Genomic DNA, 55759 nt, shown 5'->3' with positions numbered 1-55759 from the left:
CGAAGGTTGAGCGGCTTGAGCCGCCTCGCGAAAGCGGGGTAAGAATTCCAGTCAATAACGAACAATGTTCTGCGTAACAGAACAGAAGCGGCGGCAGGTACGACCATGAGCGAGTATGACGTTGTTGTGGTAGGCGCGGGCAATGCCGCGATGTGCGCGGCGCTGGCGGCCCGCGAGCACGGCGTCAGCGTCGCCGTTCTGGAATGCGCGCCGGAAGGCGAGCATGGCGGTAATTCGAGTTTCACCGCCGGCGCCATGCGCGTCGCCTACAACACGGTGGACGATCTCTATGCACTGATGCCGGATCTCTCCGACAGCGAAAAAGAAAGCACCGACTTCGGCACCTACAGCGAGGATCAGTTCTTCGACGATATGGCGCGCGTGACGCAGAACCGAACCCATCCCGACATGGTCGAACTGCTGGTACGCCGTAGCCACGCCACCATGAACTGGATGCGAACCAAGGGCGTGCGTTTCGTGCCGATCTATGGACGTCAGGCCTTCAAGGTCGACGGCAAGTTCAAGTTCTGGGGCGGGCTGACCGTCGAAGCCTGGGGCGGCGGGCCGGGGCTTGTGGAGGCGTTGCACAAGTCCGCAGCGCGCGAAGGCATTGCGGTGATGTTCGAGACCCGCGCATTGTCACTGATCGCGGATGACAATGGCGTGCAGGGCGTTCGCGTCAGGCAGAACGGCAAGACGCGGGACATCCGCGCCAAGGCCGTGATCCTCGCCAGCGGCGGCTTTCAGGCCAACGCCGAGTGGCGTACGCGTTATCTGGGTCCCTCATGGGATCTCGCCAAGGTGCGCGGCACGCGCTTCAACACCGGCAGCGGAATCCAGATGGCGCTTGATATCGGCGCCCGGCCGACCGGCAACTGGTCCGGCTGTCATGCGGTGGGTTGGGATCGCAATGCGCCCGAGCATGGCGACCTTGCGGTGGGTGATGGCTTCCAGAAGCACTCCTATCCGTTCGGCATCATGGTCAATGCGAAGGGCGAGCGTTTCGTCGACGAGGGCGCGGATTTCCGCAACTACACCTACGCGAAATACGGCCGCGTGATCCTCGATCAGCCGGGTCAGTTCGCCTGGCAGATTTTCGACCAGAAAGTCGCGCATCTGCTGCGCGATGAATACCGGATCCGGCAGGTGACGAAGGTTCAGGCCGATACGCTGGAGGAGTTGTCGACAAAACTCGACGATGTCGATCCGGCAGGCTTCATGCGCACGGTCACCGGCTGGAACAGCGCGGTGAAGACCGATGTGCCGTTCAATCCGAACATCAAGGACGGGCGCGGCACCAAAGGCCTCGCTGTGCCGAAAAGCAACTGGGCCAACACGCTCGACAAGCCGCCTTATCTCGCGTTCGCGGTGACATGCGGCATCACCTTTACTTTCGGCGGCCTGAAGATCACGCAGGCCGGTGAAGTCGTCAGCCTCGATGAGGCGCCGATCCCGAATCTTTATGCTGCCGGTGAACTGGTGGGCGGACTGTTCTATTTCAATTATCCCGGCGGCACCGGACTGATGGCAGGCGCGGTGTTCGGCCGGATCGCAGGCGATTCCGCCGGCAAGCGGGTGAAGGCGTCATGACGTCATCGGCAATGAACGCGATCGGATTCATCGGGCTTGGCGTTATGGGAGAGCCGATCTGCCGCAATCTGTTGAAGAAGAGCGGGAAGCCGCTCGTGGTCTATGATCTCGCGCACGAACCGCTTGCGCGGCTGGGTGCGGACGGCGCACGTGTGGCGGCTTCAGTCGCTGATGTCGTGTCACGAGCTGACGTCGTGTTTCTGTGTCTGCCCAGCGCCAGGCATGTCCGCATTGCCTTCGAGGGCAGCGCAGGGCTGTTGCAGAATGTCAGGCCGAACCAGATCGTCATCGATCTCGGAACGTCATCGGTCGAACTCACCCGCGACTTTGCAAGGCAGTTTGAGAGCAGGGGAGCGTCGTGGATCGATGCGCCGATCGCCCGGACACGTCAGGCCGCACAGGACGGCACATTGAGCGTGATGGTCGGCGCATCGCCGCAGTTGTTCGATACGGTCGAGCCGCTGATCCGGTGTTTCGCGACCGAAGTGACGCTGTGCGGTGGCACCGGTGCGGGGCAGGTCACCAAAATTCTCAACAACATGGTGCTGTTCGAGACCGTCAACGCGCTTGCGGAAGCGGTCGCAATCGCCAAGCGCAGCGGCGTCGAGCCGAAGCTGCTGCTCGATACATTGTCGAAAGGATCGGCAGACAGCTTCGCGCTGCGCACCCACGGGCTGAAGGCCATCGTGCCGGGCGATTTTCCCCTGCGCGCATTTTCGACGGAGTATGCGCTCAAGGACATGTCCTATGCGCTCGAGCTTGCTGCGCAGGGCGGCATCGAGCCGCGCGGCGCTGCGCTGGTCCACGAGATTCTTCAGGAGGCCATCGACGGCGGTTTTGGCGATGCGTACTTTCCCGTCATCGCCAAACTCATTGATCGGGATGGGTCGCTCAGCAAGGAATAAACAAATTGCCTCCTCAATGCGACGCTCGCGGTCCTGACGATCAATGACGCTCGCCGTGAACAAGCGATCTTGATTGCGTGTGCGGCTCACGGATTGGTATAATTCCGGTGATGCACGGCAAAGACGATCACACCGCAACAAAGACTGCTTTCGTTTTCGCGGGCGGCGGAAGCTTTGGCGCGATTCAGGTCGGGATGATGCAGGCGCTGGCAGCGCATGGGGTCACGGCCGATCTCGTGGTCGGGTCAAGCGTGGGCGCGATGAACGGCGCTTACTATGCCGGCGCGCCGACACTGGACGGCGTCAAGAAACTGGCGGAGATCTGGCGGGGGCTGACACGGCAGGATGTGTTTCCGGTCTCGGCGCGTTCGTTCGTCAATTTTCTGTGGCGGCGGGATTTTCTCATCTCCCACGACGGTGTTCGCAAGCTGATCGAGGATCATCTTCCGTACCAGAAACTGGAAGACTCGATCATTCCGGTTCATATCGTCACCACCGACATCGTGACCGGCGAGACAGTGGTGCTGTCGGAGGGCTCCGCCGCCGAGGCGATTGTGGCCAGCACCGCCATTCCGGGTGCATTCGCACCGGTCAAGCACGAGAACCGTTTTCTGGCCGACGGAGCAATATCGAGCAACACGCCGATCCGGGTTGCGATCCAGAAAGGCGCGAAGCGGCTCGTCATCATGCCGACGGGATTTGCCTGCGCGGGACAGCACCCGCCGGTCGGGGCTGTGGCAACCGCACTGCACGCGCTGACTCTGCTGATCGCGCGGCAGATGACCACCGAGCTGGAGTATCTGGAGTCGACCATCGACTATTGCGTCGTGCCGCCGCTCTGCCCGCTGGTCGGCTCGCCCTATGACTTCACCCGCACAGACGATCATATCGCGCGGGCCATAAAGAGCACCGAGATGTGGATCGCCGATGGCGGGCTTGAGAAGGGCGGCATCCCCGGCGAAATGCGTCCGCACCAGCACTGAGCTAGCGCCTGCTATGACGCGGGCCGCGCCATATTGCTTTGCAATATGGCTGCAGGGGCAGAGCCTCCTGCAAACACCAACCCTTACGTGCGCGATATGACAGGGTGACGTCAGACGTCCGCGTGCCCGGCCGGACGGCTGATGTCGAGGTCTCACGCTTTGGTGTATAGTTTCCGTCTGTGGTGGCAGTTTTCGCTGTGCTATCGACCTGCGCAGGGAAACACGCCAACATGCGGGCCGGCGTTGCGCCACACGAATCTGTTGTCGAGGTTTTTATGCAAAATTTCTCGCTGCTGCTCTCGCCTCGCTTTATCATTCTGACGCTGTGTATTTGCATCACCGCGCTCCTGATCGGCTGCGCGATCTACTACGATTTCAAGCATATTTTTCTGTTTGCCATTCCGATCACGATTTTCGGGTCGCTGTCCGTGCTCGGCATTCACGACATGCTTCAGAAAAGTCACGCAGTCCTGCGCAACTATCCGATTTCCGCGCATATCCGCTTTCTGCTCGAAGAAATCCGCCCCGAGATGCGGCAGTATTTCTTCGAGAGCGAAAAGGACGGCAAGCCGTTCAGCCGCGACACGCGCGCGGTGGTTTACCAGCGCGCCAAGATGGTGCTCGACAAGCGTCCGTTCGGCACACAGGAAGATGTCTACGCCGAAGGCTATGAATGGATGAACCATTCGGTAGCGCCGAAGCCGCCGACCGACGAACATTTCCGTATCACCATCGGCGGCCCCGATTGCACCAAGCCGTACTCGGCGTCGGTGTTCAATATTTCAGCGATGAGCTTCGGTGCGCTCAGTCCCAACGCGGTGCGCGCGCTCAACGCGGGCGCCAAGAAGGGCAACTTCGCGCACGACACCGGCGAGGGCGGAGTGAGCCCCTATCATCGCGAAAACGGCGGCGATCTGATCTGGGAAATCGGCTCGGGATATTTCGGCTGCCGCAATCCTGACGGAACGTTCAATCCCGAACTGTTCGCGAAGGTCGCCAGCGACGATCAGATCAAGATGATCGAACTGAAAGTCAGCCAGGGCGCCAAGCCGGGCCATGGCGGCGTGCTGCCGGCTGCGAAGGTGTCCGAGGAAATCTCGCGCATTCGCGGCGTCCCGATGGGGGAGGATTGCATTTCGCCGGCCTATCACCGCGCCTTCTCAACCCCGATCGGGATGATGCAGTTCATCGGCGAGATGCGGCGGCTGTCGGGCGGCAAGCCGGTGGGCTTCAAGCTCTGCATCGGTCATCGCTGGGAATTTCTTGCGATCTGCAAGGCCATGGTGAAAACCGGAATCTATCCAGATTTCATTGTGGTCGATGGCAACGAGGGCGGCACCGGCGCGGCGCCGGCCGAGTTCATGGACCATCTCGGGATGCCGATGCGCGAAGGCGTTAGCTTCGTCCATAACGCCCTGATCGGCATCAATGCGCGCGACCGCGTCCGGATCGGCGCTGCCGGAAAGATCGCGACCGGATTCGATCTCGCCCGCGCCATGGCGCTTGGCGCGGACTGGTGCAACTCAGCGCGCGGTTTCATGTTCGCGCTCGGCTGCATCCAGTCGCTGAGCTGTCACACCGATCGCTGTCCGACCGGCGTGACGACGCAGGATCCGACGCGCAGCCGCGCGCTGGTGGTGCCGGACAAGACGACGCGCGTTTACAACTATCACCGCGCCACATTGCATGCGCTGGCGGAACTGATCGCAGCTTCCGGTCTCAGCCATCCGCAGGAGATTCGTCCGATCCACTTCTCGCATCGGATATCGGGAACGGACGTGCTGTCGTTCGCGCGGCTCTATCCGCAACTCCGTCCTGGCGAATTGCTCGAAGGCAAGGTCGATAATCCGCGCTTCCATGCCTGGGCGTTCGCGCAGGCGGAGTCGTTTGCGCCTCTTCCGGCGCCGCCTGTGTCCGTATCGGCGCCGGTGGCCTTGCGCGGCTGATTTTTAGAACTCGCCGTGCAGGCGTCCTGAGAAGATCGAGACCGGTCCGCGATCCGCGTTGTAGGCGGGGTTCGTGATCAACTGATAGTCGGCGGTGAAGGTGAAGGCCTTGTTGAGCGCCAGCGCGTAGTAGGTCTCCAGAATGCGCTCGTTGCTGTAGTTCAACCGGCCATCGCCGATCAGAAGACCCTTGCCGCCGGCGGCCAGGAAATCGCGGTGTGCGCTCGACAGTCCGTTGATGGCGCCGCCAAGACCGATGGTGTCGGCCGGCCGTCCCCAGTAACTGCCCTTGATCGAAACGCCGCCGGACACGCTCCGGTCGACATCCGTGAACGAGAGAATCTCGTTCTGGCCGTCGTTCCAGCTTGCGCGTGCAAAGATGCCGATGTCGGTTGCGACCTGCTGTTCGGCGTTGACGTAGAAGCCGTACTTCGATCGCTCTTTGCGCTCGCCTGTGACAATATCGTTGATGTCGATGCCGGGATTGGCTGCGCTGATTCCAAGCACGTCGCGATAGCTGGCCGTGTTGCCCTTGTTGGCGAAGACGCCAATGCGCAGTTTGCCGGGCTGGTTGAGGATGGTGTGGCGTTCCTCGAACTCGACGACCGCGCCGCCGGTCTTGAGATTGAGGACGTCGCTGTTGGGCTGCGAGGGCACCTGGAACAGGCCAGCCCTGATCGCCCAGTCCTTGCGGTTGAGTTCAACCACGGCGCCGCGCGTGAAGCCCGGCAGATCGGCCGGAAAGTCATAGGCGGCGGACGCCCACATCGCCCAGTTCAGGAAATCGGCGCGCGGATCCTTTGCATAGGAATTGCCGTCGAAGAAATCGCCGACGGCGAACCGTCCGACCGTGACCGTGACGCGGTCGATATCGCGCTTGCCGGGCAACTGATTGGCGGCGTCGGCCACGTCTTCCTGCTCACCGCCGAGACCGAAGGTCTGACGGAAGAAATAGCGCTGAGCACGGAATTTCGGATACTCCGCGCCGCCCTTCTGCGCTTCGCCATTCGAGAAGCCGGCAAGGCCGAGGGTGCTGCCGATGCCGAAGCCCTGCGCGAGTTCAGGGTTGAAGTAAAATTCTCCGCCCTCCCACAGCCGCCATCCGAGAAACGCGCCGGCGGTCCACGTCTCGCGCGTGCGTCCGGCGCCGGGCAGGCTGTTCGGCCCCTGATAGGGCGCGCGGAAGGACGGATAGCCTTGCGTGATCAGCGTGGTCTGGCCGTGGACATTCCAGTCGGTTGATTCCGGAAGCGAAGGCGGCTTGATCGCCGAGTTGCCCGCGATCCAGGGCGGCGTGTCCCAGAGCCGGTAGTTCAGTCCGAGCTTGACGGTGTGAACCTGCGGATCGACCCGCACATCGGGCAGCGGCACGTCGCCGAGCCCGTAAGTGCGCGCGCCAAGATCGATGTAGTCGTACTCGACCTTGCCGGACCAGTTGCCGCCCAGCGCGAATTCAACGCCGGCACCGGCCACCCAGCCCAAATGCATGCGCGACTTGTTGCCGACGACTTCGCCGTCTGCGTCATTGAGATCGATGCGCGTGCGTCCCCACGCAGCGCCGCCGGTCACATAAGGGAGCCACGTCCCAAAGGCGTAACCGATGCGGCCGCGCGCCGTGCCGAAATAATCGAAGGTTGTGTGGAACGGAGCCGGCACCAGCTTCGGGCGATCCAGCGGGCTTGTGAAAGAGATGTCGGCCTCAAAGCCGAGCACCCACTTGTTTGCAAGCTGGAGATTGTAGCCCGCCTGATAGCCGCCGATCAGACCGGTGATGCTGTGCGGAAAGAAGATGCCCTGCTGCGGCAGTGGATTGGTGCCGGGCCCAAAAGTGCCGCCGCCATAGCCCGCGTGACCACCGACATAAAGCCCGCTCCAGTCAAAAACCGGCGCAGCGCGCGGCGCTTTCAGGGGCAGGGCGGCGTCGGCCGCCCGCGCGACATCAAGCGACGTCGCTCCCAGCGCAAGTCCCGCGACTGCGCCTTTCATCAGGACTATGTGGCGTTTGATGGAGATCATGAAACGGCCAGCGCGCGGGATCGCATCTGCGGGTTGAGGGACCAGAAAGAACCGGGCTTGCTGGCATTTGGCGGTATTTGCGAATTGTTCTCAAGTGATTGTTTTGCTTGTGAGCAGCCGATCTGTGGGCCGGCCGGAATTCGCCCGGGACCCATGGCATTGTTATGTGACAATCAGACGACATGCGGCTGTGGCTTAGAGACGCTCGGCGAATCGCGCAAGCAAAAATGAAATGACCCGCCCGGGGGGACAACCGGGCGGGTCCTTGGGTCGACGCGGCGTGGATGAGGCGTCGCGCCGAACTCAACTTTGAAGCGGATCAGTAGCAGCTACGAACGCGGCCGATGTAATTGCCGTATGCGTCGAACTGGCGAACCCAGCCGCAGCGGCGATAGCCGTAATAGTCGCCCGCGTAAGCATTGCTGGCAGCGGCGGCGAACAGCGCGCCGGCGGCGAGACCGACACCAATGCCGACACCATGGTGATGATGAAACTTGCCGGCGTGCGCTTCCTGGGTGGTGGCGGCGATGCCACCGGTCAGAGCGACAGCAGCAACAGCGAGGGCGGCAATCCTGGTCTTGATCGACATGAAACTCTCCATCCTTGATTTGGGGCGGGCCGTGGGGACCGCATGCCAATTGGTGGCGAGTTCACGAGAATAGGTTCGAAGATTCTTTCCGAGAAATCATCGCGCCGAAAAATCTAGTCATTTCAATATATTATGTGACTACTTCAGAATCTCAGGCCGATTTGCCAGCCGGGCGAGGTCGAACTTTCGGACATCATCGAGCAATTCAACGAATGCGCGCGCGCCGTGATCCAGCACCGCTTTGCCTTTCTGCGCGCTGGCCAATGTTGCATCGCCGACTGCGCCCAGCGGATTGAGATCCTGCATCGCCCACGCGAACGGTGCGGGCCGTCCTGCCGAGAGCCAGCGGAATTCTTTGGTCATCTGTTTTTCAGCAGATTCGAAATTCGCGAGCCGGTCCTCTCGGACCTGATCGGGAAAGGCCGCAAGCATGATCGAGGTTTCAACTGCGCCGCCGTGAATGCCGAAGCGCAATTCATCGGCAGGGAATAATCCATCCGGCGCGCCGAACCGGCTCCAGCTTGTGGTCACCGCCAGCATCCGATGCTTGGCGCGCAAATCCTGCGCGATCAGCGCCATCGCGGCGCTGTTGCCGCCGTGGCTGGTGACGATGACGAGTTTGCGGATGCCTGTCTGCGCGACCGTATCGCAGAGCGCCATCCATTTGCCGAGCGCGACGTCCGTCGCCAGCGTTTGTGTGCCGGGATAGTCGGTATGTTCGGTTGAAATTCCGACCGGTTCGATCGGCAGAAACGTCACCGGCAGATTCTCTGGCAGGATGGCACGGACGCGCGCGAGGTAGGCTTGCGCGATCAGGGTATCGGTCTCGAACGGCAGATGCGGCCCATGCTGCTCGGTTGCCGCGAGCGGCAACACGGCGATCCAGCGAGCGGCATCGGTTTTGTCGATGCCTGACAGGTCAATTCCGGCCCAGTCATGCGGAGGATTTGAAGTCATCGTGCGCGGGTTTCTTCGAACAGGCGTTTCTTTGAATCAATTAGCAGAGTAGCCTTGCGATGCCCATCATGGGCAAAACGCTCAACGGAGTCCAATGATGCCACCCAGCCACTTGCTGCGCGCGTTTCTCGTCGGGATGGCGCTTGCTGCCGGACCCGCACATGCGCAGGCGCCCGGCGGACTGGACAAGGTGTCGTTCGGCACCAACTGGGTCGCCCAGGCCGAACACGGCGGGTTCTATCAGGCCGTGGCGGACGGCACCTACGCGCGTTACGGCCTTGATGTCACGATCGTTCCCGGTGGCCCCAACGTCAACAACCGCATCCAGTTGATCGCCGGCAAGATCGAGTTCTTCATGAGCGCGAACACGCTGCAATCGTTCGACGCCGTCGCGAACAACGTGCCGGTGGTCGCCGTCGCTGCGATTTTCCAGAAGGACCCGCAGGTTTTCCTGGCGCACCCTCAATCAAAGGTCACCAAACTGGAAGACCTCAAGCCGCTGACGCTGTTCGTTTCCAAGGAGGGAATGCCGACCTATTTCCAGTGGCTGAAATCCGAATACGGCTTCAGCGAGGAGAACGTAAAGCCCTACACTTTCAATGCGCAGCCGTTTCTTGCCGACAAGAACAGCGCGATGCAGGGCTACGTGACGTCCGAACCGTTCGCGGTCGAGAAGCAGGCGAAGTTCAAGCCGACGGTGATCCTGCTCGCCGACTATGGCTTCAACGCCTATTCGACGCTGATCGAAACCAGAACCGCCTTAGCGGAGAAGAAGGCCGATCTGGTGCAGCGCTTTGTCGATGCGTCGGTGACCGGCTGGTACACCTATCTCTATGGCGATAACAGCGCCGGCAATGCGCTCATCAAGAAAGCCAATCCCGAGATGACCGACGATCTGCTCGCGTACTCTGTCGAGAAGATGAAGCAGTACGGCATCGTCGATTCTGGCGATACCTTGAAAGACGGCATTGGCGCGATGAGCGATGCACATATGGCGGATTTCTTCGGCAAGATGGTTCGCGCAGGGGTGACGCGGCGCGACATCGATTATCGGAAGGCTTACACCTTGCGCTTCGTCAACAAGGCCGTGGGTCTTAACCTGCGCCCGAAGAACTGATGGAAGCGGATTGCCCGGAATGTCCATCCTCGAGGCTGACGATACGCAGGGCAGGCCGCCGGGGGGCGCGGCGGTGTCGCTGCGTGACGTCACCAAGATCTATGACAACGGCGTTGCCGCGCTGGGCCCGCTCGACCTGACCGTTCGCGCGGGAGAATTCGTGTCATTGCTCGGTCCGTCCGGCTGCGGGAAGTCCACGGCGCTGCGCATCATGGCCGGGCTGAATGAGCCGACATCCGGCACCGTGCAGGTTGCCGGGCGCGGTGCGCGGGATCGTTCGCGTCACACGATCGGCTTCGTGTTTCAGGAGCCGACCCTGATGCCGTGGGCGACGGTGCGAGGCAATGTTCAGCTTCCGCTCGATCTGGCGCATGCGTCCCGCGCCGATGCCGCCGTGCGGGTCAATCAGGCGCTGTCGCAAGTCGGGCTCGCTGAGTTCGCCGAGGTCTATCCGCGCGAACTGTCCGGCGGCATGAAGATGCGGGTCTCGCTGGCGCGGGCGCTGGTGACCGATCCGGAAATTCTCCTGATGGACGAACCTTTCGCGGCGCTCGACGAGATCACGCGCTTCAAGCTGAACAACGACCTGCTCGCGCTCTGGCGCAAGCTGGGCAAGACGGTCGTGTTCGTGACGCATTCGGTATTCGAGTCGGTGTACCTGTCGCAGCGCGTGCTGATTATGACATCCCGGCCCGGACGCATCGCGCGCGAATTTCGCATCGATGCAGCCGAGCCGCGCGGCGAGGCGTTCCGCACATCCGCGGAGTACGCAGCCTGCTGCCGCGATGTGTCAGCGGCGCTGGCCAGGGCAAGTGGCGCAGGAGTTGCTCCATGACGGCGCGTGAGTCATCGCCGGCACGCTTGCTGAAAATCCTTCTGCCGCTAATCGCCCTGGCTGTCGGCGTTGCGGTCTGGGAGGCTATGGTTCGCCTCAATAATCTTCCGGTCTACGTCCTGCCCGCACCGAGCGTCGTCTTCTCGACCCTCGTGCAGGACTGGCCGATCCTGTTCGGATCGTTGCTCACAACACTACTGACCACGGTTCAGGGCTTTGTCGCGGCGGCGGTCGGCGGCATTGCGCTTGCGGTGTTGTTCAGCCGATCGAAATGGCTGGAGTATGCGCTGCTGCCCTATGCGGTGATCCTTCAGGTCACACCGGTCATCGCGATCGCGCCGCTGCTGCTGATCTACCTGCCACAGCATGTGGCGGTCGTGGTCTGCGCCTGGATCGTGGCGTTCTTTCCGGTGCTGTCGAATACCACGCTGGGGCTGAATTCGGTCGATCGCAATCTGCTCGGACTGTTCGAACTGTACGGCGCCTCGCGCGCGCAGACGCTGCGCCACCTGAAACTGCCTTCGGCGCTGCCGCATATCCTCGGCGGTCTGCGGATCGCGGGCGGCCTGTCGCTGATCGGCGCGGTGGTCGCCGAAATCGCGGCGGGTTCGGCCGGGGCAGGTTCCGGACTGGCTTACCGGATCGCAGAGGCCGGCTACCGCCTCAATATCCCGCGGATGTTCGCGGCGCTGTTGCTGCTCTCGATTGCCGGAATTGTCATCTATTTGGGCCTCTCGCTGGCCTCGTATCTTGTGCTACGACGCTGGCACGAAAGTGCGCTTGGAAAGGACAACTAATGGCTGCGAATGGTTCTCAGGAAAAGGTCGATGTGCTGGTTTACGGCCCGTCGAAGCCGGTGATCGATAACGGGTTTCCTGCGAACTTCGTTCTCCACAAATTCGAGAACCATCGCGATCTGAGCCGCCTGGCCCCGGAAATCGCCGGGCGGATTCGCGGCATTGCGGTCACTGGCCTGGTATCGACTGACGCCGCGACGCTGTCGCACTTTCCGAAGGTCGAGATCGTGTCCAGCTTCGGGGTCGGCTACGACCATATCGATGCGAAATACGCCGCCGAGCACGGCATCGTCGTCACCAACACGCCGGACGTGCTGACAGAGGAGGTCGCCGACACCGCGCTGGGTCTTTTGATCGCGACGGTGCGTGAGTTCATCAAGGCGGACCGCTATCTGCGGGCTGGGCACTGGACCACGAAAGCCTTTCCGTTGAGCCCGGGTTCGCTGCGTGACCGCAAGGTCGGCATGGTTGGCATGGGGCGTATCGGCCAGGCCATCGCGCGCCGCCTCGACGCATCGCTGGTGCCGGTGGTTTATCACTCGCGCAACCCGGCGAAGGGCGTGACCTACAAGCACTATCCCAACCTGATCGAGATGGCGAAGGACGTCGATACACTGATCGCCATCACCCCTGGTGGTCCGTCGACCGCCAAAATGATCAATGCCGAGGTGCTCAGGGCGCTCGGGCCGCGTGGCGTGTTCATCAACGTCGCGCGCGGATCGGTGGCTGACGAGGATGCGCTGATTGCCGCGCTCAAGGATGGCACCATCATGGCTGCGGGCCTCGACGTGTTCGCGAACGAACCGGAGGTGCCGGATGCATTGAAGGCGATGCAGAATGTCGTACTGCTGCCGCACATTGCTTCCGCCTCGGTGACCACGCGCAACGCAATGGATCAGCTCGTGGTCGACAATCTCAAGCTGTGGTTCTCCGGCAAGGCGCCATTGACCCCGATTGCCGAGACGCCGGTGAAAGGCCGCTGAACATGTCCCGCGCCGCACTGTCCGATCTCACGAGACATCTGCCGACCGGGCGGGCTTGCCTGCTCGCATTGGCGGCAGTTCTCATGATCGCATCGGACGCCGTGGCGCAGGACGCTCGTTCTCTCACCAAGGAGATGGTCGGAGAGTGGGAGTTATCGACGGCAGGCCGCGACAAGACCTGCATTGTCACGCTGAAGAGCGATTCCACACCGCAAGGCCTGAAGCTGGAGCTCGATAAAGGGTGCGGCAACGCTTTGCCTTTCACCAAGAGCATCGTGGCGTGGAGTGTGAAGGGCCTCGACATCGTGCGGCTGCAGGATGCGGCGGGGCAATCGGTCATCGATGTGACCGAGGTCGAAAGCGGAATCTTCGAAGGCCTGCGGCAAGGCGAGGGCGTGTACCTTTTGCAGAATCTCGCAGCCGCGCGCGCCCTGTCGAAATCAGCCGACCAGCTCATTGGCGACTGGGCGATGGTGCGCGGCAGCGGCAAATCGATCTGCGGATTGACGTTGACCAACACTGAAACGAACACGCCGGAGAATTTCGCGGTGTACCTGAAGCCGCGCTGCGATCCGCTGGTGGCGGCTTTCGCGCCAACCGTATGGCGCATCGAGCGCGGCGAACTGCTGCTGCAGTCGGCAAAGGGCGAGATCTGGCGCTTCGAGGCCGACGACAATGCGCAGTGGCGGCGCATTCCCGACAGCGCCGATCCGTTGCTGCTGACGCGGCAGTAGATTTAGATCAGCCGCATCCCCTTCAGGCTGGCGTGGCCGTTCTTGCCGACGATGATGTGATCGTGCACCGAGATCCCGAGCGGGCTCGAAATCGACATGATCGATTTCGTCATCTGGATGTCGGCGGTCGATGGCGTTGGATCACCGGAGGGATGGTTGTGCACCAGAATGATCGCGGTGGCCGACAGTTCCAGCGCGCGCTTGACCACTTCGCGCGGATAGACCGGCGTGTGATCGACAGTTCCGATCTGTTGCAATTCATCCGCGATCAACTGATTGCGCTTGTCGAGAAACAGGATGCGGAACTGCTCCTTGTCGGCAAAGGCCATGGCAGCGCGGCAGTACTCGATCACGTTCGACCACGACGACAGCACGGTCTTCTCTTTGCTGATCTGGCCCTTGGCGACCCGGCTCGCGGTCGCGGCGATCAGCTTGATCTCCGTGATCGCCGAATCCCCGAGACCGCTGAGTTCCTTCAGGCGTAACTCCGGCGCGTGAACCACCTCGGCGAACGATCCGAATTTCGCGATCAGCGCCTTGGCCAGCGGTTTGACGTCACGCCGCGGCAGCGCACGAAACAGCACCATCTCCAGCAGTTCGTAGTCGCTGAGCGCATCGGCGCCCGCCTCGCGGAATCGGTCGCGCAACCGCTCGCGATGGCCATGATAGTGCGGCGCTTCGGAGAAACCGGATGACGAGGACGGATCGTCGGATTTTGCGGGCATGGCGGAATGCGTGCTCAAGTATGCTGCAAGCATCGCCGCGCCCGGCTGCATTTGCAACCGGGTTTATTCCACAAGAATCTCTGCTGAATGCGGATATGTCCATCCGCGCGAAGCCAGAGCGTCACACCTTGTAAGGCGGCTTGTCCAGCTTGCCGGGGGAGAGAGTGAAGATTTCGACGCCGTCGTGCGTCACGCCGACCGAATGCTCGAACTGCGCCGACAGCGAGCGGTCGCGGGTCACGGCGGTCCACCCGTCAGACAGCACCTTCACATGCGGCTTGCCGAGATTGATCATCGGTTCGATGGTGAAGAACATGCCCGGCTTCAGTTCCACGCCTTCGCCGGGGCGGCCGATGTGAATGATATTCGGCTCGTCGTGAAACATCCGGCCGAGACCATGGCCGCAGAAATCGCGCACCACGCTCATCTGTTGCGGCTCGACGAAACTCTGGATCGCATGGCCGATGTCGCCCGTGGTGGCGCCCGGCTTCACGGCGGCAATGCCGCGCATCATCGCTTCATAGGTGACATCGATCAGCCGCTCCGCGCGGCGTGAAATTTCGCCGACGGCATACATGCGGCTGGAGTCGCCATACCATCCGTCGACGATCATCGTCACGTCCACGTTGACGATATCGCCTTCCTTGAGCGGCCGGTCGCCGGGCATGCCGTGGCACACCACATGATTGATCGACGTGCAGGTCGAATAGCGATAGCCGCGATACATCAGGGTCGCGGGATAGGCCTTATGGTCGAAAGCGAACTTGCGGACGAAATCGTCGATCTGCGAGGTGAAAATACCCGGCCTGACGATGGTGGCCAGTTCGTCGAGACATCGCGCGACCAGCGCTCCCGCCTTGCGCATGCCGGCAAACGCCTGGGGACCGTGCAGCTTGATCTGCCCGGTCTTTCGCAGCGAGGTTTCGGTGGCTTCGACATAGTTCATGGGCGAATCTGGCTTGAAATCGAGGAAAATTGACGGTGCATCAACCCAATTTAATGGATGCTGCCCGCAGTGCAAGCCGCAGCACCAGCCGGGCTGCCCAGCCCTATTTTCAGGGCATTTATGACCGTTTTCAGGTCTCGATGGGAACGGAACGCCCAAGCCTGATGTCGTGGCGTGTGAGATCGCACGTCCATGCCAAAGCCTCGACGCCAGCGGTGCGGGCCCGGTCGAAGGCGCGCGCATAGGCTGGATCGATGTCGCGGGCCAGCGCGAACGAGCGGGCCGAGCCGATCTGGATCACGAACAGCATCACGGCGCGGGCGCCTGAGGTGACCATCTCCGCCAGCTCGTCGAGATGCTTCGCGCCGCGCGCGGTGACAGAATCCGGGAACTCGGCAATACCGGCGCGCCGCATCAGATGCACGTTCTTGACCTCGACATAGCAGGGCGGACGCGAGGGATCCTCCAGCAGGAAGTCGACGCGTGAGCCCTTGCCGTTTATGGTGCGGCCGTACTTCACCTCGCGCCGGATGGTTGCGTAACCCGTCAACTCGGGAATCGCACGGGCCGCGAGTGCTTCGGCCTCGATCGGGTTCGGATGCATGGTGTTGACGCCGGTCAGCTCAAGGCCGCCGCCGAAGTCGGCCTCAACCAGTTCCCAGGAGTAAGGCAGCTTGCGCGCAAGGCTCGGCGATTTCGACAGCCAAACCCGCGCGCCTTCGGCCTGAAGCCCGGTCATGGCGCCGGGATTGGCGACATGCGCGGTAATCATCGTGCCGTCGGCCAGTTCGACGTCGGCGAGGAAACGCTTGTAACGGCGGATCAGGGTCGCCGGCACCAGTTCACTGGCAAAGCGCATGGATGTCAGCTTTGCACGTCGACGACGGTTTCGACCGGCAGCGCGCCGCCGCGGATACGGATTTCCCGCACGGGATACGGCACGCGGATGTTCTCGCTCTTGAAGGCGTTCCACAGCTTCAGCATCACGTCGCTGCGGACATTGTCGGCGCCGACATCGAGATCGGCCACCCAGAATGTCAGCGAGAATTTCATCCCGGTTTCGGCAAATTCCGTCAGCAGGCAATTCGGCGCCTTGAAGGTCGCAACATTCGCTGTCTTGGATGCGATATCGACAGCGAGCTTGCAGACGAGGTTCGGATCGGCGTCGTAATTGGTCGCGAAGTTGACCTTCACCAGCATGTTCTTGTTGGTGTAGGTCCAGTTGACCACCCGCTGGGTCACCAGATCTTCATTCGGGATCAGGATTTCGCGGCCGTCACCCGCCGCGACGGAAATATAGCGCGTATTCATCGCGCTGATCTTTCCCGAACTGTCGCCGATGGTGATGAGGTCGCCGGGCTTCACCGACTTGTCCGCCAGCAGGATCACGCCGCTGATGAAATTGGCGACGATCTTCTGCAAGCCGAAGCCGAGGCCGACGCCGATGGCGCCGGAAAACAGCGCAAAGGCGGACAGGTCGATGCCCGCTGCGCTCATGACAACTGCGAATGCGGCGACCATCAGCAGCAGGCGAACGATCTTGATCAGAAGAACCTGAACCGACGGCGTGAGATCGCGCGAGCGCGAAATGCGGGCTTCGAGGAAGTTGCCGAGGATATTGACCAGCCAGAGCGCGATGCCGAGCGACACCACGACCTTCAGAATCAGCAATGGAGTGACCCGCAGCGCGCCGAGCGGGATGGATACCGAATCCAGCGCGGCCGACACGTCATCCAGCTTCCCGATGATGCTGAGGGCCGCGATAATCCAGGCGGTGACGGACACCGCACGGACCACGAACTCGTTGCGGATCAATCCGGTGGCAAGACGAATGATGACCCATGCTGTCGCGAGGCTGGCCGCAGTGGAGAGCAGGTAGCCGTGTCGGAGAACTTCGGTTTTCACAACGACTGCGCGGGCGATGCTGGTCAGCAGCGCGAAGATGATCGCATCGGCCCGGTTCAGCAGGATGCGGATCAGCGCACGCAGCGGCGCCGGCAGACCCATCGCCAGCGATGTCGGACTGACCCGCGCGCGCAAGAAGCTGGCAAGGGCCAGCGACAGGCCCGCAGCGGCCAGAATGATGCCAGCCTGCATGTAGAACCAGGGCGAGATCAGATAGGCCTCGGCAGATTTGACGCTGGCCTGTAACGCCTGCTGGATATCATCCCATTCCATGGGTAACTCACCTCAAAAGGAGGCAGGCCGGTTCGCCTGCCCCAGCTTCGATCCTGATTCGATCACATCGACAGATTCCCATATTCCGCCGCTACGGGCGTGTGAGAATTCCGCGCAGGGCCGACTTAACACCAGCAAATCCGGCACAATCGTGATGACAGCGACAAATCGGTTGGCGGCGGGCGGCTGCGACTATATTCATGGATTTGCAGACGTTTTAGGAGACATACACAGCTAATGGCATCTCTCGACTCGGTCAGCATTGCCATTCTGCTCGGCTCGGTTCTCGTGATGGCGGGCATCCTCTCGAGCCTGCTCGCGCTGCGCTTCGGCGCTCCGTTGCTGCTGGTCTTCCTTTTTGTCGGTATTCTCGCAGGCGACAGCGGACCCGGCGGCATCCGCTTCGACGACGTGCAGTCGACCTATCTGGTCGGGTCGGTGGCGCTGGCGCTGATCCTGTTCGATGGCGGCCTCAAGACCCGCTTCCAGAGCATCCGCGCGGTGCTGGCGCCGTCGGCCGCTCTGGCGACCTTCGGTGTGCTGGTAACGGCGCTGATCACGGCGCCCGTTGCCAAATATGCACTCGGGATCGGCTGGGCGGAGGCCCTGCTGGTCGGCGCTGTGGTGGGATCCACCGACGCGGCAGCGGTGTTCCTGCTGGTGCACAGCCAGGGTCTTCGTCTGCGCCCGCGCGTCGGCGCGACCCTTGAGGTGGAATCCGGCACCAACGATCCGTTCGCGGTCTTCCTGACGCTGATGCTGGTGGAGTTCCTGTCGATCGGGCAGAGTTCGGCGGCGCACATTGCGCTTCAGTTCGTGCGCGAGAGCGCGCTGGGCATGCTCTTCGGTGCTGTCGGCGGCTGGCTTGTGGTCCTGGCGCTGAATCGCATCTCCCTGCCGCAGGGTTTGCACGCCCCCTTCGTGACGACAGCCGCGCTGGTCATTTTCGGGGTGTCCCAGATCTCGCACGCGTCGGGATTCCTCGCCGTCTATCTCGCCGGCATGATCATCGGAAACCGTCCGACCCGCGCGCACAATTCCGTCGTGGCATTTCTCGACGCCGCGACATGGCTGGCGCAGATCGTGATGTTCGTGCTGCTCGGTCTCCTGGTTTCACCCGAGCGAACCCTGGCGACCGTGCTGCCGGCTGTCGCGGTAGCACTGGTGCTGATGCTGGTGGCGCGGCCGGTCGCGGTGTTTCTTTGCCTCGCGCCGTTCCCGTTCAACTGGCGCGAAAGGACCTTCATCGCTTGGGTCGGCCTGCGCGGCGCGGTCGCGATCTTTCTGGCCTCGATCCCGATGTTGGTCGGGCTGCCGAACGCGCAGGTGTATTTCGACGTCGCCTTCGTGGTTGTCATTATTTCGCTGCTGCTGCAAGGCTGGACCCTCGCTGCGGCGGCGCGTCGCCTGCATGTGGCGTTGCCGCGGGCTGATCGCGGGCCCCGGCGCGTCGAACTCGATCTGCCGGGACAGCTCGAACAGCAGCTTGTGGGTTATCCGGTTCGCGCCAACAGCCTGTTTCTGAAGCGCGGGCTGATCCCGTCATGGTCGAAGCCGACGCTGGTGATCCGCGACGAGAAAATTCTGTCTCCGACCGAGGCCGAACCGGTGGTCAAGGGTGACTATCTCTATCTGCTCGCACCGCCGGAGAAGGCCGAGGCGCTGGATCGCTTCTTTGTCGATATGCCGGTGGTGCCGGCGCCGGACCCGCATCTGCTCGGCGACTTCATGATGCCCGGCGACGTGACCCTCAAGGATGTTGCCGATATTTACGGCGTCACTGTCGCCCCGAGCGACGCGCATCTGACACTGGCGGATTATTTCGACATTCATCTCGATCATGCGCCCCGCGTCGGCGCGACCTTGCCGCTCGATTCCATTGTACTGGTGGCGCGGAGCATCGGCGGCAACCGGGTGAACGTGGTCGGGCTCCGGCTGCCAGAGGACGAGGAGCCGCCGGCCCCCGAACTGAGCCGCACCGCCGCAGCCCGACGCAAGCTGTCGCGGATCGGGACCCGGCTGCTCGGGAGCTGAGCCGGTTTAAAGTGCGCGGGACGGCAACAGCAGCGGTCCGTCCGGGGTCTCGACGCGGTTCACCGAGATGCCGAAGATCTCCGCAATGCGATCGGGCGTCAGTGCAAGCTGCGGGCTGTCGTTGGCGACGATGCGGCCCTCGTTCATGATGACCACGCGATCGGCGAACCGCATTGCCAAAGCGAGATCGTGAATGATCGCAAGCACGGCGGTGCCGCCATGGGCGATCCGCTGAAGCAGATCCATGACGATCAATTGGTGGCGCTCATCCAGCGAGGTCGTCGGCTCATCTGCGATCAAGACCGACGCTTCGGTGGCGAGTGCCCGTGCAATCGCGACGCGCGCCCGTTCCCCGCCTGATAGTGTCGTAATCAGCCGCGAAGAAAACTCGCCGACGGCGGTTGCCTCGATGGCGCGCTCGATGGCGATGCGGTCCTTGATGGAGGTCTGTGAGAACGGATCGGCATGAGGTTCGCGTCCGAGCGCAACGATGCTGTCCACCCGCATCGGCCAATGGAATTCATGTCCCTGCGGCAGATAGGAGATCGCACGCGCGCGGGCGCGGGGCTGCATGTGACGCAGGCTGACGCCATCGAAGGCGGTTGAGCCCTCGGTTCGCATCACGCCGGCCATGGCGCGCGCCAGTGTGGTTTTGCCGGCACCGTTGGGTCCGGCGAGAATTGTGAATTCGCCGGCATTCAAGGTCAGATCGGCATTGTCCACGATCCGGCGCGAACCACGGACAACCGTGATACCGGAGGAGACAAGGCGCGGCGCATTGTTTGGCTTCATTGCGTGCTGTCCTCCAATGCACGGCGCTCATGGAAGATCATCGCCAGGAAGAACGGTACGCCGATCAGTGCCGTCACCACGCCGATCTTGATTTCAATGACGGCGGGGATCAGGCGCACCGCGATATCCGCCGCCATCAGCAGCGCCGCGCCCGCCAGTGACGCCGGCAGCAGCACGCGCGCAGGATCCGATCCATAGAACCGCCGCACCAGATGCGGCGCGACCAGTCCCACGAACGAGATCGCGCCTGCAACGGAAACAGCAGCGCCAACGCCGAGCGCGACCCCGATCACCACCAGCACGCGCGTGCGCTCGACATTGACGCCGAGCGAGGCGGCGGCGTCCTCTCCAAGGGTCAGCGCACGAAAGGCTTTCGCGTTATACGCCAGCACAAACCAGCTCACGATCATGAACGGTGCGGCAAGCCAGACGTGCTCCATGCTGCGATCCCGCAGCGAGCCGAGCAGCCAGAATGCGATCTCCAGTGCGATGTACGGATTGGGCGCGAGATTGAGAATGAGCGCGATGGCCGCGCCCGCGAGACTGGCGAGCGCGAGGCCGGCGAGAAGAGTCACTGTCAGCGAAGCCCGGCGTCCGGCGATGGCGACCAGCGCACCGACCGAAAGAAGTGCGCCGGCGATGCCGGCGAGCGGCACCGCCAGCGACAGCGCGTTGGCCAGACCAAATGCCATGATCGCCGCGGCGGCTGCTGCTGCCGCCTGCGGCGCGCCGAACAGCGACGGTTCGGCGAGCGGATTGCGCAGCAGGCCCTGCAACGACGCGCCGGCCAGTCCGAATGTGGCGCCGATCAGCATCGCCAGCAGTGTTCTGGGCAAACGGATATCGCGGACGATAATCGACGCCACACCCTGATCGGAAAACAATGCTGCAATGACCGTACGCGGCGAAAAGGACGCAGGCCCGGTCATCAGCGACAGCACGAACAGCACCGCCACCAGAATGGCGAGCGTCGCGGTCAGCACGGGTCCCTGAATATCGCCTCGGCTATCGCTCTTCATCGTGTTCCGGCATATCTCCGCAGCAGGAAGGGCCGCTGACGCAATCCGATTGGCGTGGCATAACAGGCTGTCATGATCAAGAAAACCATCTTCGCGGGCATGAGTATTTTGGTCCTGCTCGCGGTGTTTTGCGGCTCCGTGCAGAACACGCGTGCGGACGGGCCGCCGAAGCGCATCGTATCCTTCAATCTCTGTGCCGATCAGTTGCTGCTCGCGCTGGCCGACCCGGCCCAGATTGCCGGATTGTCGCCCTATGCGGTCAATCCGCTTCTGTCGGTGATGACAGACAAGGCCGCGGCGTTTCCCCGGCTGGATTGGGATGCGGAATCGGTCGTGAATCTCGCGCCTGATCTGGTGCTGGGCGGACCCAGCCATCGCCCGATCCATGCCATGCTGAGCGCGATGGGCATTCGCGTCGTGGACGTCGAACTCATCCGCAATCTCGCCGATGCGCGCCGTCAGGCCATCGAGGTGGGAAAGCTTGTCGGCCATCCCGAGCGCGGCGAGGCGCTGGCGCGCCAGATCGAACAGGCCGAGGCGAGATTGTCGGCGGTTGCCCTGAAGCCGCCGCTGACGGCGCTGGTCATTCAGCGCGAAGGCTACCGGGAAGGTCCAGCCAGTCTGGCTTCCGGTATGCTGTCCATCGCGGGATTGCGGCCGCCGCAACGGGCCGCTGGCGGAGCCGGCGGCTTCATGGCTGCGGAGCAGGGCGGATTCGTATCGCTTGAGCACTTGCTCACTGACGGACCGGATGTGCTGGTGTTGCAGGACCCGCCGCGCGAGGCCCAGGATCAGGGTGCGCTGTTCATCACCCATCCGGCGCTGCTGACGCGCTATGGGGCGAACAGGCGCATCGACCTCCCCGAACGCTACACGCTGTGCGGCGGACCGCCGTTGCTCGCAGGACTGGATTATCTCGCAAAGGCGATCACGACGCTGAAGTAGAGACCTCAGGCGGTCGCGGGCAAAACCTCGACGCCGCCACTGGCGACCACCTTGCCGCGCTTGAGCATCACCACATTCGTCGCCAGCCGCCGCATCTCGCCGGCATCGTGGCTGACAAACACCATCGGCACGCTGGCTTCATCGCGCAGCCGGACGAAGTAGGGAAGGATCTCCGCTTTCCGCTCCTCGTCGAGCGAGCCGAGCGGTTCGTCGAGCAGCAGCAGGCGCGGTTTCGCGAGCAGGGCGCGGCCGAGCGCCACACGCTGGCGCTCACCGCCGGAGAGTTGGGCGGGGCGCCGAGTGAGCAGATGTCCGATGTCGAGCAGATCGACGGTGCGTTTCTCAGCGGCCGCGTCGCGGTGGAGGCCATTCATGCGGCGCCCGTAGTCGAGATTCTGCATGACATCGAGATGCGGAAACAGCCGCGCGTCCTGAAACACGTAACCGATCCGCCGTTGATGTGGAGGAATGTGCAGGTGCAAAGCCGTATCGTCGAGCGTTTCTCCGTCGAGCACGATGCGGCCGCGATCGGGCGTCACCAGCCCGGCGATCATGTTGATGATCGAGGTCTTGCCGGCGCCGGAATTGCCGAACAGCCCGGTGACAAGCCCATTGCTTGTGAAGGATGTTTCGAGCCTGAAATCGCCAAGTTGCTTTTCAATATCGACGAGCAGCATATCAATAACCGTGCAGCCGCGCCGTCGCGCGACGCGCAAGAATTTCAGACGCGATCAGTGCGGCCATGGCAATTGCGATCGATACGATCACAAGCCGCAGCGCAGCCGTATCGCCGTCCGGCGTCTGGGTCAGCGAATAGATCGCCGCCGAGATGGTTTGCGTTTCGCCGGGAATGTTGGAGACGAATGTAATCGTCGCGCCGAATTCGCCGATGGCCTTGGCGAAGCCGAGCACCATGCCGGCCAGGATTCCCGGCAACGCAAGCGGCAGTGTGACGGTCAGGAACACGCGCCAGGGCGCGGCGCCGAGCGTGCTGGCCGCCTGTTCGAGCTTGCGGTCCACCGCCTCGATGGACAGCCGGATGGGCCGTACCAGCAGCGGAAACGACATCACGCCGCAGGCAAGCGCCGCGCCGGTCCAGCGGAATGCGAATACGATACCGAGTGTGTCGGCAAGCCACGCGCCGACCAGGCCTTTACGTCCGAAGGTCAGCAGCAGCAGATAGCCGGTGACGACAGGCGGCAGCACCAGCGGCAGATAGATCAGCGCATCCAGCGCCGCCTTGCCCCAGAAGTTCCGCCGCGCCAGAAGCCACGCTACGGCGATGCCGAGTGGCGTGGCGACAAGTGTGGCGACGGCGGCGACCCGCAATGAGAGCAGGATCGCTGTCCATTCTTCGGCGGAGAGCTGGGACACGGCGGGTTGTTACGACGTCGGCTTTATCAGAAAGGTGAAGCCGTACTTTTCGAAGATCGATTTCGCCGCGGCCGAACGAAGGAACGCGAGATAGGGCGTTGCCTCGGGCTTCGCGCTCGCCGTCGCCGCCACCGGATAGATGATCGCCGGATGCGAATCCGCCGGGAAGGCGCCGATGATCTTCACGCCGGGTTCGACCTTGGCGTCGGTCTCATACACGATGCCGAGATTGGCTTCGCCGCGCGCGACCAATGCGAGTGCGGCGCGGACGCTTTCAGCCATGGCGAACTTCGTCTCGGCAGCGTGCCACGCACCGAGCCTTTCCAGCGCTGCCTTGGCATATTTGCCGACCGGAACGGCCTTGACGTCGCCGGTGGCGATCCTGCCGTCACCTGCAAGTTTGGCGAGATCGAAGCCCTGACCGATCGTGACCGTCGTGAGCTTGGAATCTTTCGGAACGATCAGCACGATCTTGTTGCCGAGCAGGTTGATCCGCGACGTGTCGCTGATGGTCTTCTTTCCTGCGGAGTAATCCATCCAGTCAGTGTCGGCGGAGATGAAGATATCCGCCGGCGCGCCCTGCTCGAGCTGCTTGGCGAGCGCGGAGCTTGCAGCATAACTTGAGACCACTTTAACGCCGGTCTTGGCGGTGTAGGCGGCATTGGCTTCATCCAACGCATTCTTCATCGAGGCCGCAGCGAACACGGTGAGGGTCTTGTCCTGCACGGCCGCCGTTGGTGCGCCTGCCGGCTTCGCGTCCTGCGCATAAGCCATCGAGAACAGCGGCGCGCAGACAAGCGCGGTTACAACGAGGAAGCGGGACATAAAGGTCATTTGGGCGCTCCATAGCGGGGCGCGCGCAACAATGCGCGCAAGCCGGCTCTGATCAGATCATCTGACGACAAGCGGAAGCGCCGTTCCGGCAACCCCGGCAGCGCGCAGCATGCCAAGGCATCGTTCGCCGGGACAATATCAGGCGTGGTCGCTGCGTAAAGTCCCGGATCGCTCCCCGGTTACGCGCTCGGGCTATTTTGCGTCCGGAGCCTGAAGAACCTGCCGGCATTCAGACGGCAGGTTTGCGAGCGTGAGCGGCGGCTTCGGTTTGGGCGGCACCGGCGGCGGCTTTGGATGCAGCACCGCGTCGCTGAACCAGTAGGCCAGGTCGCCTGCGCTGCAACCTTCACCGTCGGCGGGCGGCGTCTGCGCTTCACAATTCGTGCTGCCCGCCGGACACTTCATGCGGATGTGGAAATGGTAGTCGTGCCCGTACATCGGGCGCACCTTCGACAGCCAGCTCCGGTCGCCCTTCGCTTCCCGGCACAGCGCCTTCTTGATCGCGGCGTTGACGAAGATGCGCTCCACCTGCGGCTCCTGAGCGGCAGCGCGGATCACGGGAAGATGTGTCGGCGTCCATGTAGCCGGATCGATGTCGAGGCGATCTTTCCGCACCATCATCACGGCGGACGTTTCCTCGCGTTCCTCGCGGGAGAGCTGCCGGTTCGGCATCGGCGTCAGCCAGATGTCGGCATCGAGGCCAATCTGGTGGCTTGCGTGCCCGGTGAACATCGGCCCGCCGCGCGGCTGGGACATATCGCCGACCAGAAGTCCCGGCCAGCCCGCCGTCTTCTGCGCTTTGACGGCTACTCTTTCGAGCAAAGCAATGAGATCAGGGTGTCCCCAGTTGCGGTTGCGCGACAGCCGCATGACTTGCCACGCCGATCCGTTGATCGGCAATGCGACGGCGCCGGCGATACATCCTTTGGCGTAAAACCCGATGGCTTGCGGCGCGAGCGCAGCCGGCTGCAGCTTGCGGCCGAACAGTTCCTTGGCGGCGACTTTGGGATCGTTGGGATTGGCCAGCGGCGGAAGCGGCTTGGGGTTGACGCTGCCCTTGTCCTGCGCCTGTGCCGGGACTGTCACCGCGAGAGCAGCCGACATCAGAGCGAGCGCGGGAATCAGACGGAATCGGATCATAACGCTCTTATAGCGGACAGCGGGCCCGGCGACGAGGCGGCGCGATTCTTAACCGGGCATTAGCCATGCCGGAGACTGACGCAAATTGGAGCGAAATGCCATGCGTGCGAATATTTGTTGTGCAGATGGCGCATCGGAGCCGAAGTAGTGTCATGATCGCGGGGGAGAAACGATCATGCGAGCCTTATCTGGTGTGACCTGCCACGGTTAACGCCTCGCAATTGAGCACTCCAAGGGCCATCGCAGAGGTGGCATCAGCTTCAGGCAGTTCGCTAAAGGATACCAATTTTTCAGACACTTATAGCAAAACTGGCGCCCGCAGAATGCAAGGGATGCGGGGCAGATGCCGATCAATCGGCCAAAACCAAAAAACAGAACCGGTAAGTCAGCACTCACGCGGGGAAGGTTGTCGGTTCGCCGGCCCAAGGCCGTGCCGAAGCTGTTACCCAAGGGCCGCAAGATCTCCGAGATCGGCGAAATCGTGCGCAAGCGCGCGGAAGCCGAGGCGGCGATCGCGGATGCGGCGCGCTCCAACGCGCGTTTGCGCGAGGCGATCGATATTCTTCCGCAAGGTATCGTGTTTCTCGATGCCGAGGGGCGATACATCCTCTGGAACAAGAAGTACGCCGAGATCTACAACAAGAGCGCCGACCTCTTTAAAGAGGGCGCGATGTTGCGTGACACCCTGAAGGAGGGCGTGGCGCGCGGCGACTATCCGGACGCGATCGGGCGCGAGGATGAATGGATCAACGAGCGGCTCGAGAAGCTTTATCATCCCGGTCATCGCCACGAACAAACCCTGTCCGACGGCCGCTGCATCCTGATCGAGGAACGCCTGACCGGCGACGGCGGCGTGATCGGGCTGCGCGTCGATATCACCGAACTGAAACAGCGCGAAGCCTCGTTCCGCCTGCTGTTCGACGGCAATCCCGTGCCGATGATTGTCTGTGCCCAGGACAACGAGCGCATCATCAGCGTCAATGACGCGGCGGTCGCGCATTACGGATACGCGCGCGAGGACTTCGAGAAACTGAAGATATCCGACGTGCAGGCCTTCGATCAGGCCGCGCCCTGGACCGGCGACCAGACCACCGAGGAGCGCGCGGCGCGAACCTGGAAGCACGTCAAGGCCGACGGATCGCTGATCGATGTCGCGATCTATTCGCGCATGCTGACGTTCGAAGGCAAGCCCGCGGTGCTGCTGGCGCTGATGGACATCACCGAGCGTAAACGGGCCGAAGCGCGGCTCGCTTTCATGGCGCAGCATGACGGCCTCACCGGGTTGCCGAACCGCATCCTGCTGCGGCAGCGGCTCGATGAACTGCTGGCGCATACCCGCCGCAGCGGCGACAAGGTCGCGGTGCTGTTTCTCGACCTCGACAACTTCAAGGCCATCAACGACACGCTGGGCCATGCCATCGGCGACAAGCTGCTCAAGGGCGTGACCAAGCGCCTGCGCTCCTCGCTGCGCGAGGAAGACGCGATCGCGCGCCTCGGCTCCGACGAATTCGCCATCGTGCAGGCCGGCGTGTCGCGGCCGGAGGATGTCGCGTTTCTGGCCCGGCGCCTGATCGACGCCATCAGCGAGCCCTATCTGTTCGACGGCCACACCATCGTCAGCGGCGCCAGCATCGGCATTGCGATTGCGCCAGGCGACGGCGACGATGCCGAGAAGCTGCTCAAGAATGCCGACATGGCGCTGTCGCGCGCCAAGAGCGAGGGGCACGGCACGTTCAGTTTCTTCGAATCGGAAATGGACGCCCGCGCCCAGACCCGCCGCCGCATCGAAATCGATCTGCGCGCGGCGATCGAGAGCAACATCCTGCAGCCTCACTACCAGCCGCTGGTCGATCTCAAGACCGGACGGATCACCGGTTTCGAGGCGCTGGTGCGCTGGCCGGACCCGGACCGCGGCATGATTCCGCCGGTGGAATTCATTCCGGTCGCGGAAGAAACCGGCCTGATCAACGCCGTCGGCGGCCTGATGCTGCGGCGCGCCTGCATGGACGCGGCGCAATGGCCGGACGACGTGCGCGTCGCCGTGAACCTGTCGCCGCTGCAATTCCGTGTCGGCAACCTTCTCTCGGTGGTGATGGACGCGCTGAAAACATCAGGCCTGTCGCCGAAGCGGCTTGAACTCGAAATCACCGAAACCCTGCTGCTCGAAAAGAGCGATCAGGTGCTGGCTACGCTGCATGCGCTGCGCGCGCTCGGCGTGCGGATTTCGATGGACGATTTCGGTACCGGATATTCGTCGCTGAGCTATCTGCGCAGCTTCCCGTTCGACAAGATCAAGATCGACCGCTCATTCGTGCGCGATCTCGGCTCCAATCAGGACGCCCAGGCGATCGTCCGCTCGATCATCTCGCTCGGCATGGGCCTTGGCGTGACGATCACCGCGGAAGGCGTCGAGACCGAATGCGAACTCGCCTGCCTGCGTGCGGAAGGCTGTCATGAGGGACAAGGCTTCCTGTTCAGCCGCGCCCGGCCGAACGCCGAGATCACCGCGCTGTTGCAGGCCCAGCGCAACGCGACCAGCGGCGCAAGCGTCCGCGTGGCGTGATCCCGGTTCTCGGCGCGGACCGATGCAAATGAAAAACCCCGGCTTTGAGCCGGGGTTTTCCTTGCGATGATCGCTGAAAATCACTTCTTCCTGGACTTCTTCTTTTTCTTCGCAGGCTTGTCCTTCGCCTTCACAGCCTTCGAGACGTCGTCGATCTCGGCCTTGGCGACATGCTTGACGATCGACTTGATCGTGCTCTTGGCGGACGCCTTGTTGGAATAGCCTTCCGAGGCGAACATCTTCTCGCCGTTCGGGGCGCGGAAGCGAAAGCGGAATTCGCCGGATTTGTCTTTGTAGATTTCAAACTTGTAGGACGCTGCCATCACTGTCTCCGATGGTTGAAAATTCGATCACGCGCACCGTCGATGGACGGGCGCGAAGAGTCAAGCGGCTCGCGCCTTTCTCTCGATCACGCACCCGCCAGATTCGACTTGAACGGGCGATGAACGGCGATGCGCGACCGCGCCAACGGGAGTCATGCGCGGTGTCACAATTCGTCGCTCGCGCGATTATTTTCAGAGATTGCAACGAGCTATCGCGAGGAGAGATCGTGCGCTCTCGTCATTGCGAGGAGCGAAGCGACGAAGCAATCCATGTTTCCTTCAAAAGAGTGGATTGCTTCGCTCCGCTCGCAATGACGACTGAGCGAGAACAGCGCCTGAGACTTTCTGACTTGACGACAGGGTGGTCTACCCGCGAAGGCACGCAGTGACATCCGCTTCACCTGAGGGCGCGGACGACCCGGTCCCGTTTGCATTTCCTCTTCAAGAAGAAATGGAGCGCCGGGAGGCGCCAGGGGTGTGCGAGACCCCTCATGACGAGCCTTTGCGAGAGGCTCGTCCGCGTGCCTGACGAGAACGGATTGCGAGTCCGTCTCGCGAGGCGCGCGCGTTCTGATGCGAGAAGGTTTGCGAGGCCTTCCGCCCGAACGCTGCGCCTCCCGGCGCTCCACCAGCCGCACCCCGACATGATGGGGTGGGGGCTGCCTCATCCCTCCGCGTCATGAGCGCGTAGGGACGAATGAAAATATAGGAATATAATCATAGTAAATCAAAGTCAATACCTGGAGGGGCAGACGCGATGCGGTCGCTGGTGGTTTGCTCCCTCCATTGATACTGATGAATTGCTCTCAGAAACGTCGTGGGTGAGCGATGGGACTACACAAACTGACGTGGATACCTGCGGCCCTTGTGGCGATGATCCTATGTGGCTCAAAGGCCCAGACTTCCGGGCCAGAGCCAAAAAGGCCGGGCGTTTCAGTCGAAACAAGGGGAAGTTTCCAGAATATTCAAACGATCGATCCTGATTTGGCAAAACAGGCGCAAAATTTTGCGACCCTGCGCCAAATTCCAAGCACTCATAATGCCGCTCTTGTCCCTTGGCTGATCGCTAATTCGCTGGGATTGCAGCCGCCATTTCTTCTCGAAACGGCCCGTCGCCTTTGGGAATTGGATCGGCGAAATGAAGCCTTTGAGTGGTATGCATTGGCCCTGCTGCGGACCCGGTACGATGCCGGAAGATGTGTCGATCCCACCGCGCAGCAAATCATGCTGCCGCCGATTGCTGCCAATGTAGCAGGAGGTGTCGATCAATCCCGACCGGCGTTTGGTGAGGCCGGACTTCGCGCTCTTGCACGGAATGACGCCTTTTCAAGCACAGCGTCGCCGTGGTGGGCCTGTTCACAAGGCCTAGTGGCGATCAAGGCGGGGTTGGAAAAGCAGTCGATTGAACAATCCGCGTGGCTCAAGCCGCAAGGCGAGTGGGATACATTGCGTGCGACCATTACGCGCGATTTTACAGCATTCTTTATTGAGCAGGGTAAGCTGCAGGACGATCCGATTCCAAAATCGAAGGCAGCTTATATTGTCACTACGATAGGTACTGGCGAATATTGGGATTTCGGTTGGCTTGATGCGAAGCGCCTCGTCTTCGGTGAAGTGAAACGAGACCTTAAAGCCCAGTCCACCACCACCACGCTTCGTCTATGGAATGATGGTGGTACAGTTGAGGAATTTGCGAACTTTTCCGGCCGCTGGTGTGCCGGTCAAGGCGTCGTTAGCTATGTGGTCAGGTCCGAGAAGTTGGAGGGCAGAGCGAGGCGAATAACCTTGGCCGCGGGCGAGCCGGGTAAAGCAATTGAAACGACAATCGAATTCGATGGCTTTGCGATATTCCCGCAACTCATGCACACCACAACGCGAAGTGGGAGCATGGTCTCGGCGGACCCAAAACGATTAAGTCCGTTCGACTGTCGCTGGGTAAGGAGTGAAGTCCTTTCGGACGCCAAGAAAAATGCGGAATGGATGCCACTGCTGCCCCGAGACGGCTTTGTGTCATTCGTAAAGCAGCCAGGTAGCATTCTTACCGAGAGAATTCTTTACTACTCGGATGAAACGTCGGCCCCGATAGAGTTGCAGGTATCTGCTCGTAATATCGAGCCACACTCCCTGCGTTACTATGATTACAAACGCTCCTATTTCTTGTCCGCGATAGAACCGCCGCAAGCATCGGCAGACAAGAAAACAAACTGTGACGCAGCGTGGTGGTTTTATCCGCAGGAGACCAGGATTGAGAGGGTTTGTGTACCTGTCGATGAGGTCACACAGAACTATCCGACTTATTGGCCGTCGCGCGTGGGAATCTTGCGGGTAATAATCGCGCGACGCACTCCGCACGGAGAAAAACCGGGCGGCATTTATCTGACATCAAAAGGTAAGAGCGAAAAAATATTTGAAGGAAACGTGCGCGCTGTGTCTGTCTCACCAGACGGCTGCAAGGTTGCAATAGCGCTCTACTCCAGAACCCTTGATCCCAAAGCGCCTCTCTCGGTGCTTGAATTGTGTTCGATGGCCAATTCCCCTGGCGCGGTGAAAGAGCAATAAGGCGCGTCGGAACTCAGTGCTCAGCTATCCACCTTCAGCGCGGCAATGAATGCTTCCTGCGGGATGTCGACCTTGCCGAACTGCCGCATCTTCTTCTTGCCTTCCTTCTGCTTCTCCAGAAGCTTGCGCTTGCGCGTGATGTCGCCGCCGTAGCACTTCGCGGTCACATCCTTGCGCAGCGCGCGGACGGTTTCGCGCGCGATCACCTTGCCGCCGATCGCCGCCTGGATCGGAATCTGGAACATGTGCGGCGGGATCAGCTCCTTCATTTTCTCGACCATGGCGCGGCCGCGGCCTTCGGCGCGGGTGCGATGAACCAGCATGGAGAGCGCGTCCACCGGTTCGTTGTTGACGAGAATCTGCATCTTCACGAGATCGGCCGGCTTGTAATCGGTCAGGTGATAGTCGAACGAGGCATAGCCCTTCGAGACGGACTTCAGACGGTCGTAGAAATCGAACACCACTTCATTGAGCGGCAGTTCGTATTTCACCATGGCGCGGGCGCCGACGTAGGTGAGTTCCTTCTGGTTGCCGCGACGCTCCTGACAGAGCTTGAGCACGCTGCCGAGATAGTCGTCCGGTGTGAGGATGGTGGCCTCGATCCACGGCTCCTCGATTTCCTTGATCTGCGTCACGTCCGGCATGTCGATCGGATTGTGAATCTCGATCTCGCTGCCGTTGTTGAGGTGCATCTTGTAGATGACGCTCGGGGCGGTCGCGATCAGGTTGAGATTGAACTCGCGGGAGAGGCGCTCCTGGATGATTTCCAGATGCAGCAGGCCGAGGAAGCCGCAGCGGAAGCCGAAGCCCAGCGCGGCCGAGGTCTCCATCTCGAACGAGAAGCTTGCGTCATTGAGCCGCAGCTTGCCCATCGCCGCGCGCAGCGTCTCGAAGTCGTCGGCATCGACCGGAAACAGGCCGCAGAAAACCACCGGCACGGCGGGCTTGAAGCCCGGCAGCATTTCGGTGATCGGCTTGCGGTCGTCGGTGATGGTGTCGCCGACGCGGGTATCGGCGACTTCTTTGATCGCCGCGGTGATGAAACCGATTTCGCCGGGGCCGAGTTCGTCGACATTGACCATCTTCGGCGTGAAGTAGCCGACACGCTCGACGTCGTAAGCCGCGCCCGTGCCCATCATGCGCACGCGCTGGCCCTTCTTCAGGACGCCATCGACCACGCGCACCAGAACCACTACGCCGAGGTAAACGTCGTACCAGCTGTCGACCAGCAGCGCCTTCAGCGTCGCGTCGCGGTCGCCCTTCGGCGGCGGCAGGCGGGTGACGATGGCTTCCAGCACGTCGGGAATGCCGAGGCCGGTCTTTGCCGAGATCATCACCGCCTCGGAGGCATCGATGCCGATCACGTCCTCGATCTGCTGCTTCACCTGTTCGGGCTCCGCGGCGGGCAGATCGACCTTGTTCAGCACCGGCACGATTTCGAGATTGGCGTCGAGCGCGTGATAGACGTTGGCGAGCGTCTGCGCTTCCACGCCCTGCGAGGCGTCGACCACCAGCAGTGCGCCTTCGCACGCGGCCAGCGAACGCGAAACCTCGTAGGCGAAGTCGACGTGGCCGGGCGTGTCCATCAGGTTGAAGATGTAGGTGTTGCCGTCCTTGGCCTTGTAGTTGAGGCGAACGGTCTGCGCCTTGATGGTGATGCCGCGCTCACGCTCGATGTCCATCGAATCGAGCACCTGTTCCTTCATCTCGCGCGCCTCCAGTCCGCCGGTGGTCTGGATCAGCCGGTCGGCGAGGGTGGACTTGCCATGGTCGATATGGGCGACGATGGAGAAGTTGCGGACGTTGGAAATAGGGGTCGTTGTCATGGGCGCGGGATAGCATTCGCGCCCCTTTGCGGCAACTGAATTGGGCGGCGGAACGCGGACTTCCAGCGGATTGGCGCGGATTTCCTGCTGTTCGCGGCGCTCCGTGCGATCCTTGCCGCAATCTCCCGGCACTGGTAGCAACAAGCCAGCGCAACGAGCCAGTTCCGACACAGGTTGACCGCGATGTCCGATGCTTCCTCGACCGAAACCGGGCGCAGAACCGGGAAAAACCCCGGCCCGCGCACCGGACTGCGATCCCGGCAGAAGGCGCGCCTGCGCCACGTGCCGGTCACGCGCCGCGTGGCGGCGTGGATCGCGGCAGTCGCCCACGATCCGGCGACGTCGCTCAGATTCGTCATCGGCTTTGCGGTGGTGCATGCGCTGCTCTGGACCATCATCCTCACCGCGCTGAAGGCCGCGCAGGATGTCCACATGGATGTCGCGGAGGCTTACGCCTGGGGCCAGAAATTCCTGCTCGGCTACGGCAAGCATCCGCCGCTGGCGGGATGGGTCGCGGGCGTCTGGTTCAGGATTTTTCCCGTCACCGACTGGGCGACCTACGCGCTGGCGATGACAGTCGCCGGCACCGGCCTTGTGATCTGCTGGCTGATCGCGGTGCGCGTGGTCGATCATCGCCGCGCCATGTTCACGGTGGCGATGCTGGCGCTCTATCCGGTCTTCACCTTCAAGGGCTTCAAGTACAATCCCGATCTGCTGCAACTGGTGACGCTGCCGCTGTTCGTGCTGGCCTATCTCGAGGCGTTCCAGAAGCGCACGGTGATGTCGGGCATCTGGCTCGGACTCGCCGCCGCGCTGGCGCTGATGACCAAATACTGGGTGCTGACCATGATCGGCGCTGCGGGGCTCGCATCGCTGCTCCATCCGGACCGGATGCGTTTTTGGCGCTCACCCGCGCCGTGGGTGGCGTTCGCTGCGTGTTTTGCCGGCCTGCTGCCGCATCTGTGGTGGCTGAAGCAGGCGGATTTCCTGCCGCTGATCTATGCCGACGATGTGTACGGCGGGCGGACCTTCGCCACCACGCTGCGGCTGGCGTCGATCTATCTTGCGCACAATCTCGGCCTGCTGCTGCTTCCCGTGAGCTTCGCAGCCATTGCACTGGCGTGGAAGCTGCAATGGTGGAAGTCGCTGCGGCGGAGAGGATTTATCGGCGAGTTCATCGCCTCGGCAAGGCGTCCATGGGTGCGCGGTCCCAACTCCGGCGTGTTCCTCACGCAGGCGCGCAATATCTGGATCATGCAGATCATTGTCGCGCTGGTGCCCCCGATCGCCGCTGTGGCGTTCGGCATCTACATGAAGACCGACTGGGGAATCTCGCTGTTCTTCCTGGTGCCGCTGGCGCTGATTGCGCTGCCGACGCTGCGCGTCACGCAGATGGCGCTGATCCGGCTGATGCTGATGTGGCTGGTGTTCACCCTCGTCATGCTGCTGATCTCGCCGATCATCGCGGCGCAGACCGTGCGGCGCGACGGCGACGCCGGCGTTCCGTTCGCACCCAAGTCTGAATTCGCGATGCAACTCACCGAAGCCTGGCGCGCGCGGTTCAACAGGCGCTGGGCCGTGGTCGCAGGCACCACCGAAATCGGCGAGCCGCTGACCTTCTACAGCCCCGATCATCCGGCGCCGCTGACGCCGCGGGAGGTCTGGGCCTCGGGCCTGACCAGTCTGGAGGAGGCGAAGCAGCGCGGCTTCATCGGCATCTGCGACACCAAGGATCTCGAGCTTAACAAGTGCGAAGCCTGGATGGCGGAGAACGCGCCGAACGCGGAGCGCCTCGATCTCACCTCGCGGCGCTACTTCCACGGCAAGGCGGGCCCGGCGGTGAAGTGGAAGATCTGGATCGTGGGTCCGGAGCGGCCTGACGAAGAGGACGACAAGTAGTAGGCTTCGCACGATCTATTCCACGGGTCGTCCCCGCGAAGGCGGGGACCCAGACTCCCTGCGTCTTCGATCTGAATCAGATGTCAGCTACGTGTTCCGAACCGTGGACTGAGTGGTTATGGGTCCCCGCCTTCGCGGGGACGACATCTGAGATGGTGCAGCTTTGAGTGGAATCAGCCCGCTTCTTCTTCGCCGAACTTGTTGGCGAGCAGTTCGGTGATGGCGTTGATCGCCGCCTCGGCTTCGCGGCCGCTTGCCGCCACCGTAATGGTGGTGCCGATCCCGGCCGAGAGCATCATCAGGCCCATGATCGATGTGCCGCCGACGCTTTCGCCGTTGCGCGTGACGGTGAGTTCGGCGTCGAACTTTTCCGCCGTCTGCACGAATTTCGCGGAGGCGCGGGCATGAAGGCCGCGCTTGTTAATGATGGGAAGTTCTCGGACGATAACGCCGGCTGACGAAGACGTATGCTCCGGCGTGGCGCTCATTTCCCGGCGAGCACACGGCTGGCGATCGTCACGTATTTGCGGCCGGCTTCCTGAGCGGCGGCGATCGCGTCGGGCAGCGGCTTGTCGTCGCGCACCTTCGCGAGCTTGACCAGCATCGGCAGGTTGATGCCGGCCAGCACTTCGACCTTGGGACGGCTCATACAGGAGATCGCGAGGTTCGACGGCGTGCCGCCGAACATGTCGGTGAGAATCGCAACGCCATCGCCGCTGTCCACGCGCTTGACGGCTTCGATAATATCGCTGCGACACAGATCGGCATCGTCTTCGGCGCCAATCGTAATCGACTCGATTTGTTTTTGCGGACCCATCACGTGTTCAAGGGCAGCCTTGAACTCGTCGGCAAGACGCCCGTGGGTCACCAGTACTAGACCAATCATCCAAAACTCCTCGCGGGCGCTTTTTGATGCACCGCACGAAAGGGCCACATGTTGACCATCCAGAGCCCCGGCGCAAGGGGGGATGTTGCCGCGTACCCCCTTAAAAAAGGTGTCCGCGCGGGTCGTCTTCAGTGGCGGGGTCTGGGTTATATGGCGACCAAACCGCCGCCAGCAATCAGCCTAAGGTCGCGAGTTCGCTTTTGAAACCTTAAACTGTCGTAAGGAATGCCAGAACCAGGGGCAGAGCGCCATACCCCCGTGCCACCGGGATTCGCGGGATTTCCAGCCCGGAAACCAGGGTTTTGAGGGCTTCCGGCGGCGGCAGGCGCTCGGCGTCGGCGGCGTCGAGGTCCACCACCAGCCCCACGGGCGCCTCGGCGGCAAAGCCGATGGTCCTGATTCCAAGCCCGCGAATTTCGATCATTCCCGCCAGTTCAGGCACGCCGCGCACAATCAGCCGGCTGCCGTGGTTCGTCAGGCGGACCCGGTCGTCGCCGATCAGGGTGACGGCGGGGAGCTGTCCCGCGCGGCCGGCGAGGATCAGGTCGAACGCCAGCCGGGACTTGCCGGAGCCCGAAGGCCCGCGAATCAGGACCGCGCGGTCGCCGGCCAGGACTGCCGAGGCATGGATGCTTGGGTCGCTGCCAGCGGTCATATGGCGGGCAGCCGGACCGTGAAGCGTGCGCCGACAATCCGGGCATCGCCTTCGGCGTCGAGCGGACCGGCGCGGTTTTCCGCCCAGATGCGCCCGCCGTGGGCTTCCACGATCTGCTTGGAGATCGACAGGCCAAGGCCGGAATTCTGTCCAAAACCCTGATGCGGGCGGTCGGTGTAGAAGCGCTCGAAGATTTTCTCGAGTGCGCCGGGTCGGATGCCGGTGCCGTCGTCGTCGATCACGATCTCGATTTCGGATTTGAGGCGGCGGCAGACGATGCGCACCTTGCTGCCCGGACGCGAGAACGACTGCGCGTTGCTTAAAAGATTCGAAATCACCTGTCCGAGCCGCGAGTCATGTCCCGGCACGGAGAAGCTGTCGTTGGGCTTGCCCTCGAAACGGGCTTCGACCGTGACGTCGGTGCCGTGCTGGGTCTCATTGGCGACCGAGACCAGCGTGTTGAGCAGGCGGCGGATGTCGACCGGCTCCACATCCTGCCGCTGCAACTCGGCGTCGAGCCGGCTGGCGTCGGAAATGTCGGAGATCAGGCGGTCGAGCCTGCGCACGTCGTGCTCGATCACGGCCAGCAGCCGCGAGCGGCTGTCGTCGGAGCGCGCCAGCGGAAGCGTCTCGACCGCCGAGCGCATCGAGGTCAGCGGGTTCTTCAGTTCGTGGGCGACGTCGGCGGCGAAACGCTCGATCCCTTCGATGCGGTTGTAGAGCGCGTCGGTCATGTCGCGCAGCGCGCGCGACAGATGGCCGATCTCGTCGCCGCGCGAGGTGAAGTCCGGAATTTCGACACGGGTCTTGATGCGGCGGCGGACGCGCTCGGCGCTGTCGGCGAGACGGCGCATCGGGCCGGCGATGGTCGAGGCGAGCAGCAGCGACAGCAGGATCATCACGCCCGACGCGATGCCGAACACTTTGAGGATCGCGAGCCGCTCGTTGGTCACCAGCTGGTCGATGTCGTCGCCCTGGGTCGAGAGCATCAGCGCGCCATGCACCGCGCGGAAGCGCTGCACCGGCACCGACACCGAGACGATCACTTCGCCGCGGTCGTTGATGCGCACCATGCTGCCCTTGCGGCCGTCGAGCGCCTGCTGGACTTCCTGATAGCCGTTGCCGTTTTCCGGTCCGAGTTCGCGGTACAGCGGCAGGTCGCCGCGGTTGAGCCAGGTGCGGATCGCGATCATGGTCTTTTCGGCGAAGCCCGGCTTTTCAGCGTTGGGCGGCGCCAGTTCGAAGCGCATCACGTCGCCGCGGCCGTAAAGATTGCGGCTGTCGAGCACCAGCACGCCCTCGCGATCGTAAATCCGCGCGCGGGTCTTGGTCGGCGAAATCAGCCGCCGCAGCACCGGCGCGACGCGTTCGGGATTGATCGGGAAATCGATGTTGCTGAGGGTCTCGTCGGTCGGGCCGTAGGTTTCGCCGGGCTTCAGATCGAGCAGGCGCTCGGGATCGACGGTGATCGCGTTGGTCTCGACCGTGGCCGAGGCCGCGATCGCGCCGGAGATGATTTCGGCCTGCACCAGCAGGCTCTGCGCGCGCGCGTCGATCAGGCCGGCGCGGAATTGCGACAGATAGAGAATGCCGGCCAGCATCGCGAACAGGCCGATCAGGTTGAGGACCACGATGCGGCGTGTGAGGCTCGAGAAGGTCAGCGCGGTGAGATAGCGTCCGGCGCGCTTGATCAGATCAACCGGACTCCAGCGCCGGCGCACGGCTCCGGCTTCCGACGGCGCGTCGGCAATCGGCGCAAGTGGCGGCGCTCCGGCTTCGGCATCGTCGTCGCTGTCATGCTGCGTTCGATCAAGCAATGGCTAGACGCCCGATTGTTCGGTTCGAGATCGGCCGATTATAGCAACCAACCGGCATGCGAGCGACCCGCCATACGGCGCTGTCGCCGGACCAGTTCCCTCCGTGTCGCATGCCGGAACGATCAGGTTTCCTTGAAGCGATAGCCGACGCCGTACAGGGTTTCGATCATCTCGAAGTCATCGTCGGCTGCCTTGAACTTTTTCCGCAGGCGCTTGATATGGCTGTCGATGGTGCGGTCGTCGACATAGACCTGGTCGTCATAGGCCGCATCCATCAGCGCGTTGCGGCTTTTCACCACTCCGGGGCGGGTGGCCAGCGCCTGAAGGATCAGGAATTCGGTCACGGTGAGCGTCACCGGTTCGTTCTTCCAGGTGCAGGTGTGACGTTCCGGGTCCATGCGCAGCAGTCCGCGCTCGAGCGCCTTGGCGTCCATTTCCTTCTGCGTGGCGGCAGGGTCCTTCGGCACCGCGCGGCGGAGCACCGCCTTGACGCGCTCCACCAAGAGGCGCTGGGAGAACGGTTTGCGGATGAAATCGTCGGCGCCCATCTTGAGGCCGAACAACTCGTCGATTTCCTCGTCCTTGGAGGTGAGGAAGATCACGGGCAGATCCGACTTCTGGCGCAGCCGGCGCAGCGTTTCCATGCCGTCCATGCGGGGCATCTTGATGTCGAGGATGGCAAGGTCCGGCGGACTCGTCTTGAAGCCGTCGAGGGCTGACGCGCCATCCGTATAGGTCATGATCCGGTAGCCTTCGGCTTCCAGTGCGATCGAGACCGACGTCAGAATGTTGCGGTCGTCATCGACCAGGGCGATTGTGGGCATGAGCCTGCTTTCCAAATCGATAGTTTCGGGCGGGGCGACTGTTTACTGACCGGACAAACCGGATGCCGTGAAATAAGGCGTTCGCTTATCTTCAACGAGCAATGCAAGCTGGGCTGAAATGTGACCGAGTTCCTGGGCCCTGCGAATATTGGAACCTGACGTTTATATAAGCGGATTGTTCCGGGATATAACCCCTTTTTGCCGCAAAAAAGCCCGTTAACCTTTGAAATCAGGCTCCCGATGGACCCCTCTGCAACCGTCAAACCGGCCCGTCTGACCCGCTCACTGCTGGCCCGCCGCCGTGAGGGCGCACTGGCGACGCTGATGCCCGAGAGCGGCGATCCGTATTGCTCGCTGGTCAATGTCGGCTCCATGCCGGACGGGTCGCCGGTCCTGCTGATCTCGCGGCTTGCGATCCACACCAGGAACATTCTGAACGATCCGCGGGTGTCGCTGATGCTGGACGAACGCGCGCCGGGCGATCCGCTGGAAGGCGCGCGCATCATGCTGGCAGGCACCGCCGAAGAAACGCAGGGCGACGACGCCGGGCTTGCAAGACGGCGCTATCTTGCGGCTCATCCCTCGGCCGAGGATTTTGCCGGCTTCAAGGATTTCTCGTTCTTCAAAATCGTGCCGAAAGGTGTGCATCTGGTTGCGGGGTTCGGCCGTATCGTCGATCTGGAGCCGCGTGATTTTCTCACCGATCTCTCGGGTGCGGAAGCACTGGTGGAGGCCGAGCCGGACATCGTCGCGCATATGAATGCCGATCACACCGACACGATGAATCTGTACGCGGTGAAACTGCTCGGTGCTTCCGAAGGCGCATGGCGATGCACCGGCTGCGATCCCGAGGGCCTCGATCTGCAGGATGACGGGCGCACGCTCCGGCTCGATTTTCCGCAGCGGATCGTCACACCTGCCGCACTGCGGCAAGCCCTGAAGGCGCTTGCCGACCGCGCCAAGGCCCTCCCAAGCCCGTGAAATTCAATCCGTTTTCGCCGGTCCCGGCGATCTTTACCGCATTATGACGGATCGACTTGGCAAGCCGCGCGTTGGCCACTAATAAGTCGCCGGATTGAGGCCCGGGAGCTATGATCCCCGGCATCCGCGACAAGGGCGTTTGGCGAATAGCCGCGCGAAACGATACGCGGTCTTTTTGGGAGATTCTGACAGTGCAAGAGACGGGTGTGCGCAACGGTGCTTTCGGCGCCGATAAATTCGGTTTCAAAAATCTCAAACAGGTAAACTGGAATCTCGGCACCGCGCCGCTCTACGAGCACTCGCTGCGCAACAATGAAGCCGAGCTGTCAGCCGGTGGTGCCCTTGTCGCGGAGACCGGTGTGTTCACCGGCCGCTCGCCGAAAGACAAGTTCACGGTGCGCGACGCGCTCACCGACAAGACCATGTGGTGGGGCGGCAACCAGTCCATCACCTCCGAACAGTTCGAAACGCTGTATCAGGATTTCCTCAAGCACTGCGAAGGCAAGACCCTCTTCGCGCAGGATCTCTACGGCGGCGCCGATCCGAAATTCCGGATCAAAACGCGCGTGTTCACCGAAATGGCGTGGCACTCGCTGTTCATCCGCACGCTGCTGCGCCGTCCCGAAATGGCCGAGCTTGCGAACTTCGCACCCGAACTGACCATCGTCGATCTGCCGAGCTTCCGCGCCGATCCGAAGCGTCACGGCTGCAAGTCCGAGAACGTCGTGGCGATCGACTTCACCCGCAAGATCGTTCTGATCGCAGGCAGCCAGTACGCCGGCGAAATGAAGAAGTCGGTGTTCACCACGTTGAACTACTTCCTGCCGGCGCAGGGCGTGATGCCGATGCACTGCTCGGCCAATGTCGGCCCGAACGGCGACAGCGCGATCTTCTTCGGCCTCTCCGGCACCGGGAAGACCACGCTCTCCGCCGATCCGAACCGTACCCTGATCGGCGACGACGAGACCGGCTGGGGTCCGGACGGCATCTTCAATTTCGAAGGCGGCTGCTACGCCAAGACCATCAAGCTGTCGCGTGAAGCCGAACCTGCGATCTATGACGCCAGCATTTGCTTCGGCGCGGTGCTCGAGAACGTCGTGCTCGATCCGGTCACCCGCGAGCCCGACTTCGACGACGGCTCCAAGACCGAGAACACCCGTTCCGCTTATCCGCTGGAATCGATCCCGAACGCATCGCGCACCGGTCGCGCCGGTCATCCGAAGAATCTGGTGATGCTCGCCGCCGACGCCTTCGGCGTGATGCCGCCGATCGCCAAGCTGACACCGGCGCAGGCGATGTACCACTTCCTCTCCGGCTACACCGCGAAGGTCGCCGGCACCGAGCGTGGTCTCGGCAACGAGCCCGTTCCTGAATTCTCGGCGTGCTTCGGCTCGCCGTTCCTGCCGCGCGATCCGGCCGAATACGGCCAGCTCCTGAAGGAGCTGATCGCCAAGCACAACGTCGATTGCTGGGTGGTCAACACCGGCTGGACCGGCGGCAAGTATGGCACCGGCAGCCGCATGCCGATCAAGGTGACCCGCGCGCTGCTGACCGCCGCGCTGAACGGCTCGCTGCGCAACGCCCAGTTCCGCACCGACAAGTATTTCGGCTTCGCGGTGCCGACGGCTCTCGAAGGCGTGCCGAGCGACATTCTCGATCCGGTCAACACCTGGAAGGACAAGGCCGAGTTCGACAAGACCGCGCGCGCGCTGGTCGGCATGTTCCAGAAGAACTTCGAACAGTTCGAAAAGCATGTCGACGCGGAAGTCCGCGCCGCCGCTCCCGAGGTCAAGCTCGCCGCGGAGTGAGTTCCTTCATACCGGTTTTGAACATATAAAAGGGCGGCTCACGGGCCGCCCTTTTTGTTGCCCCGTCACACGGAGATCTCGGAATGAAGATCAGCGCGCGCAATCAGCTCAAGGGCAAGGTCGTCGCCATCGATCACGGCGTCACCACCAGCCATGTGAAGATCGACATTGGCGGCAGCATTATCACCTCGGCCATCACCAAGACCTCGGTCGAGGAGTTGAAGCTCGAAGTCGGCAAGCAGGTCTACGCCATCGTCAAGGCGAGCGACGTCATGGTGGGCATCGACTGAGGCCATCCATGATCCGCATCAACCGGCGATCGTTTGTGGCGGGCGCCAGCATGATGATGCTGGCACGGCCGGCGCACGCCGCGCGCACCGTCACCGACAGCGCCGGGCGGAGCGTCGAACTTCCCGATCGCATTGATCAAGTGTTCGCGGCGGGCGGGCCGGCGTCGGTGGTGGTCTATGCGATGCGGCCGGAGACCATGGTGGGCTGGCCGCGCGCATTGCGCGCCGAAGAGCGCCCGTACATCGCTGCGGGCCAGCGTGATCTGCCGGAGGTCGGTTTGCTGACCGGACGCGGCGACACGGCCAACATAGAGACCGTGCTGAAAATCAAGCCCGACCTGATCGTCGACTACGGCTCGGTACGGCAGACCTTCGCGTCGCTGGCCGACAGCGTGCAGCAGCGCACCGGCATTCCCTATGTGCTGATCGACGGGCGCTTTGAGGCGACGGCATTATCGTTCCGGCTGCTCGGCAATATCTTTGGCGTGCCGGAGCGCGGCGAGGCGCTTGCAAAATATTCGGACGACCTGTTCAAGGGTCTCGATACGACGCTGGCGGGAATTCCCGAGGATCAGCGCCCGCGGGTCTATCTGGCGCGCGGTCCTGACGGATTTGAGACTGGGCTGCGCGGCTCGATCAACACCGAGATCATCGAACGGGCCGGCGGGCGCAACGTCGCCGATGCGCAGGACCAGCGGCGCGGCATTGCCAACGTGTCGCCCGAACAGATTCTCGCGTGGAATCCCGACATCATTGTCACCTGGGATCGCAACTTCCACGACAAGGTTGCCAAAGGCGGCGATTCAGTCTGGCAGGGCCTCAAAGCCGTCAAGGATGGCCGCGTGTATCTTGCGCCGACCGCGCCGTTCGGCTGGATCGATCGGCCGCCATCGGTCAACCGGCTGATCGGGCTGCGCTGGCTTGCCAATCTGTTTCACGGCGCGCGCTTTCCATTCGACATCCGGCAGGACACGCGCGCCTTCTACAGGCTGTTCTACCATGTCGATGTCGCGGACAGCGATCTCGATACGCTGATCGCATGGGCAGACGGCAAGCCGCCGTCAATTCCGGCACGCCGATGACGGCACAGCGCGGGGCATCGCGAGTCTCCTGGATCATTCCCGGCCTCGCGTTGCTGGCGCTCGCCGCCGCGGTGATCGGACTGAGCATCGGCGCCTTTCCGATGACGCTCGATGGATTCTTTCGTGCGCTGAGCAATTTCTGGTCGGGCGATCTGCCGCAGACCGCCGAACAGCGCGTGCTGTTCGGCATTCGCGGTCCGCGCGTGCTGGCAGGCCTGATCGTCGGGGCTTCGCTCGCAGGTGCGGGCGTCGTCTATCAGGGGCTGTTTCGCAATCCGCTGGTCTCGCCCGATGTGCTCGGCGTCTCGGCAGGCGCGGGCCTTGGCGCGGTGATCGGCATTTTCCTGTCACTGCCGGTGTTCGCGATCCAGATGCTCGCCTTCGGCGGCGGCCTTGCAACGGTGGGGCTTGTCTATCTGATTGCGGTGGCTGTGCGCGGCCGTGATCCGACGCTGGTGCTCGTGCTGGGCGGTGTGGTGGTCGGCGCGCTAGCGGGCGCGGCGATCTCGCTGCTGAAAATTCTCGCCGATCCTTATGACCAGTTGCCCGCAATCACCTTCTGGCTGCTCGGCAGTCTCGCCAGTGTGCGCGGCGGCGATCTGTGGAATGTCATGCCGGCGGTCGCGATCGGCCTTGTGCCGCTGGTGCTGCTGCGCTGGCAGATCAACGTGCTGTCGCTGGGCGACGAGGAGGCCAAGTCGCTTGGCGTCGAATCCGGGCGGCTGCGCGTCATCGTCATCGCCGCGGCGACGCTGATCACCGCCAGCGTGGTGGCGATCTCGGGCGTGATCGGCTGGGTCGGTCTGGTGATCCCGCACATTGCGCGGATGCTGGTCGGCCCGAATTTCGAGCGGCTGCTGCCAGCGGCGATGCTGATGGGCGCGAGCTATCTGGTGCTGGTGGATACGCTGGCGCGTTCGCTGGGGCGCATCGAAGTGCCGCTCGGAATCCTCACCGCAGTGGTCGGCGCACCATTCTTTTTGTGGCTCTTGTGGCGCGGCCGGCACGGGTGGTCGTGATGCGTCTCATTGCCCGCGATCTCGCATTCGGTTATCCCGAGCGGCCTGTCGGCCGAAATCTGAATCTGACCGTCGAGACCGGCGAGGTGCTGTGTCTGCTCGGGCCGAACGGCTGCGGCAAGAGCACGCTGTTCAAGACACTGCTCGGCCTGCTGCGGCCGCAGGGGGGCGACATCTCGCTCGGCGGCGATGCACTGTCTACCCTGCCGCGCGCGCATATCGCGCGCCGCATCGCCTATGTGCCGCAGGCGCAGGACACCGCGTTTCCCTATACCGCGTCCGATCTGGTGCTGATGGGGCGGGTCGCGCATCGCGGCGTGTTCGCGGCCCCCACGAAGGAAGACCGGACTATCGCGCAGAATTCGCTGGCCGAGCTTGGGATCGCCGAACTCGCTTCGCGCGAGGTAACGACACTGTCCGGCGGTCAGCGCCAGCTCGTGATCGTGGCGCGGGCGATGGCGCAGGCGGCGCCGCTGATCGTGATGGACGAGCCGACCGCCAGTCTCGATTTCGGCAATCAGGCCGCTGTGCTGGCGGAAATTCGCAAGCTCGCCGCGCGCGGCACCGGCATCATTCTCTCAACCCACGATCCCGATCAGGCCTTTGCAGTGGCGAGCCGCGTCGCCTTGATGCAGGACGGCGTCATCGTTGCGCAAGGAACGCCGCACGAGGTGCTCACCGCCGCGCGGCTGAAAGCAGTGTACGGCATCGATGTCACGGTCGAACGGCTGGCGAGCGGGCAGACGGTCTGCGCGCCGGTCTATCCGCGCTGAACGTCACGCCTTGAGTACCCCAATGGCTTCGGCGGTTGCCGTCATAATCCAGTCGCAAGGCGCGCTATTCTGAAATCCAAACCGGGGAGGGTCAGATGGCGGATATCGACGGTATCAAGATCGCCAGTCTCACGCATGACTTCGTGACGAAGAAGTCGTTCGTCGGACTGGTCTGGGAAAGCGACGCCAGCAAGTCACTGGGGCTGGAGGTACCGTTTTGCTGCAGCCCGGAGCAGCTTCCGGCAGAGGCTGAAAAGGCCGTGCGCAAGCTCTCTCACGAACTCGCTTCGATCCCTATCATGGTTGTGCCGTAAGGGTCGCGCGAGCATCGCCGGTCAGCGGATGGACGCCGCGAGTTGTTGTGCGACCTTGCGATGGCCCTCTGCCGTCAGATGAATTCCGTCGGGTTGCCGCAGCCCGCTGCGAAGCGCCGACCACACATAGCTGTCAGCCTCGATGATGCGGATGCCGCGGGCATGCAGCCGCTTTCGGATTTCAGACCTGTTGGCCGCAGCCTCCGCTTCGCTGATGCCCTTCCGGCGATCGTTGCCGCCGATCTGAAGAATCACGATCTTCGTTCCGTCCGGCGCTACGCTCGATAATCGCGACAGCATGCCGCCGGTTGTATCTCCGCTGACGCCTGCGTTGCTCACCGTCATCGGCCAGCCTTTCGCACGCAGAAGTTCTTGCAGGACGGCTGGAAAGGCCGCCGATGCGCCGACGCCGTATCCGGCGGTATTGCTGGCGCCGAGCGCGACGATCTGGGCGCTGCAATTTGTGGTGGCGGCAAATGTCACGAGGCAGATGAGGATCAGACTTCTGAGCATCTTTTGAAGCCCTCGTTGGTTTAGCGAACTTTTCGAAATTCCATTCTGTAAATGACCGCTTCACCGGTCACCGGGTCTTCACCCGGTGCTCCGCTAATCACGAGCGTATCGCCCTCAAGCGTATAAGGCCGGATCAGATCCGAAACGCCCCATGCCGGATTCCAGGCCGCATCGACATGGTGGACGACTTTGTCGTCGTCGAGCGTATACGACGCGGAATAGGCCAGCATGGAATCGAACAGCGCGACCTTTTCATCGTCCGTAGGCGTTGTCCCCTTGAGCTTGGCCCTGTGGCGATCGACGACCAGCGCCATCATGCGGCCGTCGGCGTGATAGGCGATATATCCGATAGGGTCCGCGCCCATTGCATCGGTTATCTTGCCGGTTGCGACCGCCGTACGCGTCCAGGACACCATCCGCCACGTTCCGAGAAGTGCAGCCGCGTCTGCCATGCCTCGCTCCGCGAATGAATGGCCGCTCATTGAGCGGCCATTTTTTAACATAGTATATTGGTGACCGGTTTTGACGTCACGTCTCCAGCGTCGCGTCGAGCGTGATGTTGGCTTTCAGCAGCTTCGACACCGGGCAACCCGCCTTCGCCATGCCGGTGAGTTTCTCGAACTGCTCCTGTGTTGCGCCGGGAATTTTCGCCTTCAGCGTCAGATGCACGGCCGTTATGGAAAATCCGTCGCCGTCCTTGTCGAGCGAGACTTCGGCGACCGTTTCCATTTTTTCGGCGGTGAGTTTGGCTTCACCTAGGATCAGCGACAGGGCCATGGTGAAGCAGCCGGCATGGGCCGCGCCGATCAGCTCTTCGGGATTGGTGCCGGGCTTGCCCTCGAAGCGCGAAGCGAAGCCATAGGGGTAGCTGCTCAGTGCCCCGCTCTTGGTCGAGATCGCACCCTTGCCGTCCTTGATACCGCCGCTCCAGACGGCCGATCCTTGAGTCTTCATCGTCGCACGCTCCATATTTTTCTGACTGATACCCGGCCCGAGCAGTCAGGCTAGCAGACATCCGACGACAGCATTGTGCAAAGAAGAATGATCTCGGAACAAATTAAGAACACTTTAGCAAGTCATTGATATATCATTGTGATTCGGTCCCTATGGGCCACCACATCTAGGGTCTGTCATCGGTCTTGAGGACTACATGTCCAATATCGCTTTCGACAACACGGCGCTGACGCGCATCGCGGACTTCGCCCGGACGCTTTCCCGTCTCCATGCCGCCGCGCGGACGCGGCTGGTGGACGACGACCACATCGACCGCGAATTCAACGCGGTCTGCATGTCGGTGTGGGGCTATACCACCGACGATTTCAGCGACGATCTGTTCTCGCTGAAGGATCATGAATTCCTCGACTCGCTGGACGAGGCGCGGGCGCGCATCTTCGCCGCCGAACACGGCTACGACCTGGTCGACGACACCGGCATCCTCGCCGACTGGTGGGGCTATTGCTGGATGATCCTGGCCGAGCATCGCGGCCTGCTGACGCCGGAGATCAAGGCGCGGGCGCGGATGGAAATGGAAGAGAAGTATCTCGCAGCCCCGAACGTGATCGGCGTCATCGTCGGGCGGTGAGTTGAATTACATCCGTGCGCGAGGCTTCGGCGCGAGCTTCGGCATGACGGCATCCGGCGCCATCGGCTGGGCGTATTTCGGCTCGGGCACCGACCCTGTGATGTCCTGCGACGAATAGGTGTCTTCGGGAATTTCAGCGGCCACCGGCGCGACCTTCATCTCGCCGAGCCGCGCGCGCAGCTCTGACGTCAGGCCGGGATAGTTGTTGACCGGAGTGAACTGCGCGATCTGGCCGTTGGCGGAACTGGTGCCGGAGTAAGCAACAAGCCCGTTCGAGGTCGCGACAATGTCGCCGGGGCGCAATGTGGTGTCGAGCGACAGATCGACCGGCGCAAGGCCCGCAGGGTCGCGGCCGTTGCAGGTGCAATCCGTCTTCAGCGCTTTGCGATAGGCGAAGGCGTTCGGCGTATCGACATAGCGTTCGCCCATATTGCCGACGGCGTAGTCGATGTTGTTGCCGGAAAAGACCTTGGTTGCGCTTGCCGGGCAGAACGCCTGGCACATCTGTGCCGGCGTGCCGTTGCCGCGCGACGTCAGCGGGAAATAGCGGCCATCGCAGGTCCGCACGCAATAGGTGGTGAAGCGCCCGCCGGAGGAAGCCGACGGCGCAGGCGCGGGATTGGGTGTGGACAGGCCGAACGGATCGGCAAAGGCATTGCTCGGCTGCTGTTGCTGCTGAGGCTCCTGCTTCTGCGGCTTGTCACCGCCGAACAGGAAATCGAAAATGCCGGCGGAGGCCGCGTGGGGCGCAAGCGCCGCGGGCATTGCCAGCATGACAGTGAGAACAAGCGTCATGCGGCGCCGCACGCGCGAAATACGCAACTCTGTACGCAACACGGACTGCCCCACTCACGCAACGCTGACGCCTGCGGCAACTTCATGCCGCAGCGTCAATGACCTTAATGCGTGATGGTAAACGCCGAGTTAGGGAGCGGCTTTGCGCCAGAAATTGTGGTCATGGAATCGTGCAGGCGAGCGCCGCGCTCACGGCCTGAAAAACAGGAACGTCGCCAGCACGAAAGTCGGCACCAGCACCAGCATCGACCACACCATATAGCCGAAGAAGCTCGGCATTTTCACGCCGGCCTGCCGCGCGATGGCATAGACCATGAAGTTCGGTGCGTTGCCGATATAGGTGTTGGCGCCCATGTAGACCGCGCCGGACGAGATTGCCGCCAGCGTCGCAGCCTTTACTCCCATCAAAACCTGCGGATCTCCGCCGGCGAGCTGGAAGAACACCAGATAGGTCGGCGCATTGTCGAGGAACGACGACAGGATGCCGGTCAGCCAGAAATAGGCGGCGGCGTTGTTGCTGCCGTCGGCGTTAGTGACGAGTCCGAGCAGCGCGGCGAACGGTCCTTGCGGCCCTGCCTGAAGCATCGCCATCACCGGCACGATGCAGATGAATATGCCGGCGAACAGGATGGCGACTTCCTGAATCGGCCCCCATGAAAATCCGTTGGCCTCGCGATCTGATTTCTGCGTCCACGTCATGGATGCGATCGCGACCACGACGAAGATCGCATCGCGCAGCAGGTCCTGAATTTCGAGATCGACGCCGGCGATGTGGAAGGAGATTCCGGGCTTCCACTGCGCGCTCATCAGGATGGCGGCGATGATGACCGCGATCAGCACAAGGTTGATCTTGCCGTGAAGTTTGAGCGGTTTGTCCGGCGTCGGGTCTTTCAGTTTGGTGAAGCGGCCCTCGCGGTGATGCATGTAAAGATCGATCACCATGAAAATCGCGAGCACGATGCCGCCGACCACCAGGGTCTCCTGCCACAGATGTTTCGTGGTCCAAAAGAAGTCGACGCCCTTGAGGAAGCCGATGAACAGCGGCGGGTCGCCGAGCGGCGACAGCGCGCCGCCGATATTGGCGACGAGGAAAATAAAGAACACCACGACATGCGCGTTGTATCGCCGGTCGTCATTGGCGCGGATCAGGGGGCGGATCAGGATCATCGCCGCACCGGTGGTGCCGACGACGCTGGCCATCAGCCCGCCAACGGCGAGCAATACAGTGTTGGTGAACACGCTGTCGTGCAGGTTGCCTTCGAGATAGATGCCGCCCGCGACCACAAACAGCGCCAGCAGCAACAGGATGAACGGCATGTATTCAAGCAGCGCCGTGTGCGCGAGTGTCGTCGTGACGGTGTGAACATCGGCGGTGGCGAACAGTGGAACGACGATCAGCGCCGCCCAGAGCGCGGTGAACTTGCCGTAGTGATGCTCCCAGACGTGGGGATAGAACACCGGACCCGTGGCGATACACAAAAGAATGCCGACGAACGGCAGCGCCCAGAGGATCGAGAGCTTTGCGCCGTTCAGCCCTTCGGCGGCGAAGGCCGGCGCGGGAAGAAGGAAAAACAACGTAAAGGCCAGAATGCATGTCACAGACGTGCCGGCGAAGGTCCGGACCCATAACCCTTGAAGCCGGTGGTGACGGGGAGATATCTGCATTCTCATCTCTATTCCGTGGTTATGGATTCTGGCTCGGGCTCGCTTTGCTGGAACGACCGGAGAACTTTCTCCGAGCGGCGATAGGGCCGATGTCAGCTCTTGAGAAATTCGCCCGCCTTGTAGAGCGCGCGGAACGGAATGCCGGCCTCGGAGAACGCTTCGGTCGCGCCTTCGTCGCGGTCGACCATGGTGAACACCAGCACGACTTCGCCGCCTGAATCCTTCACCGCATCTACCGCCTTGATCGCCGAGCCGCCGGTGGTGGTGACATCCTCGACGATGACAATGCGTTTGCCGGCCAGGCTCTCGCCCTTGGCGAGGCCTTCGACTGCGAGCCGCGCGCCGTGTTCCTTCGGCTTCTTGCGCACGAAGAACGCCGCGATGGGATGTCCCTTCAGCCACGACAGTTGTGCGATGGCGCCCGCGATCGGCACCGCGCCCATCTCCAGTCCGCCGATGTAATCGACCTGATCGTCCTTCAGCGCATCAAGCGACAGCTCGGCGAGCAGCGCCGCGCCTTCGGGATCGAGCATGGTCGGCTTCAGGTTGAAATAGAAATCGCTCTTGCGGCCCGAGGCCAGCGTGATTTCGCCGCGCCCGAATGAGCGCTTGCGGATGATGTCGGCGAGGCGGGCGCGGGACGCTGATTTGGACAAGGCGATCTCTTCAGGCTATGGGGATTTGCGGGAATTTATCCTCTGCTTTGTAGACATTCCACAGCGGATCGCTCACCGTCAACAGCGCAAGATCAATTAAAGGAAGCGAATGACCATCGACTTCTACGCCTGGAACACCCCGAACGGCCGCAAGATCAGCATCGCACTCGAGGAAATGGGGCTGCCCTACAAGGTGCATCCCATCAACATTTCCAAAGACGAGCAGTTCGCGCCGGATTTTCTCAAGATCAGCCCGAACAACAAGATTCCCGCCATCATCGATCCCGATGGCCCGCACGGCAGGCCGGTTAGCATCTTCGAATCCGGGGCGATCCTGCTCTATCTCGGCGAGAAGACCGGACAATTCCTGCCGAAGGATCTGGGCGAGCGGATTCCCGTGCTGGAATGGCTGATGTGGCAGATGGGCGGCTTCGGGCCGATGCCGGGCCAGGTGCATCACTTTATCGCACTCGAAAACGAGCAGGATCGCCGCTACGGCCTCGAGCGTTTTTCAAAGGAAACGCGAAGGCTCTATGGCGTGCTGGACCGCCGCCTTGCGGAGCATGAATTTGCCGCGGACAAGATCTCGGTGGCCGACTTCGCCATTCTCGGCTGGGCGTGGCGGCACGAGCGCCACAAGGTGTCGCTCGACGATTTCCCGAACGTGAAGCGCTGGTACGCGACGATGATGGCGCGGCCGGGCGTGCAGCGCGGGTTTGAGGTGAAGCTGGGTTAGGTCTTAGCGGCTGGTGCTGAACGCAAACCAGATCGCGATGGCGGCCAGCAACACAGCAAGGACGCGGCGAACCGTACGCCGCTGTTCTGCCGTTGCGATCACACGTTGCAGCCGCGAGGCAAGCAACACGATGACGAGATGAATCGAAGTCGCGATGCCGACATAGATCGCCGATAGCATGAACGTCTGCTCCGCGACCGCGCCTTTCTCGATCTGGACAAAGTCCGGCAGCACGGCGACATAGAATACCGCGGCCTTCGGATTCAGGAGATTGGTGATCAGTCCGCGCCGGAATGCGGTCCATGGGTTGATCCCGCCGTCGACAGTTTCCGGCGAGACCTCGCGTTCGGCGGTCCATGCCTCCCATGCCAGCCACAGCAGATAGGCGACGCCGCCCCAGCGCAGCGTCTCATAGAGGAATCGCGAGTTGTCGATGATGGCGCTGAGCCCGAGCGAGGCAGCCACACCATAGATTGCAAGCCCGAGTGCAATTCCGGCGACGGCCGCGATGCCGGCGCGGACGCCCTGCGAAAGCGACAGCGCGGCGAGATAGGCCATGTTCGGGCCAGGCGTGATCTCAATCACGAGGCAGGTCAGCGCGAAAGCGAGCAAGGGCGGGGACATTGCTATGACCTTTCACGCTGGATCAATGTGCCCGTCCTAGCCGTGGGGGACGCGGGCGTCGACTTGCTCCACAAGATGCGCGCGCGAGGGTGCGGGGTCGAACCGATCGGCGAAATACTGCGTTTCGTTGGCCACCAGCCCGTCGCGAAATTCCATAATGCTCACCGTGTAAGACGGTATGCCGTCGTAGGTCAGGACGAATTCCGTGACCCAGAGATCGCCGCTGCCGATGATCCGTTGAACCGTAAAGCGCTTCCTGTTCGGCTGGAGGCGCCGGCTTTCCTGAATGTTGCGCCGGCCGCGAATCCGCTCACCGGACTGCGGATAATGAAGCACGGCATCCTCGCGATAGATCTCGTGTTCGGTGTCGAAATCGTTCGCATCGGACGCCTCCCAATGGCGCTCCAGCGCTGCCCGCACGGTTTGATCATCCATCTCGATCTCCCACGTATAGGCGTGCAGTTACGGCTTAATGCGCCTCGTCCCAATTGTTGGCGGCGCGAGCATCGACCTGCAGCGGCACCGAGAGCGACACAGCAGGGAACGGCGCGTCCTGCATCACATGCTGGATCACCGGCAGCGTTTTCGCCACCTCATCGTCCGGCACCTCGAAGATCAGTTCGTCGTGCACCTGGAGCAGCATCTGCGCCGACAGCTTGTGCTCGGCGAGTGTATCCTCCATGCGGATCATGGCGCGGCGGATGATGTCGGCTGCCGAGCCCTGAAGCCGCGCATTGATCGCGGCGCGCTCGTTGAACGAGCGGACCGACGGATTGCTGGCCTTGATGTCCGGGTAATGGCACTTGCGGCCGAAGATCGTCTCGACATAGCCGTGCTCGCGGCAGAAGTCGCGCGTGGCGTCCATATAGGCGCGGATGCCGGGGAAACGCTCGAAGTACTTTTTAATGTACGCGCCGGCTTCCTCGCGCGGAATGCCGAGCTGGTTGGCGAGGCCGAAGGCCGAGATGCCATAGATGATACCGAAGTTGATCGCCTTGGCGCGGCGGCGGACTTCGCCCGGCATGTCCTTGATCGGTACGCCGAACATTTCCGACGCGGTCATGGCGTGAATGTCCAGCTTGTCCTGGAACGCCTGCTTCAGCGAGGGAATGTCCGCGATCTCCGCCAGCAGCCGCAGTTCGATCTGCGAGTAATCCGCCGAGACCAGCTTGTGGCCCTTGGCGGCGATGAAGGCCTTGCGGATCTTGCGGCCGTCCTCGGTGCGTACCGGAATGTTCTGCAGGTTCGGTTCGTTGGACGATAGCCGCCCCGTGGTGGTCGCCGCGAGCGCGTAGGTCGTGTGCACGCGCTGGGTTTGCGGATTGACGTATTCCGGCAGCGAATCCGTGTAGGTCGATTTCAGCTTGGTGACCTGCCGCCATTCCAGAACATGCTTCGGGAATTCATGTCCGGCTTCGGCCAGTTCATCCAGGATTTGCGCCGACGTCGACCATGCGCCGGTCTTGGTCTTTGCGCCGCCCGGCAGGCCCATCTTGCCGAACATGATGTCGCCGAGTTGTTTCGGGCTGCCAGGATTGATCGGCTCGCCGGCCATTTTCTGGATCTCGGCCTCGACGCGCGCGGCGGTCTGCGCGAATTCGCCGGACAGGCGCGAGAGCACCTGACGGTCGATGGAAATGCCCCGCCGCTCCATGCGCGCGAGCACGGACACCAGCGGGCGCTCCAGCGTTTCGTAGACCGTGTTGACGCGGTAGGCCAGCAGGCGTGGTTTGAGCACCCGCCACAGCCGGAGCGTTACGTCGGCGCGTTCGGCGGCGTATTCGGCGGCCTTCTCGACCGGCACCTGATCATAAGCGATGCGGTTCTTGCCGCTGCCGATGAGTTCGCCGAAGCCGATGGCCTTGTGGCCGAACCAGCTCTCGGCCAGCGACTCGTAATCGTGCTTGGCGCGGCCTGCGTCGAGCACATAGGAAATCAGGATGGTGTCTTCGAGCGGCGCCATGTCGATGCCGTGCTGCGCCAGCACCACGGTATCGAATTTCAGATCATGGCCGATCTTGAGGACGCCCGCGTCCGTGAGCAGCGGCTTGAGCGCGGCCAGCGCATCGGCGGCCTTGATCTGGTCCGGAGCCAGTCCGCCGGCGAAGAGTCCCGACCCATCGCCGGGCTTGGTATGCGCGAGGGGAATGTAACAGGCTTCATTGACGCCGGTGGCGAGCGAGATGCCGATGATCTCGGCCTGCATCGGATCGGCGCTGGAGGTCTCGACCGTCACGGCGACCTGACCGAGATCGAAGGCGCGCGCGATTCGCCGCTGCAACTCGTCGACGGTCTTGATCGTCGTGTAGGCGGTGCGATTGAACTTGGCGCTGCGCGCTTCCTCGGCGCGCGCATCGGCCAGCGCCTTCGGCGTTTGAGGTCCTGTGGCGGGTGCCGCGGCCTGCTTCGGCTGCGATCCGGTCCACTGTCCGGCGTTTGACGTTTTTTCGGCGGTCCCGCGCGCGAAAAGGTCAGGCTCGCCGCCGAGCGGCGGCGTCTTGGGTGAATCGGCTGCGACATCGGCGGGCGCGAACGAGCTTTTCATGCTGGCGTCGGCTTCGACGTCCGATGGATCGATCTGCGAATACTCCGCCACGCGCCGCGTCAGGGTCGAGAATTCCATCGCTTTCAGGAAGGCGATCAGCTTGCGTGAATCCGGCTCGTGCACGGCGAGATCGTCCAGCGGCACATCGAGCTTCACGCGGTCGTCGAGCTGCACCAGCTTCTTCGAGATGCGCGCCTTGTCGGCGTTCTCGATCAGCGTCTCGCGCCGCTTCGGCTGCTTGATTTCGGGGGCGCGCTTGAGCAGCGTTTCAAGGTCGCCGTACTCGTTGATGAGCTGGGCCGCGGTCTTGATGCCGATACCCGGCACGCCCGGCACGTTATCGACCGAGTCGCCCGCGAGCGCCTGCACCTCGACCACCTTCTCCGGCGGCACGCCGAATTTCTCGATCACTTCAGGAATGCCGATGCGGCGATCCTTCATGGTGTCGTACATCGACACACAGTCAGTCACGAGCTGCATCAGGTCTTTATCGGAAGAGACGATGGTCGCCGTCGCGCCGCGCTCGCACGCCTCGCGCACATAGGTTGCGATCAGGTCATCGGCCTCATAGCCGGATTGTTCGAGGCAGGGCAGGTCGAAGGCGCGAACCGCTTCGCGGATCAGCGCGAACTGCGGAATGAGATCGTCGGGAGCAGGGGCGCGCTGCGCCTTGTATTCTGGATAGAGCTCGTTGCGGAACGTGACTTCGGACTTGTCGAAGATGATGGCCAGATGGGTCGGCCGGTTGTCCGGCGGCATGTCGCGCATCAGCTTCCACAGCATGTTGCAGAAACCGAGCACGGCATTGACCTGCAAGCCGTCGGACTTGCGGTTCAGCGGCGGCAGCGCGTGATAGGCGCGGAAGATGTAGCCCGAGCCGTCCACCAGAAAGACGTGATCGCCCTTGGCGGGGGTCTTTGCGGCTGGTGCGCTGGCGGCGGGTTTCGTGGCGGGCGATTTCGCGGGGGATGCAGGCTTTTTGGGCATGGGCGCAATTTAGGGATTTCTCCCGGAATTGACACCTGCCCGCGCGGAGTTCCTCACGGAAATGTTGAGCTATTCCGCCGCCTGCAGGGCCGCCGGACGCTTCTGCTTCGGCGCGATCCAGAACATGGCAGGCCGCTCGAACAGGAAATTGAGCCCGGCGCGTTTGGCGCCCCACCACATCAGGAGCGCACCGACCACGCCGGCGATGGTGTCGATCAGCGAGACAAGGCCGATGTCGGGGATGATGCCGGTCTTGAGCAGCACCACCCGCACGATCGCCATCGGCAGGAAGAAGGCGAGATAGATCACGATGGAATGCTCGCCGCAGTAGCGCAGGAAGCCCAGCCAGTTGGCGCGGGCCAGCAGCGTGCCGGTGACGATGATGGCGCAGGCGCCGGCAAATCCGAGTGCGAGCGAAATCACTGGCCGGTCGCCGAAGCCGGTAAATACCAGCACGCCATTGACCAGCGCCCATGCCGCGAGACCGGCCAGCGCGAGACCCGGCTTTTCGCGTGCACCATCGGCCAGCGCGAACACATAATTCGCCAGCAGATAGCCGGAATAGAAGTAGACGAAGCGCGCGGCGAACTCGTCGATC

Annotated in this window: 53 protein-coding genes (1 of these 53 running past the window's edge); 23 read left to right on the top strand and 30 right to left on the bottom strand. The window is 62.5% G+C overall.

What is annotated here, in order from left to right; translation table 11 throughout:
* The first annotated feature begins 105 nt into the window (after positions 1 to 105).
* The 4 genes from tcuA (at position 106) to AC1RM7_RS12195 (ending at position 5424) form a co-directional block, all read left to right on the top strand.
* Complete coding sequence (tcuA, locus tag AC1RM7_RS12210) at positions 106 to 1590, top strand: FAD-dependent tricarballylate dehydrogenase TcuA (RefSeq protein WP_024920545.1); 1485 nt, start codon at positions 106 to 108, stop codon at positions 1588 to 1590.
* Positions 1587 to 2495 carry an NAD(P)-dependent oxidoreductase gene (locus AC1RM7_RS12205; RefSeq protein ID WP_024920544.1) on the top strand — a complete coding sequence of 303 codons (909 nt, stop codon included), beginning with the start codon at positions 1587 to 1589 and terminating at the stop codon, positions 2493 to 2495. Before tcuA ends, AC1RM7_RS12205 begins: the two co-directional genes overlap by 4 nt.
* 110 nt (positions 2496 to 2605) lie before the next feature.
* On the top strand, positions 2606 to 3478 hold the full coding sequence (locus AC1RM7_RS12200; protein WP_024920543.1) for a patatin-like phospholipase family protein: 873 nt from the start codon (positions 2606 to 2608) through the stop codon (positions 3476 to 3478).
* Positions 3479 to 3753: 275 nt separating this feature from the next.
* Positions 3754 to 5424: an FMN-binding glutamate synthase family protein gene (locus AC1RM7_RS12195; RefSeq protein ID WP_024920542.1), complete on the top strand. Its 1671-nt coding sequence runs from the start codon at positions 3754 to 3756 to the stop codon at positions 5422 to 5424.
* A gap of 3 nt (positions 5425 to 5427) precedes the next feature.
* Here AC1RM7_RS12195 and AC1RM7_RS12190 read toward each other — a convergent pair whose 3' ends face one another.
* The 3 genes from AC1RM7_RS12190 to AC1RM7_RS12180 form a co-directional block, all read right to left on the bottom strand.
* Positions 5428 to 7440, bottom strand: a complete 2013-nt coding sequence (locus tag AC1RM7_RS12190; protein WP_024920541.1) for a carbohydrate porin — start codon at positions 7438 to 7440, stop codon at positions 5428 to 5430.
* 319 nt (positions 7441 to 7759) lie between these two features.
* The gene (locus AC1RM7_RS12185) at positions 7760 to 8029 is read right to left on the bottom strand and encodes a hypothetical protein (RefSeq protein ID WP_006022392.1); all 270 of its coding nucleotides are present in this window, start codon (positions 8027 to 8029) and stop codon (positions 7760 to 7762) included.
* 138 nt (positions 8030 to 8167) lie between these two features.
* The gene (locus tag AC1RM7_RS12180) at positions 8168 to 8986 is read right to left on the bottom strand and encodes a creatininase family protein (protein ID WP_024920540.1); all 819 of its coding nucleotides are present in this window, start codon (positions 8984 to 8986) and stop codon (positions 8168 to 8170) included.
* Positions 8987 to 9083: 97 nt separating this feature from the next.
* Here AC1RM7_RS12180 and AC1RM7_RS12175 point away from each other — a divergent pair, with 97 nt between their 5' ends.
* From AC1RM7_RS12175 to AC1RM7_RS12155, 5 genes are read left to right on the top strand one after another with little or no spacing between them, the layout of a single operon-like run.
* Entirely contained in the window at positions 9084 to 10103 is a 1020-nt protein-coding gene (locus tag AC1RM7_RS12175) for an ABC transporter substrate-binding protein (RefSeq protein WP_024920539.1), read from the top strand.
* Positions 10104 to 10122: 19 nt separating this feature from the next.
* Entirely contained in the window at positions 10123 to 10938 is an 816-nt protein-coding gene (locus AC1RM7_RS12170) for an ABC transporter ATP-binding protein (protein WP_024920538.1), read from the top strand.
* On the top strand, positions 10935 to 11735 hold the full coding sequence (locus AC1RM7_RS12165; RefSeq protein ID WP_024920537.1) for an ABC transporter permease: 801 nt from the start codon (positions 10935 to 10937) through the stop codon (positions 11733 to 11735). The genes AC1RM7_RS12170 and AC1RM7_RS12165 overlap by 4 nt, the downstream gene beginning before the upstream one ends.
* Positions 11735 to 12718, top strand: a complete 984-nt coding sequence (locus AC1RM7_RS12160; protein WP_024920536.1) for a 2-hydroxyacid dehydrogenase — start codon at positions 11735 to 11737, stop codon at positions 12716 to 12718. Before AC1RM7_RS12165 ends, AC1RM7_RS12160 begins: the two co-directional genes overlap by 1 nt.
* 2 nt (positions 12719 to 12720) lie before the next feature.
* A complete protein-coding gene (locus AC1RM7_RS12155) occupies positions 12721 to 13452 on the top strand; it encodes an AprI/Inh family metalloprotease inhibitor (protein WP_024920535.1) in 732 nt (243 codons plus the stop codon).
* 2 nt (positions 13453 to 13454) lie between these two features.
* On the opposite strand, the gene radC is transcribed toward AC1RM7_RS12155, so the two are convergent.
* The 4 genes from radC to AC1RM7_RS12135 form a co-directional block, all read right to left on the bottom strand.
* Positions 13455 to 14177, bottom strand: coding sequence for a RadC family protein (radC, locus tag AC1RM7_RS12150; RefSeq protein ID WP_024920534.1), 723 nt, complete (start codon positions 14175 to 14177; stop codon positions 13455 to 13457).
* Positions 14178 to 14298: 121 nt separating this feature from the next.
* Entirely contained in the window at positions 14299 to 15123 is an 825-nt protein-coding gene (map, locus tag AC1RM7_RS12145; protein ID WP_006022384.1) for a type I methionyl aminopeptidase, read from the bottom strand.
* A 130-nt stretch (positions 15124 to 15253) separates the two neighbouring features.
* The gene (sfsA, locus tag AC1RM7_RS12140) at positions 15254 to 15982 is read right to left on the bottom strand and encodes a DNA/RNA nuclease SfsA (RefSeq protein WP_492837723.1); all 729 of its coding nucleotides are present in this window, start codon (positions 15980 to 15982) and stop codon (positions 15254 to 15256) included.
* Between the two features lie 5 nt (positions 15983 to 15987).
* Positions 15988 to 17301, bottom strand: coding sequence for a mechanosensitive ion channel family protein (locus AC1RM7_RS12135; RefSeq protein ID WP_006022382.1), 1314 nt, complete (start codon positions 17299 to 17301; stop codon positions 15988 to 15990).
* Positions 17302 to 17538: 237 nt separating this feature from the next.
* On the opposite strand from AC1RM7_RS12135, the gene AC1RM7_RS12130 reads away from it, so the two are divergent.
* Entirely contained in the window at positions 17539 to 19335 is a 1797-nt protein-coding gene (locus tag AC1RM7_RS12130; RefSeq protein WP_024920533.1) for a potassium/proton antiporter, read from the top strand.
* 6 nt (positions 19336 to 19341) lie between these two features.
* Here the strand turns inward: AC1RM7_RS12130 and AC1RM7_RS12125 are convergent, their stop codons facing one another.
* Together AC1RM7_RS12125 and AC1RM7_RS12120 are read right to left on the bottom strand one after the other, a co-directional pair.
* Positions 19342 to 20127, bottom strand: a complete 786-nt coding sequence (locus AC1RM7_RS12125; protein ID WP_024920532.1) for an ABC transporter ATP-binding protein — start codon at positions 20125 to 20127, stop codon at positions 19342 to 19344.
* Positions 20124 to 21146 carry a FecCD family ABC transporter permease gene (locus AC1RM7_RS12120; protein WP_024920531.1) on the bottom strand — a complete coding sequence of 341 codons (1023 nt, stop codon included), beginning with the start codon at positions 21144 to 21146 and terminating at the stop codon, positions 20124 to 20126. The genes AC1RM7_RS12125 and AC1RM7_RS12120 overlap by 4 nt, the downstream gene beginning before the upstream one ends.
* A gap of 72 nt (positions 21147 to 21218) precedes the next feature.
* On the opposite strand from AC1RM7_RS12120, the gene AC1RM7_RS12115 reads away from it, so the two are divergent.
* Positions 21219 to 22091, top strand: a complete 873-nt coding sequence (locus AC1RM7_RS12115; protein WP_024920530.1) for an ABC transporter substrate-binding protein — start codon at positions 21219 to 21221, stop codon at positions 22089 to 22091.
* Between the two features lie 5 nt (positions 22092 to 22096).
* Here AC1RM7_RS12115 and modC read toward each other — a convergent pair whose 3' ends face one another.
* From modC to mepA, 4 genes are all read right to left on the bottom strand, one after another.
* Positions 22097 to 22768, bottom strand: a complete 672-nt coding sequence (gene modC, locus AC1RM7_RS12110) for a molybdenum ABC transporter ATP-binding protein (protein WP_024920529.1) — start codon at positions 22766 to 22768, stop codon at positions 22097 to 22099.
* A gap of 1 nt (position 22769) precedes the next feature.
* Positions 22770 to 23465 carry a molybdate ABC transporter permease subunit gene (modB, locus tag AC1RM7_RS12105; RefSeq protein ID WP_006022376.1) on the bottom strand — a complete coding sequence of 232 codons (696 nt, stop codon included), beginning with the start codon at positions 23463 to 23465 and terminating at the stop codon, positions 22770 to 22772.
* A 9-nt stretch (positions 23466 to 23474) separates the two neighbouring features.
* The gene (modA, locus tag AC1RM7_RS12100; protein WP_024920528.1) at positions 23475 to 24299 is read right to left on the bottom strand and encodes a molybdate ABC transporter substrate-binding protein; all 825 of its coding nucleotides are present in this window, start codon (positions 24297 to 24299) and stop codon (positions 23475 to 23477) included.
* A 192-nt stretch (positions 24300 to 24491) separates the two neighbouring features.
* Positions 24492 to 25439 carry a penicillin-insensitive murein endopeptidase gene (gene mepA, locus AC1RM7_RS12095; protein ID WP_024920527.1) on the bottom strand — a complete coding sequence of 316 codons (948 nt, stop codon included), beginning with the start codon at positions 25437 to 25439 and terminating at the stop codon, positions 24492 to 24494.
* Between the two features lie 343 nt (positions 25440 to 25782).
* On the opposite strand from mepA, the gene AC1RM7_RS12090 reads away from it, so the two are divergent.
* Entirely contained in the window at positions 25783 to 28002 is a 2220-nt protein-coding gene (locus tag AC1RM7_RS12090; RefSeq protein ID WP_024920526.1) for a putative bifunctional diguanylate cyclase/phosphodiesterase, read from the top strand.
* An 80-nt stretch (positions 28003 to 28082) separates the two neighbouring features.
* On the opposite strand, the gene AC1RM7_RS12085 is transcribed toward AC1RM7_RS12090, so the two are convergent.
* Positions 28083 to 28325, bottom strand: a complete 243-nt coding sequence (locus tag AC1RM7_RS12085) for a YegP family protein (protein WP_024920525.1) — start codon at positions 28323 to 28325, stop codon at positions 28083 to 28085.
* Between the two features lie 828 nt (positions 28326 to 29153).
* On the opposite strand from AC1RM7_RS12085, the gene AC1RM7_RS12080 reads away from it, so the two are divergent.
* Positions 29154 to 30884, top strand: coding sequence for a hypothetical protein (locus AC1RM7_RS12080; protein ID WP_152544158.1), 1731 nt, complete (start codon positions 29154 to 29156; stop codon positions 30882 to 30884).
* A 20-nt stretch (positions 30885 to 30904) separates the two neighbouring features.
* Here the strand turns inward: AC1RM7_RS12080 and lepA are convergent, their stop codons facing one another.
* A complete protein-coding gene (gene lepA, locus AC1RM7_RS12075) occupies positions 30905 to 32710 on the bottom strand; it encodes a translation elongation factor 4 (RefSeq protein WP_024920522.1) in 1806 nt (601 codons plus the stop codon).
* 183 nt (positions 32711 to 32893) lie between these two features.
* On the opposite strand from lepA, the gene AC1RM7_RS12070 reads away from it, so the two are divergent.
* The gene (locus AC1RM7_RS12070; RefSeq protein WP_024920521.1) at positions 32894 to 34609 is read left to right on the top strand and encodes a glycosyltransferase family 39 protein; all 1716 of its coding nucleotides are present in this window, start codon (positions 32894 to 32896) and stop codon (positions 34607 to 34609) included.
* A 173-nt stretch (positions 34610 to 34782) separates the two neighbouring features.
* Here the strand turns inward: AC1RM7_RS12070 and AC1RM7_RS12065 are convergent, their stop codons facing one another.
* The 5 genes from AC1RM7_RS12065 to AC1RM7_RS12045 all read right to left on the bottom strand — a co-directional run bounded on the left by AC1RM7_RS12065 (position 34783) and on the right by AC1RM7_RS12045 (position 38791).
* Complete coding sequence (locus AC1RM7_RS12065) at positions 34783 to 35097, bottom strand: HPr family phosphocarrier protein (protein WP_006022368.1); 315 nt, start codon at positions 35095 to 35097, stop codon at positions 34783 to 34785.
* Positions 35094 to 35495 carry a PTS sugar transporter subunit IIA gene (locus tag AC1RM7_RS12060; RefSeq protein ID WP_006022367.1) on the bottom strand — a complete coding sequence of 134 codons (402 nt, stop codon included), beginning with the start codon at positions 35493 to 35495 and terminating at the stop codon, positions 35094 to 35096. Before AC1RM7_RS12060 ends, AC1RM7_RS12065 begins: the two co-directional genes overlap by 4 nt.
* A gap of 208 nt (positions 35496 to 35703) precedes the next feature.
* Positions 35704 to 36150, bottom strand: coding sequence for an HPr kinase/phosphorylase (locus AC1RM7_RS12055; protein ID WP_024920520.1), 447 nt, complete (start codon positions 36148 to 36150; stop codon positions 35704 to 35706).
* Positions 36147 to 37967: a sensor histidine kinase gene (locus AC1RM7_RS12050; protein ID WP_024920519.1), complete on the bottom strand. Its 1821-nt coding sequence runs from the start codon at positions 37965 to 37967 to the stop codon at positions 36147 to 36149. Before AC1RM7_RS12050 ends, AC1RM7_RS12055 begins: the two co-directional genes overlap by 4 nt.
* Positions 37968 to 38089: 122 nt before the next feature.
* On the bottom strand, positions 38090 to 38791 hold the full coding sequence (locus AC1RM7_RS12045; protein WP_006022364.1) for a response regulator transcription factor: 702 nt from the start codon (positions 38789 to 38791) through the stop codon (positions 38090 to 38092).
* A gap of 240 nt (positions 38792 to 39031) precedes the next feature.
* Between AC1RM7_RS12045 and AC1RM7_RS12040 the strand changes: the two genes are divergently transcribed.
* The 7 genes from AC1RM7_RS12040 (at position 39032) to AC1RM7_RS12010 (ending at position 45058) form a co-directional block, all read left to right on the top strand.
* Positions 39032 to 39772: a HugZ family pyridoxamine 5'-phosphate oxidase gene (locus tag AC1RM7_RS12040; protein ID WP_024920518.1), complete on the top strand. Its 741-nt coding sequence runs from the start codon at positions 39032 to 39034 to the stop codon at positions 39770 to 39772.
* A 191-nt stretch (positions 39773 to 39963) separates the two neighbouring features.
* Positions 39964 to 41580, top strand: coding sequence for a phosphoenolpyruvate carboxykinase (locus AC1RM7_RS12035; RefSeq protein WP_024920517.1), 1617 nt, complete (start codon positions 39964 to 39966; stop codon positions 41578 to 41580).
* A gap of 83 nt (positions 41581 to 41663) precedes the next feature.
* Complete coding sequence (locus AC1RM7_RS12030; protein WP_006022361.1) at positions 41664 to 41870, top strand: TOBE domain-containing protein; 207 nt, start codon at positions 41664 to 41666, stop codon at positions 41868 to 41870.
* 8 nt (positions 41871 to 41878) lie between these two features.
* Positions 41879 to 42952 (top strand): iron ABC transporter substrate-binding protein, encoded by a 1074-nt coding sequence (locus tag AC1RM7_RS12025; protein WP_024920516.1) that lies wholly within the window; start codon positions 41879 to 41881, stop codon positions 42950 to 42952.
* On the top strand, positions 42949 to 43971 hold the full coding sequence (locus AC1RM7_RS12020) for a FecCD family ABC transporter permease (RefSeq protein ID WP_024920515.1): 1023 nt from the start codon (positions 42949 to 42951) through the stop codon (positions 43969 to 43971). The genes AC1RM7_RS12025 and AC1RM7_RS12020 overlap by 4 nt, the downstream gene beginning before the upstream one ends.
* Positions 43971 to 44744 carry an ABC transporter ATP-binding protein gene (locus tag AC1RM7_RS12015; RefSeq protein WP_024920514.1) on the top strand — a complete coding sequence of 258 codons (774 nt, stop codon included), beginning with the start codon at positions 43971 to 43973 and terminating at the stop codon, positions 44742 to 44744. Before AC1RM7_RS12020 ends, AC1RM7_RS12015 begins: the two co-directional genes overlap by 1 nt.
* Before the next feature lie 95 nt (positions 44745 to 44839).
* The gene (locus AC1RM7_RS12010; RefSeq protein WP_006022357.1) at positions 44840 to 45058 is read left to right on the top strand and encodes a hypothetical protein; all 219 of its coding nucleotides are present in this window, start codon (positions 44840 to 44842) and stop codon (positions 45056 to 45058) included.
* Between the two features lie 21 nt (positions 45059 to 45079).
* Here the strand turns inward: AC1RM7_RS12010 and AC1RM7_RS12005 are convergent, their stop codons facing one another.
* The 3 genes from AC1RM7_RS12005 to AC1RM7_RS11995 all read right to left on the bottom strand — a co-directional run bounded on the left by AC1RM7_RS12005 (position 45080) and on the right by AC1RM7_RS11995 (position 46525).
* Complete coding sequence (locus tag AC1RM7_RS12005; protein WP_024920513.1) at positions 45080 to 45571, bottom strand: GDSL-type esterase/lipase family protein; 492 nt, start codon at positions 45569 to 45571, stop codon at positions 45080 to 45082.
* Positions 45572 to 45591: 20 nt separating this feature from the next.
* On the bottom strand, positions 45592 to 46023 hold the full coding sequence (locus tag AC1RM7_RS12000; protein ID WP_006022355.1) for a lipocalin-like domain-containing protein: 432 nt from the start codon (positions 46021 to 46023) through the stop codon (positions 45592 to 45594).
* Positions 46024 to 46099: 76 nt separating this feature from the next.
* Entirely contained in the window at positions 46100 to 46525 is a 426-nt protein-coding gene (locus AC1RM7_RS11995; RefSeq protein ID WP_006022354.1) for an OsmC family protein, read from the bottom strand.
* Between the two features lie 196 nt (positions 46526 to 46721).
* Here AC1RM7_RS11995 and AC1RM7_RS11990 point away from each other — a divergent pair, with 196 nt between their 5' ends.
* Entirely contained in the window at positions 46722 to 47153 is a 432-nt protein-coding gene (locus AC1RM7_RS11990; protein ID WP_006022353.1) for a hypothetical protein, read from the top strand.
* Between the two features lie 6 nt (positions 47154 to 47159).
* Here the strand turns inward: AC1RM7_RS11990 and AC1RM7_RS11985 are convergent, their stop codons facing one another.
* The 3 genes from AC1RM7_RS11985 to pyrE all read right to left on the bottom strand — a co-directional run bounded on the left by AC1RM7_RS11985 (position 47160) and on the right by pyrE (position 50269).
* Complete coding sequence (locus AC1RM7_RS11985; protein WP_034459467.1) at positions 47160 to 47948, bottom strand: DUF2865 domain-containing protein; 789 nt, start codon at positions 47946 to 47948, stop codon at positions 47160 to 47162.
* Positions 47949 to 48137: 189 nt separating this feature from the next.
* Positions 48138 to 49613 (bottom strand): sodium:proton antiporter, encoded by a 1476-nt coding sequence (locus AC1RM7_RS11980; protein WP_024920511.1) that lies wholly within the window; start codon positions 49611 to 49613, stop codon positions 48138 to 48140.
* A 92-nt stretch (positions 49614 to 49705) separates the two neighbouring features.
* Entirely contained in the window at positions 49706 to 50269 is a 564-nt protein-coding gene (gene pyrE / locus AC1RM7_RS11975; protein ID WP_024920510.1) for an orotate phosphoribosyltransferase, read from the bottom strand.
* Positions 50270 to 50378: 109 nt separating this feature from the next.
* Here pyrE and AC1RM7_RS11970 point away from each other — a divergent pair, with 109 nt between their 5' ends.
* Positions 50379 to 51005 (top strand): glutathione S-transferase family protein, encoded by a 627-nt coding sequence (locus AC1RM7_RS11970; RefSeq protein WP_024920509.1) that lies wholly within the window; start codon positions 50379 to 50381, stop codon positions 51003 to 51005.
* 3 nt (positions 51006 to 51008) lie between these two features.
* Here the strand turns inward: AC1RM7_RS11970 and AC1RM7_RS11965 are convergent, their stop codons facing one another.
* From AC1RM7_RS11965 to AC1RM7_RS11950, 4 genes are all read right to left on the bottom strand, one after another.
* A complete protein-coding gene (locus AC1RM7_RS11965; RefSeq protein WP_024920508.1) occupies positions 51009 to 51629 on the bottom strand; it encodes a LysE family translocator in 621 nt (206 codons plus the stop codon).
* Positions 51630 to 51665: 36 nt separating this feature from the next.
* Positions 51666 to 52064, bottom strand: a complete 399-nt coding sequence (locus AC1RM7_RS11960) for a nuclear transport factor 2 family protein (protein ID WP_024920507.1) — start codon at positions 52062 to 52064, stop codon at positions 51666 to 51668.
* 34 nt (positions 52065 to 52098) lie between these two features.
* The gene (gene polA, locus AC1RM7_RS11955) at positions 52099 to 55161 is read right to left on the bottom strand and encodes a DNA polymerase I (RefSeq protein ID WP_024920506.1); all 3063 of its coding nucleotides are present in this window, start codon (positions 55159 to 55161) and stop codon (positions 52099 to 52101) included.
* 69 nt (positions 55162 to 55230) lie between these two features.
* A protein-coding gene (locus tag AC1RM7_RS11950; RefSeq protein ID WP_024920505.1) for an acyltransferase family protein crosses the window boundary here: on the bottom strand, positions 55231 to 55759 show its 3' end. Its footprint extends 533 nt past the window's final position; 529 of the gene's 1062 nt are visible here — the last part of the coding sequence; the start codon falls outside the window, past its right edge; it ends in the stop codon at positions 55231 to 55233.

The organism is Afipia sp. GW822-FHT03D08 (assembly GCF_058801645.1).
Note: the sequence above shows the minus strand (reverse complement) of the source record. Positions and strands in the feature narration are given on the sequence as shown.

Bases quoted from the DNA above. Each gene is read 5' to 3' on its own strand.
- tcuA (WP_024920545.1), top strand. From the start codon at position 106: ATGAGCGAGTATGACGTTGTTGTGGTAGGCGCGGGCAATGCCGCGATG.
- AC1RM7_RS12205 (WP_024920544.1), top strand. From the start codon at position 1,587: ATGACGTCATCGGCAATGAACGCGATCGGATTCATCGGGCTTGGCGTT.
- AC1RM7_RS12200 (WP_024920543.1), top strand. From the start codon at position 2,606: ATGCACGGCAAAGACGATCACACCGCAACAAAGACTGCTTTCGTTTTC.
- AC1RM7_RS12195 (WP_024920542.1), top strand. From the start codon at position 3,754: ATGCAAAATTTCTCGCTGCTGCTCTCGCCTCGCTTTATCATTCTGACG.
- AC1RM7_RS12190 (WP_024920541.1), bottom strand. From the start codon at position 7,440: ATGATCTCCATCAAACGCCACATAGTCCTGATGAAAGGCGCAGTCGCG.
- AC1RM7_RS12185 (WP_006022392.1), bottom strand. From the start codon at position 8,029: ATGTCGATCAAGACCAGGATTGCCGCCCTCGCTGTTGCTGCTGTCGCT.
- AC1RM7_RS12180 (WP_024920540.1), bottom strand. From the start codon at position 8,986: ATGACTTCAAATCCTCCGCATGACTGGGCCGGAATTGACCTGTCAGGC.
- AC1RM7_RS12175 (WP_024920539.1), top strand. From the start codon at position 9,084: ATGCCACCCAGCCACTTGCTGCGCGCGTTTCTCGTCGGGATGGCGCTT.
- AC1RM7_RS12170 (WP_024920538.1), top strand. From the start codon at position 10,123: ATGTCCATCCTCGAGGCTGACGATACGCAGGGCAGGCCGCCGGGGGGC.
- AC1RM7_RS12165 (WP_024920537.1), top strand. From the start codon at position 10,935: ATGACGGCGCGTGAGTCATCGCCGGCACGCTTGCTGAAAATCCTTCTG.
- AC1RM7_RS12160 (WP_024920536.1), top strand. From the start codon at position 11,735: ATGGCTGCGAATGGTTCTCAGGAAAAGGTCGATGTGCTGGTTTACGGC.
- AC1RM7_RS12155 (WP_024920535.1), top strand. From the start codon at position 12,721: ATGTCCCGCGCCGCACTGTCCGATCTCACGAGACATCTGCCGACCGGG.
- radC (WP_024920534.1), bottom strand. From the start codon at position 14,177: ATGCCCGCAAAATCCGACGATCCGTCCTCGTCATCCGGTTTCTCCGAA.
- map (WP_006022384.1), bottom strand. From the start codon at position 15,123: ATGAACTATGTCGAAGCCACCGAAACCTCGCTGCGAAAGACCGGGCAG.
- sfsA (WP_492837723.1), bottom strand. From the start codon at position 15,982: ATGCGCTTTGCCAGTGAACTGGTGCCGGCGACCCTGATCCGCCGTTAC.
- AC1RM7_RS12135 (WP_006022382.1), bottom strand. From the start codon at position 17,301: ATGGAATGGGATGATATCCAGCAGGCGTTACAGGCCAGCGTCAAATCT.
- AC1RM7_RS12130 (WP_024920533.1), top strand. From the start codon at position 17,539: ATGGCATCTCTCGACTCGGTCAGCATTGCCATTCTGCTCGGCTCGGTT.
- AC1RM7_RS12125 (WP_024920532.1), bottom strand. From the start codon at position 20,127: ATGAAGCCAAACAATGCGCCGCGCCTTGTCTCCTCCGGTATCACGGTT.
- AC1RM7_RS12120 (WP_024920531.1), bottom strand. From the start codon at position 21,146: ATGAAGAGCGATAGCCGAGGCGATATTCAGGGACCCGTGCTGACCGCG.
- AC1RM7_RS12115 (WP_024920530.1), top strand. From the start codon at position 21,219: ATGATCAAGAAAACCATCTTCGCGGGCATGAGTATTTTGGTCCTGCTC.
- modC (WP_024920529.1), bottom strand. From the start codon at position 22,768: ATGCTGCTCGTCGATATTGAAAAGCAACTTGGCGATTTCAGGCTCGAA.
- modA (WP_024920528.1), bottom strand. From the start codon at position 24,299: ATGACCTTTATGTCCCGCTTCCTCGTTGTAACCGCGCTTGTCTGCGCG.
- mepA (WP_024920527.1), bottom strand. From the start codon at position 25,439: ATGATCCGATTCCGTCTGATTCCCGCGCTCGCTCTGATGTCGGCTGCT.
- AC1RM7_RS12090 (WP_024920526.1), top strand. From the start codon at position 25,783: ATGCCGATCAATCGGCCAAAACCAAAAAACAGAACCGGTAAGTCAGCA.
- AC1RM7_RS12085 (WP_024920525.1), bottom strand. From the start codon at position 28,325: ATGGCAGCGTCCTACAAGTTTGAAATCTACAAAGACAAATCCGGCGAA.
- AC1RM7_RS12080 (WP_152544158.1), top strand. From the start codon at position 29,154: ATGGGACTACACAAACTGACGTGGATACCTGCGGCCCTTGTGGCGATG.
- lepA (WP_024920522.1), bottom strand. From the start codon at position 32,710: ATGACAACGACCCCTATTTCCAACGTCCGCAACTTCTCCATCGTCGCC.
- AC1RM7_RS12070 (WP_024920521.1), top strand. From the start codon at position 32,894: ATGTCCGATGCTTCCTCGACCGAAACCGGGCGCAGAACCGGGAAAAAC.
- AC1RM7_RS12065 (WP_006022368.1), bottom strand. From the start codon at position 35,097: ATGAGCGCCACGCCGGAGCATACGTCTTCGTCAGCCGGCGTTATCGTC.
- AC1RM7_RS12060 (WP_006022367.1), bottom strand. From the start codon at position 35,495: ATGATTGGTCTAGTACTGGTGACCCACGGGCGTCTTGCCGACGAGTTC.
- AC1RM7_RS12055 (WP_024920520.1), bottom strand. From the start codon at position 36,150: ATGACCGCTGGCAGCGACCCAAGCATCCATGCCTCGGCAGTCCTGGCC.
- AC1RM7_RS12045 (WP_006022364.1), bottom strand. From the start codon at position 38,791: ATGCCCACAATCGCCCTGGTCGATGACGACCGCAACATTCTGACGTCG.
- AC1RM7_RS12040 (WP_024920518.1), top strand. From the start codon at position 39,032: ATGGACCCCTCTGCAACCGTCAAACCGGCCCGTCTGACCCGCTCACTG.
- AC1RM7_RS12030 (WP_006022361.1), top strand. From the start codon at position 41,664: ATGAAGATCAGCGCGCGCAATCAGCTCAAGGGCAAGGTCGTCGCCATC.
- AC1RM7_RS12025 (WP_024920516.1), top strand. From the start codon at position 41,879: ATGATCCGCATCAACCGGCGATCGTTTGTGGCGGGCGCCAGCATGATG.
- AC1RM7_RS12020 (WP_024920515.1), top strand. From the start codon at position 42,949: ATGACGGCACAGCGCGGGGCATCGCGAGTCTCCTGGATCATTCCCGGC.
- AC1RM7_RS12015 (WP_024920514.1), top strand. From the start codon at position 43,971: ATGCGTCTCATTGCCCGCGATCTCGCATTCGGTTATCCCGAGCGGCCT.
- AC1RM7_RS12010 (WP_006022357.1), top strand. From the start codon at position 44,840: ATGGCGGATATCGACGGTATCAAGATCGCCAGTCTCACGCATGACTTC.
- AC1RM7_RS12005 (WP_024920513.1), bottom strand. From the start codon at position 45,571: ATGCTCAGAAGTCTGATCCTCATCTGCCTCGTGACATTTGCCGCCACC.
- AC1RM7_RS12000 (WP_006022355.1), bottom strand. From the start codon at position 46,023: ATGGCAGACGCGGCTGCACTTCTCGGAACGTGGCGGATGGTGTCCTGG.
- AC1RM7_RS11995 (WP_006022354.1), bottom strand. From the start codon at position 46,525: ATGAAGACTCAAGGATCGGCCGTCTGGAGCGGCGGTATCAAGGACGGC.
- AC1RM7_RS11990 (WP_006022353.1), top strand. From the start codon at position 46,722: ATGTCCAATATCGCTTTCGACAACACGGCGCTGACGCGCATCGCGGAC.
- AC1RM7_RS11985 (WP_034459467.1), bottom strand. From the start codon at position 47,948: ATGACGCTTGTTCTCACTGTCATGCTGGCAATGCCCGCGGCGCTTGCG.
- AC1RM7_RS11980 (WP_024920511.1), bottom strand. From the start codon at position 49,613: ATGCAGATATCTCCCCGTCACCACCGGCTTCAAGGGTTATGGGTCCGG.
- AC1RM7_RS11970 (WP_024920509.1), top strand. From the start codon at position 50,379: ATGACCATCGACTTCTACGCCTGGAACACCCCGAACGGCCGCAAGATC.
- AC1RM7_RS11965 (WP_024920508.1), bottom strand. From the start codon at position 51,629: ATGTCCCCGCCCTTGCTCGCTTTCGCGCTGACCTGCCTCGTGATTGAG.
- AC1RM7_RS11960 (WP_024920507.1), bottom strand. From the start codon at position 52,064: ATGGATGATCAAACCGTGCGGGCAGCGCTGGAGCGCCATTGGGAGGCG.
- polA (WP_024920506.1), bottom strand. From the start codon at position 55,161: ATGCCCAAAAAGCCTGCATCCCCCGCGAAATCGCCCGCCACGAAACCC.